44 protein-coding genes, 4 tRNA genes and 1 riboswitch (1 of these 49 running past the window's edge) are annotated in these 57,671 nt (G+C 44.4%); of the genes, 40 read left to right on the top strand and 8 right to left on the bottom strand.

The features are described from left to right. Window positions 1-142: 142 nt before the first annotated feature. The gene (locus tag DFP76_RS16510) at window positions 143-529 is read left to right on the top strand and encodes a cupin domain-containing protein (RefSeq protein ID WP_113875672.1); all 387 of its coding nucleotides are present in this window, start codon (window positions 143-145) and stop codon (window positions 527-529) included. A 130-nt stretch (window positions 530-659) separates the two neighbouring features. Next, window positions 660-1,067, top strand: a complete 408-nt coding sequence (locus DFP76_RS16515; RefSeq protein WP_013795840.1) for a GFA family protein — start codon at window positions 660-662, stop codon at window positions 1,065-1,067. Window positions 1,068-1,836: 769 nt separating this feature from the next. Here DFP76_RS16515 and DFP76_RS16520 read toward each other — a convergent pair. Continuing rightward, entirely contained in the window at window positions 1,837-2,871 is a 1,035-nt protein-coding gene (locus tag DFP76_RS16520; protein ID WP_013795841.1) for an aromatic ring-hydroxylating oxygenase subunit alpha, read from the bottom strand. A gap of 119 nt (window positions 2,872-2,990) precedes the next feature. Between DFP76_RS16520 and DFP76_RS16525 the strand changes: the two genes are divergently transcribed. From DFP76_RS16525 to DFP76_RS16545, 4 genes are all read left to right on the top strand, one after another. Further along, window positions 2,991-3,938 carry an AraC family transcriptional regulator gene (locus DFP76_RS16525; protein WP_013795842.1) on the top strand — a complete coding sequence of 316 codons (948 nt, stop codon included), beginning with the start codon at window positions 2,991-2,993 and terminating at the stop codon, window positions 3,936-3,938. Window positions 3,939-5,472: 1,534 nt separating this feature from the next. Then, a complete protein-coding gene (locus DFP76_RS16535) occupies window positions 5,473-6,009 on the top strand; it encodes a hypothetical protein (protein WP_113875674.1) in 537 nt (178 codons plus the stop codon). Window positions 6,010-6,153: 144 nt separating this feature from the next. After that, complete coding sequence (locus DFP76_RS16540; protein ID WP_113875675.1) at window positions 6,154-6,327, top strand: DUF2496 domain-containing protein; 174 nt, start codon at window positions 6,154-6,156, stop codon at window positions 6,325-6,327. Window positions 6,328-6,339: 12 nt separating this feature from the next. Next, entirely contained in the window at window positions 6,340-6,696 is a 357-nt protein-coding gene (locus DFP76_RS16545; RefSeq protein WP_113875676.1) for a DUF1304 domain-containing protein, read from the top strand. Between the two features lie 48 nt (window positions 6,697-6,744). On the opposite strand, the gene DFP76_RS16550 is transcribed toward DFP76_RS16545, so the two are convergent. Next, on the bottom strand, window positions 6,745-7,236 hold the full coding sequence (locus DFP76_RS16550; protein ID WP_113875677.1) for a 6,7-dimethyl-8-ribityllumazine synthase: 492 nt from the start codon (window positions 7,234-7,236) through the stop codon (window positions 6,745-6,747). Window positions 7,237-7,357: 121 nt separating this feature from the next. Further along, window positions 7,358-7,503, bottom strand: a riboswitch (FMN riboswitch). 236 nt (window positions 7,504-7,739) lie between these two features. Between DFP76_RS16550 and DFP76_RS16555 the strand changes: the two genes are divergently transcribed. The 9 genes from DFP76_RS16555 to DFP76_RS16595 all read left to right on the top strand — a co-directional run bounded on the left by DFP76_RS16555 (window position 7,740) and on the right by DFP76_RS16595 (window position 19,106). Then, complete coding sequence (locus tag DFP76_RS16555) at window positions 7,740-8,105, top strand: MliC family protein (protein ID WP_113875678.1); 366 nt, start codon at window positions 7,740-7,742, stop codon at window positions 8,103-8,105. Between the two features lie 124 nt (window positions 8,106-8,229). Then, window positions 8,230-9,006 (top strand): precorrin-3B C(17)-methyltransferase, encoded by a 777-nt coding sequence (cobJ, locus tag DFP76_RS16560; protein WP_113875679.1) that lies wholly within the window; start codon window positions 8,230-8,232, stop codon window positions 9,004-9,006. A 14-nt stretch (window positions 9,007-9,020) separates the two neighbouring features. Continuing rightward, window positions 9,021-9,812 (top strand): precorrin-4 C(11)-methyltransferase, encoded by a 792-nt coding sequence (cobM, locus tag DFP76_RS16565; RefSeq protein WP_113875680.1) that lies wholly within the window; start codon window positions 9,021-9,023, stop codon window positions 9,810-9,812. Then, window positions 9,803-10,882 carry a cobalamin biosynthesis protein CobW gene (gene cobW / locus DFP76_RS16570; protein WP_113875681.1) on the top strand — a complete coding sequence of 360 codons (1,080 nt, stop codon included), beginning with the start codon at window positions 9,803-9,805 and terminating at the stop codon, window positions 10,880-10,882. The genes cobM and cobW overlap by 10 nt, the downstream gene beginning before the upstream one ends. A 16-nt stretch (window positions 10,883-10,898) precedes the next feature. Then, a complete protein-coding gene (gene cobN, locus DFP76_RS16575) occupies window positions 10,899-14,732 on the top strand; it encodes a cobaltochelatase subunit CobN (RefSeq protein WP_113875682.1) in 3,834 nt (1,277 codons plus the stop codon). Window positions 14,733-14,783: 51 nt separating this feature from the next. After that, the gene (locus DFP76_RS16580; RefSeq protein WP_113875683.1) at window positions 14,784-15,974 is read left to right on the top strand and encodes a sirohydrochlorin chelatase; all 1,191 of its coding nucleotides are present in this window, start codon (window positions 14,784-14,786) and stop codon (window positions 15,972-15,974) included. 260 nt (window positions 15,975-16,234) lie between these two features. Continuing rightward, window positions 16,235-18,157, top strand: coding sequence for an EAL domain-containing protein (locus DFP76_RS16585; RefSeq protein ID WP_245931962.1), 1,923 nt, complete (start codon window positions 16,235-16,237; stop codon window positions 18,155-18,157). Window positions 18,158-18,185: 28 nt separating this feature from the next. After that, the gene (locus DFP76_RS16590) at window positions 18,186-18,653 is read left to right on the top strand and encodes an OsmC family protein (RefSeq protein WP_113875685.1); all 468 of its coding nucleotides are present in this window, start codon (window positions 18,186-18,188) and stop codon (window positions 18,651-18,653) included. Between the two features lie 21 nt (window positions 18,654-18,674). Then, a complete protein-coding gene (locus DFP76_RS16595; protein ID WP_113875686.1) occupies window positions 18,675-19,106 on the top strand; it encodes an acyl-CoA thioesterase in 432 nt (143 codons plus the stop codon). A gap of 60 nt (window positions 19,107-19,166) precedes the next feature. On the opposite strand, the gene DFP76_RS16600 is transcribed toward DFP76_RS16595, so the two are convergent. Both DFP76_RS16600 and DFP76_RS16605 read right to left on the bottom strand, forming a co-directional pair. Then, window positions 19,167-19,251: transfer RNA gene (locus DFP76_RS16600), tRNA-Leu, on the bottom strand. 65 nt (window positions 19,252-19,316) lie between these two features. After that, the gene (locus DFP76_RS16605) at window positions 19,317-20,543 is read right to left on the bottom strand and encodes an EAL and HDOD domain-containing protein (RefSeq protein ID WP_113875687.1); all 1,227 of its coding nucleotides are present in this window, start codon (window positions 20,541-20,543) and stop codon (window positions 19,317-19,319) included. 151 nt (window positions 20,544-20,694) lie between these two features. Here DFP76_RS16605 and DFP76_RS16610 point away from each other — a divergent pair. From DFP76_RS16610 to DFP76_RS16645, 8 genes are all read left to right on the top strand, one after another. Beyond that, window positions 20,695-20,770: transfer RNA gene (locus DFP76_RS16610), tRNA-Ala, on the top strand. A gap of 68 nt (window positions 20,771-20,838) precedes the next feature. After that, a tRNA-Ala gene (locus DFP76_RS16615) sits at window positions 20,839-20,914 on the top strand. Between the two features lie 98 nt (window positions 20,915-21,012). Further along, on the top strand, window positions 21,013-24,366 hold the full coding sequence (gene recC, locus DFP76_RS16620) for an exodeoxyribonuclease V subunit gamma (protein WP_113875688.1): 3,354 nt from the start codon (window positions 21,013-21,015) through the stop codon (window positions 24,364-24,366). Beyond that, window positions 24,363-28,055, top strand: coding sequence for an exodeoxyribonuclease V subunit beta (recB, locus tag DFP76_RS16625; RefSeq protein WP_113875689.1), 3,693 nt, complete (start codon window positions 24,363-24,365; stop codon window positions 28,053-28,055). Before recC ends, recB begins: the two co-directional genes overlap by 4 nt. After that, entirely contained in the window at window positions 28,042-29,952 is a 1,911-nt protein-coding gene (gene recD / locus DFP76_RS16630) for an exodeoxyribonuclease V subunit alpha (protein WP_113875690.1), read from the top strand. Before recB ends, recD begins: the two co-directional genes overlap by 14 nt. 175 nt (window positions 29,953-30,127) lie before the next feature. After that, window positions 30,128-31,135, top strand: coding sequence for a tryptophan--tRNA ligase (locus tag DFP76_RS16635; RefSeq protein ID WP_113875691.1), 1,008 nt, complete (start codon window positions 30,128-30,130; stop codon window positions 31,133-31,135). Between the two features lie 13 nt (window positions 31,136-31,148). Next, window positions 31,149-32,009 (top strand): Tim44 domain-containing protein, encoded by an 861-nt coding sequence (locus DFP76_RS16640; protein ID WP_113875692.1) that lies wholly within the window; start codon window positions 31,149-31,151, stop codon window positions 32,007-32,009. Between the two features lie 103 nt (window positions 32,010-32,112). Then, entirely contained in the window at window positions 32,113-32,622 is a 510-nt protein-coding gene (locus DFP76_RS16645) for a chemotaxis protein CheW (protein ID WP_245931961.1), read from the top strand. 83 nt (window positions 32,623-32,705) lie between these two features. Here DFP76_RS16645 and DFP76_RS16650 read toward each other — a convergent pair whose 3' ends face one another. After that, window positions 32,706-34,004 (bottom strand): inosine/guanosine kinase, encoded by a 1,299-nt coding sequence (locus DFP76_RS16650; protein ID WP_113875693.1) that lies wholly within the window; start codon window positions 34,002-34,004, stop codon window positions 32,706-32,708. A gap of 90 nt (window positions 34,005-34,094) precedes the next feature. Here DFP76_RS16650 and DFP76_RS16655 point away from each other — a divergent pair, with 90 nt between their 5' ends. Continuing rightward, window positions 34,095-34,865: a HesA/MoeB/ThiF family protein gene (locus tag DFP76_RS16655; protein ID WP_113875694.1), complete on the top strand. Its 771-nt coding sequence runs from the start codon at window positions 34,095-34,097 to the stop codon at window positions 34,863-34,865. Window positions 34,866-34,991: 126 nt separating this feature from the next. Then, on the top strand, window positions 34,992-35,945 hold the full coding sequence (trxB, locus tag DFP76_RS16660) for a thioredoxin-disulfide reductase (protein ID WP_113875695.1): 954 nt from the start codon (window positions 34,992-34,994) through the stop codon (window positions 35,943-35,945). 169 nt (window positions 35,946-36,114) lie between these two features. Here the strand turns inward: trxB and ppa are convergent, their stop codons facing one another. Next, window positions 36,115-36,645, bottom strand: a complete 531-nt coding sequence (gene ppa, locus DFP76_RS16665) for an inorganic diphosphatase (RefSeq protein WP_113875696.1) — start codon at window positions 36,643-36,645, stop codon at window positions 36,115-36,117. Between the two features lie 212 nt (window positions 36,646-36,857). Between ppa and ihfB the strand changes: the two genes are divergently transcribed. The 5 genes from ihfB (at window position 36,858) to DFP76_RS16690 (ending at window position 39,966) form a co-directional block, all read left to right on the top strand. Further along, on the top strand, window positions 36,858-37,166 hold the full coding sequence (gene ihfB, locus DFP76_RS16670; RefSeq protein ID WP_013797052.1) for an integration host factor subunit beta: 309 nt from the start codon (window positions 36,858-36,860) through the stop codon (window positions 37,164-37,166). 74 nt (window positions 37,167-37,240) lie between these two features. Next, window positions 37,241-37,564 carry a LapA family protein gene (locus DFP76_RS16675; RefSeq protein ID WP_113875697.1) on the top strand — a complete coding sequence of 108 codons (324 nt, stop codon included), beginning with the start codon at window positions 37,241-37,243 and terminating at the stop codon, window positions 37,562-37,564. Between the two features lie 5 nt (window positions 37,565-37,569). Then, on the top strand, window positions 37,570-38,748 hold the full coding sequence (lapB, locus tag DFP76_RS16680) for a lipopolysaccharide assembly protein LapB (protein ID WP_113875698.1): 1,179 nt from the start codon (window positions 37,570-37,572) through the stop codon (window positions 38,746-38,748). Between the two features lie 77 nt (window positions 38,749-38,825). Further along, window positions 38,826-39,527 carry an orotidine-5'-phosphate decarboxylase gene (gene pyrF / locus DFP76_RS16685; protein ID WP_113875699.1) on the top strand — a complete coding sequence of 234 codons (702 nt, stop codon included), beginning with the start codon at window positions 38,826-38,828 and terminating at the stop codon, window positions 39,525-39,527. A gap of 130 nt (window positions 39,528-39,657) precedes the next feature. Continuing rightward, window positions 39,658-39,966: a ComEA family DNA-binding protein gene (locus DFP76_RS16690; RefSeq protein ID WP_113875700.1), complete on the top strand. Its 309-nt coding sequence runs from the start codon at window positions 39,658-39,660 to the stop codon at window positions 39,964-39,966. Between the two features lie 23 nt (window positions 39,967-39,989). On the opposite strand, the gene DFP76_RS16695 is transcribed toward DFP76_RS16690, so the two are convergent. Together DFP76_RS16695 and DFP76_RS16700 are read right to left on the bottom strand one after the other, a co-directional pair. Next, complete coding sequence (locus tag DFP76_RS16695) at window positions 39,990-41,726, bottom strand: SulP family inorganic anion transporter (RefSeq protein ID WP_113875701.1); 1,737 nt, start codon at window positions 41,724-41,726, stop codon at window positions 39,990-39,992. Between the two features lie 8 nt (window positions 41,727-41,734). After that, window positions 41,735-42,616, bottom strand: coding sequence for an MBL fold metallo-hydrolase (locus DFP76_RS16700; RefSeq protein ID WP_113875702.1), 882 nt, complete (start codon window positions 42,614-42,616; stop codon window positions 41,735-41,737). 203 nt (window positions 42,617-42,819) lie between these two features. On the opposite strand from DFP76_RS16700, the gene uvrB reads away from it, so the two are divergent. The 10 genes from uvrB to DFP76_RS16750 all read left to right on the top strand — a co-directional run. Then, window positions 42,820-44,844 carry an excinuclease ABC subunit UvrB gene (gene uvrB / locus DFP76_RS16705; protein WP_147084235.1) on the top strand — a complete coding sequence of 675 codons (2,025 nt, stop codon included), beginning with the start codon at window positions 42,820-42,822 and terminating at the stop codon, window positions 44,842-44,844. A gap of 28 nt (window positions 44,845-44,872) precedes the next feature. Then, the gene (locus tag DFP76_RS16710) at window positions 44,873-45,061 is read left to right on the top strand and encodes a hypothetical protein (protein WP_013797044.1); all 189 of its coding nucleotides are present in this window, start codon (window positions 44,873-44,875) and stop codon (window positions 45,059-45,061) included. 83 nt (window positions 45,062-45,144) lie between these two features. Beyond that, window positions 45,145-45,221, top strand: a tRNA-Val gene (locus DFP76_RS16715). A 206-nt stretch (window positions 45,222-45,427) separates the two neighbouring features. Next, window positions 45,428-46,912, top strand: coding sequence for a sigma-54 interaction domain-containing protein (locus DFP76_RS16720; RefSeq protein WP_113875703.1), 1,485 nt, complete (start codon window positions 45,428-45,430; stop codon window positions 46,910-46,912). 58 nt (window positions 46,913-46,970) lie between these two features. Further along, a complete protein-coding gene (locus DFP76_RS16725; protein WP_113875713.1) occupies window positions 46,971-50,339 on the top strand; it encodes a type I restriction endonuclease subunit R in 3,369 nt (1,122 codons plus the stop codon). A gap of 75 nt (window positions 50,340-50,414) precedes the next feature. Beyond that, complete coding sequence (locus tag DFP76_RS16730; RefSeq protein WP_113875704.1) at window positions 50,415-52,007, top strand: type I restriction-modification system subunit M; 1,593 nt, start codon at window positions 50,415-50,417, stop codon at window positions 52,005-52,007. Further along, complete coding sequence (locus tag DFP76_RS16735) at window positions 52,004-53,209, top strand: restriction endonuclease subunit S (protein ID WP_113875705.1); 1,206 nt, start codon at window positions 52,004-52,006, stop codon at window positions 53,207-53,209. The genes DFP76_RS16730 and DFP76_RS16735 overlap by 4 nt, the downstream gene beginning before the upstream one ends. Window positions 53,210-53,468: 259 nt before the next feature. Next, window positions 53,469-53,939, top strand: coding sequence for a hypothetical protein (locus tag DFP76_RS16740; protein WP_113875706.1), 471 nt, complete (start codon window positions 53,469-53,471; stop codon window positions 53,937-53,939). A gap of 19 nt (window positions 53,940-53,958) precedes the next feature. Further along, window positions 53,959-57,204, top strand: coding sequence for an STY4851/ECs_5259 family protein (locus DFP76_RS16745; protein WP_113875707.1), 3,246 nt, complete (start codon window positions 53,959-53,961; stop codon window positions 57,202-57,204). A 3-nt stretch (window positions 57,205-57,207) separates the two neighbouring features. Then, a protein-coding gene (locus DFP76_RS16750) for a DEAD/DEAH box helicase (protein WP_113875708.1) crosses the window boundary here: on the top strand, window positions 57,208-57,671 show its 5' end (the start). Its footprint extends 5,830 nt past the window's final position; the window shows 464 of its 6,294 coding nt (coding positions 1-464); the start codon lies at window positions 57,208-57,210; its stop codon lies beyond the right edge, outside the window.

The following is a 57,671-nucleotide window of genomic DNA, read 5'->3' on the forward strand; positions in this document are numbered from 1 at the left end:
TTAATATCTCGTAAAAAATCCGAATAGATGGCTGCAAAACTACTCTTGTTAAAGCTTGATTTTGCTTGCAAAAATCGGAGTGTCCATAGATGTTAGCAGTACAAATCAAATATTAAGTTTTAACTCGCATTTAAGGATGAAAATGAAAACAACTACTCTCCCTGAAAAGGCAGATAAAAAATCACCAGCAGGTGCTGATGTTCGTTTTATTATGGATGGAACAACTGGTGGCATGATCCATAGTACGGTTCCGCCTTATCAAGTAAATAAGCCTGTTGTCCATGCAACAGTCAGTGAGTTTTGGTACGTTTTGGAAGGGCATGGTGAAATCTGGAGAGATAATGGTTCAGAAAGCAATGTAAGCACTCTTGTTCCAGGTACTTCAATAGATATTCCTCAAGGTACATCATTTCAATATCGCAACGTATCAGGCGATGATTTAAAATTTATATGTATTACTATGCCACCATGGCCAAGTGACTCAGAAGCTACTTACATAAAATGTGGGAAATGGGAACCAACGGTTTAGTGGTGACGTACTGCTAACAAGTCGTTTAAAAGGACAAAAAAACAGTTGGCTTTTTGCTCCTTCCTCGCTAATTTTAGCCAACAATTTTTTGCCTCTTAACGAGGCGTTATGTGTCTACAAGGAGTCAACAATGGTTATTAATTTAAAGGAAGTTGACGGAGTAAAAATACAATTAAAACACAAGGCTACTTGCCATTGTGGTGCAGTTGAAATTGAACTCGAATTACCCGAAGGGTTAGTTGACGTGCGTCGCTGTGATTGCTCTATGTGTCGCAGACGAGGCGCAATAGCTGCTTCTGTGCCGTTGTCTGGTATCAACATTGTCAAAGGTTCCGAGGTACTAAAGCTCTATCAATTTAATACCAAAACTGCAAAGCACTATTTTTGTAGTCAGTGCGGTATTTATACCCATCATCAACGCAGGTCAAACCCAACTCAATATGGGTTTAATGTTGCTTGTCTTGAAGGTATAAATCCTCTAAAAATACAAGGTATCCCAACTTATGACGGTGTCAACCATCCTGCAGACCGTGGGTAATGCACATAACGAAACTAAGGAACTAAAGGAGAACTAAAGGGGTCAAAGCCTTTTATCCGATAGCTAGGCATTTGTTATCGTGATACGTTAATTCTTTACATCAATTTCAAGGAGGAAATGATGCCAAGATGTCATAACTCAGGAAACAGAGAGATCGTGTTTTTAAAGCCGCACTTTTTGTTTGAGGCGCTTGGAAGGAGCAAAGAAGAAAGGTCTTCTGCTTATCTGAAGTTATTTTAAGGGCATATAGAGACTCAAGATATGAATTTAATTCGTGAGGCTTAGTAGATTTATTCGTACCTTCCTTAGGTAATGATTTCTTTAAAGAACAAATAGAAAAACAACTGCAGCGCAAAGTTGGGATGCCTAGAAGAGGGCGACCAAATAAAAAAGGGCTTTGACCCTGAGGGATCCTTAAGGGTTTTGCAGCATTTAAGTTGTGTCATAATGTTTTAATCGATCAGGCCAAAGAGACGATAAGGATGACAGAAGACCACTTACCGGCAGAACGTTGGAAACAACGCATACAAAACTACAAAAAAGCACTATGACAGCTGCAAGCCGATACCCTCTCTCACCTTCAGCACGAGCTAGATGACCTAAACAGCCCCTAGTTGATCGACTTAGTCGATGAAAGCAGCATCACCAGCCCAACCTTAATCAAACATATTCAAGACATGAGCGTGATGATTTACCAAGCTTAATAAAGAGGCTGAGTTTACTCCCTTAAAACTCAGCCTCTTTAAAGCAGAACAAGCAAGCTCATGCTTTAGGCACTTGTTTCGGCTTGAATCAATTCCTGTAATTTTCGTCTCGCACGCATACCGGCCACATCACCGGGAAGGTACACAGGTTTTAGTGCGATTAAATCCGTCTCTGGCATGCGTTCATGACAGGCTTCGACCATAGGTTCATCCTCAAACTCAAACGCGTTATTGATTTGAATGCGTATACCTTCGTTTAAACCGGCATCGTCAAGTTTTTTGTTGCGGGCAACCGCGTAGAAGTAATGCGAGGTATGCTCGTTTTCTGGGGTAATTAAATGAATCCCAGGAAAACAGGCGCCGTCTTCAATGGTGCCATTTTCTGCTGAAAAGCCAGTATCCAAATACAGCACACTAGGGGGCTGCCAGCACATATGAGCACGCAGAGTACCAATCGCGGGAGCTTCGTCCCAAAGTAGCGAAAATAATGGCGAAACCGGGCAATTGTAATTCCAGTGCATAGACCACACGGTATTGCCTTCTACTTCTACTTTACGCTCCTCTTTAAAGCCTGCTGGTGGCTCTTCATCCGAGGAAAGAAAAGAATGTAAGTAGGGAACATGACTAAGATCGAGCAAGTTATCTGCCACTAATTCGTAGTGGCATTTTACATTGAGGTAACCGTGTACCGATGTCCAACCTTCGCGCTTATCGCACTCACCAATATCGATGATACTGGCAGGGTCTGCTTGGCTTGCTTCCCCCATCCAAATCCATATAACACCTTGTGCTTCAATGACAGGGTAATATTTAACACTACACCCCTTCGGGATAGCGCCGTTACCATGAGGGTTATACGTACCATTTCCTTTAGCATCGAATACCAGACCATGATACCCGCAGGCAATATTATTGCCTTGTACTTTCCCTTTGCTTAGGGGGGCAAACCGATGAGGACACCGATCTTCTAAAGCGATTGCTGTGCCATCTTCACCGCGATAGATCACAACAGGTTCATTAAGTAATGTAATAGCTAATGGTTTATCCAGTAAATCCTGGCTCCAACCAGCGCAATACCACGTATTTCGAAGAAATTTCATGGCCTTATCCTTCTTATTTTTATTGGAAGTACAGAATAGGAGATATAAATTGGACAATATACACAAGATAATCCATATTATCGGTCATATAATCCAAAGATAAACTTGCAGACTTCATTATGGACTTACTGAGTGACGTACTTTTATCGCTGAAATTACGTTCTACTATTATCTCAAACTGGCAGTTGAGTGAACCTTGGGGTTTTGAAACCAAGTCATTCCCTGCCGGGTATTGCTTTAATATTGTGGCAGGAGAGCTTTGGTTTTCTGCGCCTGACAGTGAGCCGGAATTATTGCTAGCCGGCGACTCCGTTCTGGTTCCCATCGGAGGAGAGTTCAATTTCTACTCGTCTGATAATGCACAGATAGCGCCATTACGAGCCCTATGGAAGGGAGACAACTTTGCTGGTTTTGATCACTACCTGCCGAGTGAATTGCATCAGATCAATTGGGGCGGCGGCGGAGCAAAGACAACACTACTCTCCTTTGCCTTTGAATTTCAACCTAATGTGCAACTCGACCTATTAAAAGCATTACCAAGCGCGATCATTCTACGACAATACCAAGGTACAGAGTTTCCCTCCTTTCAATCTGCCATTGCTTTTCTCAGTCAGGATGCCAGTAATAAGCAACCGGGTTTTGTGGCCATTGCAGCTCAATTAGTAGAATTGATTATCATCGGCCAACTTCGCTCTTATATCTTGTCAGAAACAAAGCACCCCAAAGGTTGGCTGCCAGGTTTATTGGATAAAAAAGTTGGTAAAGCTCTAGCCGCCATTCATCGTCACCCGGAAAAACATTGGAGCGTCACTCGCCTCGCAATTCATGCGGGAATGTCTCGATCCAGTTTTGCACAACGCTTCCAACAATTAGTTGGCGTTGGCCCCATCACCTATTTAAGCCACTGGCGTATACAGTTGGCAGCGGAACTCCTGCAAACGACAAAACACTCGATAAGCGACATTACAGAAATGGTAGGTTGGACCTCTGACCGAAGTTTCAGGCGTCTTTTTAATCAAAGAATGGGCAAATCACCACTGGCATTTCGGCGGGATGTAAAACAATAAGTTTTCATAGTAGTTTCCATTCAAACACCTTGTATTCATATTTTTAATTCAGGCAAAGCGGAGCGAGTCTTTGTTCCCTCCCCCTGCTAAAGGGGAGGCTGGGAGGGGGTTAGCTCTTGCTTGTCTTTTTCCCCGTTTTTTCCCCGTCTTTTTCGCGGACTTGGCAAGCACTTCACTTTCGGCACGAGCAGCGGCGATGCGTTGAAGCAGTTGGTCAACGAGTTCGTCTCCCTAATCTAAAAGAACTAAAGGGCTCAAAGCCCTTTTATCCGATACCCAAGTATTTGTTATCGAGATATGTTAATTCTTTACATCAATTTCAAATAAGAAAGGGCTCTGATCCCTTTCTTTTTCTTCTCTTTTCTTCTTGCCCGAATTATTTTCGGGCCCCTTTCAATTGCTTTGGTTGGGGAGCATTTTTCCGCCCTGCTAGGCGGGTAACTTTTGCCAAACGATGCAAAACTCTCTGTTTCAAGGAATGCAAAAAATCGCTTGAGTCCTTTCGCGAAATCCATTACTACATTAAAAAGTGCGTCGAGAATTGTCTCAAGAAGCTCATTATCTCTTTTTACGTTTAAAAGCGGTTTGTGGGAATAACGAAGTTGGTCTGATAAACGCAGTGTAATCAGACACGGGTTTGGTGTCTAAGTTTTACAAAACGGTATTTTGAAATACAACTTTTATTGTAAGTTGAAGTTGTATTTTTGTGTTTGTAGTAAAGCTAAGTGATTAAGGTTATTCGCCAAATTGGTTATGAGAGGGGGTGATGAGCTGGAAGCGCATTAATGTCAAAAAATGGACTGGAAGACATCACACACTCTTTGTGGATAATTGTTAACAATCTGTATAAATATACAGTTTTTTTTGCTTTCAAATTTCTGGCACGGTTTGTTTAAAAAACATTCACATTTTTGCGCGTTTGTACTGGTAGAAAAATATAAAGCCTTTTGGTATCAATGGATAAGAATATCCTCAGCAGAAATAACAGGCCGTGGAAAAATGAAATAACGCGCACGCTCGTTTTTCCAGTTTTGGTTTTTGTGAATATGTTTATAAAAGCATTACTTTTCAGCTATTTATAAAGATATTGGCGAAATTTTGGAATTGTCTAAACGCGCATGCGCATTATCAAAATGTTGTTTGCGAATAGAATGCGTGGTTACTTGATACAAGGGTAGTACATATAAGATATTTTATGTATATCCATCCAGTATATTGAGAAGGATTTTTAGAGTGAAAGAGTATTGGAAATATGATTGACAGCCTTTTACTCTTTTAACCTTAAAATGAAGTGCTTGCTGATGAACAACGAAGTGGGTTGTTACAACAGACAAGCACTTCATTTTAAGGCAATGCATGAGCAATCATAGCTTTCTTTCTTTTTCCACGCTTTCTCTTGTTAATTCCTCGGTGACGGGATGACATCTGAATATATTCAGATGCTTTTTTTCCTCGTCATCAAACAACAATTCGCCGAAAGCGACCGCTAAAAAGCAGCGGCGCTTTGGCTTGACGTTAAGTGGCAAAGGATGCTATGAGTAAAGATCGCTATTATTACGATAGAATTACTATGGCTCTTGATGATCTCTTGCAGTGCAAGCGATATTGCGAGGCGATGTTAAAACTTCCATTAGGAAAATCGTTTTCCGAAGAAAGAACAATTTATGAATCACTTTATGTGGCCTTTATTGTCTCCTATGGTCGAGTTTTTACTACATCAAACCCCATAGCTAAAGAATTCAAAGAACCGGTTAGTCATGAGTTTGGCAACTTCAGGTCAAGTATGCTTAAGACTCAGGTGGATAACCTCCGGAAATTCCATGAGCGAATAATTGATAAGAGGAATACAGCTGTAGCTCACTCAGATGGCAACTCCAGAAACTACCAACATTATGGTGACACAGCTTTACCTACAGGTCGTAATCCGTATTTTCCGTATAAGCATGAAGAAGTCGAAATGGCGCTATTGTTGGTTAACAACCTGATCAGCCTAGTCGGTGAAGAGCAATCAAAAGTCGGGGGGCGTGAATTTAGCAAGCCGTTATTTGGCGAGAGCGGCGATGCCACTTAACAAACGGCTCAATCCGACCTCAACTGCGTTGCTCGTTTTGTGCTTTAACGCTACGCTATCACAAAACAATCAACTCCGTTCCGACGGTTTGGCCGAGCGCTACCATACCCCCTAATTACCATAAGCTTTATAAAGGATAACAAGATGAGCTTAGAGAGAGCACCGAACCATGTTAAGTTGGCGGTGGATTTAATTGAATTATTAGAAACCAATGCAATTGCGCCTGATGTGGCTGTTGAGGCATTACGCTTGGTATTGAAAGATTTTGAGAATAAGTTGGATATTGCTGAACAAATCAGTGATAGCGAATCCCAATAGTAAGGAGGGGAGATGGCTGTTGTAGCAATGATTCTAGTGGCGGCGGTTGCGCTGTTGCATTTCTACATTCTGTATTTGGAAATGTTTTGTTGGACGACCCCTAAGGGACGTAAAGCGTTTGGTTTGACCGAAGAGTTTGCTGCTTCTACTAAGGTTTTGGCTGCAAACCAAGGTTTGTATAACGGTTTTCTTGGTGCCGGTTTATTGTGGGGGCTATGGTTAGGTCAGAATGGTCAGTCGGTGGTGGTTTTCTTTTTGCTTTGTGTTTTGGTTGCCGGCATTTATGGCGGCATCAGTTCAAGTAAGAAAATTCTTTATATTCAAGCGTTACCAAGTGCTATTACACTCTTGTCTATTTTGGCTTTGTAATGAGATATTCCGCTCTAAATTATATAGAGCGGAATACTAGTCACTCGATTAGGCCAGCTGTTTAGCTGCCTCGGTTAAGCGAACGGCTTGGTCGCAAGCATTGGCGAGTTCCGTTCCTTTTTTAACAAAATGGCGACTAAAGTAGTTTTTGTGCTCATCATGTTCATGGAAGTTATGTGGTGTCAGTACGGCAGTCAAAACAGGTATTTCTGTCTCTAACTGAACTTGCATTAGCGCACTACAAACTGTTTGAGCAACAAAGTCATGGCGATAAATGCCACCGTCGACGACAAGTGCTGTACCTGCAATAGCGGCATATTGACCACTTTTTGCAAGAAGTTTCGCCTGTAGTGGAATTTCATAAGCACCTGGCACTGGGATAAGATCGATTAAATCTTTTGAGTAACCACGCGCACTTAGCTCTTCAGTAAAAGCATTGACACAGTTCATTACGATGTCTTCATGCCATGCAGCATGTAAGATCGCAATACGTTTGTTAGCTGGATTGAAATCATGTTGATTCGTTGAGCTCTGATTCATTTTTGTATCCTATAAAAGCGAAATGTGAATCAGGGCGAACGGGCAGGCAAACACACCGTAATAATACGGCATACCATAATGTGACATTGCCAAGAGGCAATACCAGTAGAGGTCTTGTCTGACGCGCTCTCTATCATCCGGACTATAACCGTCGGCTCTGGAGTCACACCAGATCTGCTGACCCTAATAAAAAAATTAGGCGCTCGCGGGCTTAGAAATGAATTCTTTACCGCCGGTGGGGAATTTCACCCCGCCCCGAGAACGAAATCGGAATCTCTCCCGATGCATGAAATATACTTGCTCAAATCGAGTTTTGTCAAAGCTTTAATAGGGCTAGATAGCGGTTTTCTACTTTGCTGCCTTTGTTTTTCACGTAATGACACATTTCTCACGGTTTGGTAACAAAAAATAACCATTTGAGAGAGGTGGTTTGCTTCATTTTGATGCCCTTTTCTTTATATTAACGCTTTTACAGCTGGCTTAATAAGAAGGGAGTCTTAGTTATGTTTTGTAGCAAATTTACCTTATCAAATGGTGCTATCTTTGGTGTCGCGATCCTTTTAAGCGCTTGTTCTTCTCAACCGTCTGGTGAATCTGATCAAGCTGCTCAGTCTAACTTAGAAGAGGTTGAGCAAACCAATATAGTCTCTTATCGCTGTGAGAAACAAAATCTACAGGCTTATTTTCATGGTAATCGAGCTGAGATTGTATGGCAGGGCAGAAGCCATTATTTGACTCATGCCGTGAGTGCTTCAGGTGCCAGCTATTTAGGTGAATCCCTTACATTCTGGGCTCACCAGAATGAGGCTGAACTGGAGTTAGAAGACGGCACTCATATGTCTTGTCAGTTATTAAAAGTAGAATCGTAAAATTCTTATTGCCTGAGAATACTTCATTTTAAATCCCGCTGTTTTCATCCCTCCTTTTTGGTATTAAGTGTACAATACCTGCTATTCATGCCTATTCGGCAAAACTGTGATTTGTAGAGTAAAAATGAGCAAACTTTTTGTGATGGGAATGGGCCCAGGAGACTTGGGCCTAGTGACGCCGAATGCGACGCGAGCACTCGCGGCATGCAGTGATTGGGTGGGCTATGGTTATTACCTCAATTTATTAGGTGATTTAAGTGAAGGTAAGCAGTTTCATGACTTACCTTTAGGTGAAGAAATTGGTCGTGCTCGGTTGGCTTTATCATTAGCCGCTGAAGGCAAGACGACTGCTTTAATTTCTAGTGGTGACATTGGCATCTATGCCATGGCGACTTTAGTATTTGAATTACTTGATCTGCAGCTACAAGGGAAAGAGTCTCACCCTGAGTGGCTGGATGTGGATATTGAAGTGATTCCAGGTATTTCAGCCATGCAGGCTGGAGCCAGTCGTGTTGGTGCCATGTTAGGACATGACTTTTGTACCATTTCCCTTTCTGATTTATTAACCCCTTGGGAAACCATTGATAAACGACTGCATGCCTGTGGTGCTGGGGATTTTGTTGTTTCGTTTTATAATCCGGTATCGAAAAAACGTGATTGGCAGTTGAATCATGCTCGCGATGTTCTGTTGCAATATCGACCGGCAACGACGCCGGTCATGATTGGTCGTCAGTTAACCCGCCCAGAAGAAATGATTCGATTTATCACTCTGGGCGAATTAGATGCTAAAGATGTGGATATGTTTACCATGGTGAGCGTTGGAAATTCTGACAGCAAGCACATTGTTAATGGCCAAAAAGAGTGGATTTATACTCCTCGTGGCTACTCTAAGAAATTGTAATTAAGAGACTCAATATGACGGTGTATTTTATTGGTGCTGGCCCCGGTGATCCAGACCTGATGACGGTGAAAGCGGTGAATACCATTGCGGCTTGCCAAGTGATTCTATACGCAGGCTCTTTGATCCCAACTCAGGTCATTGACAGTGTCCGAGGATCAGCGGATGCGATTTATGATACGGCGGAAATGAATCTCGATGAAACGACAGCGGTAATAGAGCAAGCAGCCAGAGAAGGTAAAGATGTGGCTCGTTTGCAGTCTGGTGACCCAGCTTTATACGGTGCAATTGGAGAGCAAATTCGGCGTTTGGAAACCCTTGATATTGATTATGAAGTGATACCAGGTGTCAGTGCCGTCGCAGCATCTGCTGCTTTATTAAAGAAAGAGTTAACCTTGTCTGGTGTATCGCAAACCGTCATTATGACTCGCTATGAAGGCAAGACCCCGTTTCCTGAAAGAGAGCGTCTTCCGGCTTTGGCTCAAAGTGGTGCGACTTTGGCCATTCATCTCGGTATTACTCGTATTCATAAAATTGTCGAAGAGCTTATTCCCTATTATGGCGAAGACTGTCCTGTGGCGGTGTGCTATCGCACCAGTTGGCCTGATCAGGATTATGTGGTTGGCACTCTGGCGGATATCGTCGCTAAAGTTCGAGAGAAAAAGTTTACTCGCACCAGTTTGATTTTGGTTGGTAAGGTTCTCGATACAGAGGAATTTGCTGATTCGTATTTATATGACAAGGGTCAGGCGCATATTTTTCGCAAAATACACCGACCTAAGAATAAAAAGGATGGCACATGCAATTAAATAAAATCCCCACAACGATTGTCACGGGCTTTCTGGGAAGTGGTAAAACCACATTATTGTCGAATGTTTTAAAACAAGCTGCTGGCAAACGCATTGCGGTTATTGTGAATGAATTTGGTGAACTGGACATTGACTCAGATTTACTACGGTCTTGCCCTTTGGATTGTGATGATGAGCAGAGCGACAGCCAGCGTAGTGAAGAGGGTTTCTATGAGCTAGCGAATGGCTGTATCTGTTGTACAGTGGAAGAAGAGTTTCTTCCCGTGATGGAGCAATTGGTTGCGCGTCGTGATGACATTGATCATATCCTGATTGAAACCAGTGGTTTGGCTTTGCCTAAGCCTTTGGTGCAGGCATTTAATTGGCCAGGCATTAAAGAGCATTGCACAGTAGATGCGGTTATTACCGTTGTAGACGGTCCTGCGGTAGCAGCAGGACGATTTGCTCACAACGAGGAGCAAGTACAAGCACAGCGTCTGGCGGATGAAAGCCTAGATCATGACCCTAGTTTACAAGAGCTATTAGACGATCAGTTGAGTGCTGCGGACTTAGTTGTGGTCAGCAAGAACGATTTATTGGATGAGATTGAGCGGGCTAAAGTCCAAGCTGTGATTGCCAATGAAGTGCCAAGTACTGTGAAGACAGTTTACATTGAGCATGGTGAAGCAGAATTAGACAAATTGCTTGGCATTGATGCAGCGAGTGAATCTCGTATCGATGATGTACATAATCATCATGATCATCACCATGCGCACGGTGAGCACCATGAACATGCTCACGACCACTTTGATTCTTTTGTGGTGAAATTGGGGGAAGTATCCTCTGATTTGCTGCAAGAAGCACTAGAGCAGTTGATAGAAGAGCATAATATATTTCGCGTGAAAGGCTTTGCGGCAGTGCATGGTAAGCCAATGCGCCAAGTTTTTCAGGCCGTAGGTCGACGTTTGGATCGTTACTTTGACCGTTTGTGGCAAGCGGAAGAAATTCGTCAGACACAATTGGTCTTTATCGGTAAAGGCATCGACAAAGAAACCATTGAAGGCGCGTTGAATGACGCGTTAAGCGCATAGTTGAAGGTTTGCTTCCTTGCATTTATTAGCGGCTAAACCTGGTGGGTTTGTTGACGACGAAGGCATTGTCGACCTAGGGCAGAGTCCGGCAGAGTTAGTAATCCTAGCGGCTGCAGACTCTGTGTTAGGCGCGCTCGGCGCAGCATTGGACCATCTAGGAGATCAATCTGGTCTGCCAAGTGTGCGTTTGGCGAATTGGATGCAATTGGTGAAACCCGCTGCCTATGATTTGTATGAGCATAAGGTACTCGAAAACGCCAAAGTTGTTGTGGTCTCTCTATTAGGTGGTGAGCATTATTGGCCTTATGGCTTTCAGCAATTGCAGGTTTGGCGTCAAGCCAAACCGGGTCGAGTATTGATTATGGTGCCCGGCGATGATGCAGAAGATCCAGCGTTAAGCCAAGCTTCCAATGTTGAGTATGAAGACAATCATCGTATCTGGCGTTATTTAAGAGAGAGTGGGTTGAACAACTCTCTGTCTTGTTTGCGTTTCATTAGTGCACGTTTTTTCGATAAAAAAATCCACTGGGCTGAGCCTAGCGCCTTGCCAAATGCGGTGATTTACCATCAAGGAAATGTTGCCAGTTATGTAGAGTGGCAAGCGGATTGTCAAAGGGAAGCAGCAAGTCGTCCCGTAGTCTTGTTGGTTTTCTACCGCTCGTTATTGCAAAGCGGCAATACGCAAGTTTTTGATGACTTAATCGATGTACTCAAAGCGCAAGGTTTGCAACCTTTAACCTTAGCGGTTAACTCCCTAAAAGACGATGTTGCTATTCAGCTGATAGACACCCTAATTGAGAAAAGCCAAGCTAAGGTCATTTTGAATACCACAGGGTTTGCGGCGAATCGAGCGGCCAGTCCTGATTTATCGTCTAATCCAAGTGATTTCCAATCTCCTTTTAATGCGGATATTCCGGTCTTACAGCTGATTTTGTCAGCCAGTACGGAAGAGGATTGGCAAGCTCAAACACAAGGCTTACGCAGCCGCGATGTGGCGATGCAAATTGTTTTACCTGAAATGGATGGTCGAGTAATTACGCGAGCCATCAGTTTTAAGGCCTTGAGTCATTATCATCAAGCCGCTCAAATTGACTTAGTGCGTTATCAATTGCACACCGAAAGGGCTAAGTTTGTTGCTCAGTTAGCGCATCGCTATGTCATGCTATCTACCAAGGTGAATGCTGATAAACGTATTGCGTTTGTGTTGGCAAACTACCCCACCAAAGATGGTCGAATTGGTAATGGTGTGGGATTAGACACACCGGCTTCAACCGTTAATTTATTGCATGCTTTGAAAGATCAAGGCTATCCGATTGACGATGTTCCTGACAATGGTAATGCCTTAATCGAAGCTTTATTAGGCGCAGTAACCAATAACCCCAATACCTTGCATGAAAGAGGTTGCTGGCAGAGTTTAGCGCTAGAAGACTATTTAGAGCACTTTTATCAGTTGCCATTGGCTTGCCAACAAGCGGTCTGGGATCGTTGGGGGCCACCGGAAAACGACCACAAGTGTCGTCTTCAAAATGGTCAGTATCGCCTTATGTTGGCGGGCATTCGTTTAGGCGATACGTTTGTGGGTATTCAACCTGCGCGTGGCTTTAATTTAGATTTAGCGGCAAATTACCATGACCCTGATTTGATTCCACCTCACAGTTATCTGGCGTTCTATTTTTGGCTACGACATGTTTATCAAGTGGATGCCTTTGTGCATGTTGGTAAACATGGCAACTTGGAATGGCTACCAGGGAAAGGGACGGCACTGTCTGAGCAATGTTGGCCTGATATTGCCCTTGGTGCGATGCCACATTTTTACCCTTTTATTGTCAATGACCCTGGGGAAGGGGCGCAAGCCAAGCGTCGTACGCAAGCGGTGATTATCGATCATTTGATGCCGCCGATGACACGAGCCGAAACCTATGGCGAGATGGCCGAATTGGAAAATTTGGTGGACGAATATTACCAAGCCATGGGCATGGACATTCGTCGTGAAACTTGGCTGCGCGAGAAAATACTTGAGAAGGTCACACAAACACATTTATTGGAAGAGTTAACCAGCATTGATGCAGAGGATGAGGAGTCTGTTTTAGAGGGCTTGGATGCGTATTTGTGTGAAATCAAAGAAGCGCAAATACGGCATGGTTTGCATCGTCTTGGTGAGTTGCCGGAGCACTCTAAACTTGCAGACACCCTAGTAGCTTTATTGCGTTTGCCTAGAGGAAACCAAGATGACAGTCGCGGTTTGCTGCACGCTTTGGTGGCAGATCTGGTATTGACGGTGGACGATTTTGACCCTATGCAGGCGACTCGCTCGATCTGGATGGGGGAAAAACCACAGCAACTACAAGCCATTAGTTCGAGTGATTGGCGAACGTATGCTGATACAAAAGAAAGGCTTGAGTTGTTGGCGGTGGATCTAGTGAAGCAATATTTACTCGGGCCAGAGAATGTCGAGGCGTTAATGTCGTCTTTGCCGCTCACCGCGAAGCTTTTGAAGCACGCTAAGCAGCAGCTATTAAAGGCGCTTCATGAAAGTGCTAAACAAGAGATTCATGCCTTGTTAACTGGGTTATCTGGTGGCTTTATTGCGCCAGGGCCAAGTGGTGCACCTACTCGCGGTCGATTGGATACCTTGCCAACTGGACGTAACTTTTTCTCGGTAGATAATCGTTCGATTCCATCGCCTGCGGCATGGGCGATTGGTCAAAAGTCGGCAGAGGCTCTCATTCAACGGCATTTACAAGAGCATGGTGATTACCCTAGTGAATTGGGCTTGTCGGTATGGGGAACGGCGACCATGCGTACCGGAGGTGACGACATTGCACAAGCGTTTGCTTTGATGGGCGTTCGTCCAATTTGGGCACCCGGTTCGAATCGAGTGATGGATTTCGAAGTCTTATCCTGTATGCAATTGGGTCGACCTCGAGTGGATGTAACGCTTCGAGTCTCGGGCTTTTTTCGTGATGCATTTGCCAATGTCATGCGTTTGTATGATGCGGCTGTGCAGGTTATTGCGAACTTCGAAGAACCAGGTACAGGGAACGTTATCCGTCGTCATATTGCCGAACGAGAGGCAGCCTTATTGGCCGATGGTATGGATCCAGAAAGTGCTAAACGACAAGCATCTTATCGAGTATTCGGTAGTAAACCAGGTGCATATGGTGCAGGACTTCAAGGTTTAATTGATGAGCGTTGCTGGGATGAGCGCAGTGATCTTGCTGAAGCTTATGTGAACTGGGGCGGCTATGCTTATGATGGTGATAAACACGACGGAGTAGAAGCTAAAGGGGCGTTTATCGAGCGTTTATCGAGACTTGAGGCCGTGGTTCAGAACCAAGATAATCGGGAGCACGATATTTTAGACTCGGATGATTATTACCAGTTTCAAGGTGGTATGACCAATGCGGTGACCCAGTTTCGAGGTCAAGCGCCGAGTGTTTATCATAATGATCATTCTAATCCCAGTTCTCCTAAAATCCGTACGTTAAAAGAAGAGCTCAATCGGGTTGTACGTTCGCGAGTGTTGAATCCAAAATGGATTCAAGCAATGCAAGAGCACGGTTACAAAGGGGCATTCGAGATGACGGCGACCGTGGATTATTTGTTTGCTTATGATGCGACTACGGATTTGGTTGCGGATTATCAGTATGAACAAGTGACTCAGCAGCTATTATTAGACCCAGACAATCAAGCCTTTATGCGTGATAATAACCCTCATGCTTTAGAAGAAATGGCAGAGCGTTTATTAGAGGCCATTCAACGAGGCATGTGGCAAGACGACAATGGCTGTGAAGCCGAGATTCAATCTTTGCTGCTTGATTTAGATCAGCAGCAAGAGCAAAAAAGATAGTAGTCTTGGGCAGAAGATTACTTATCCAAATTGATTATTAAGAGAGACGTAATGAGCAATACAACACTCCCGAAGAAACAAGGCATTATGATCTGTGGTCATGGCAGTCGTGACAAAGATGCCGAGCGTGAATTTGGTTTGGTCGCCAAAGGTTTAAAAAACCGTTATCCAGACATGCCTGTGGAGTATGGTTTTTTAGAGTTTTCGGCTCCTAACATTCATATGGGGCTAGATAGCCTTATTCAGCAGGGTGTGGAAGAGATTTATGCTGTACCAGGAATGTTGTTTGCAGCCACTCATGCGAAAAACGATATCCCCTCTGTGTTGACGACTTATGAAGAAAAGCATCCAGGTCTGAAGATAACCTATGGTCGTGAATTGGGCTTACAGGACGATATGATCGAAGCCTTTCAAGCCCGTATTTATGAGTCTTTAGGGTTGGATCCAGAACAACCACCAGAAAATCTATACGATACTATGTTAGTCGTTGTCGGACGAGGTACTTCAGATACATCGGCTAATGCCGAGGCGGCAAAATTAACTCGTATCGTAAATGAAAATATGGGCTTTGGCTGGGCTGACACTGTGTATTCTGGTGTGACATACCCTTCTGTTGGTGTGGGTTTAGAAAAACTTCTGAAATTGGGCTTTAAGCGTATTGTTGTCGCGCCTTATTTCTTATTTACTGGCCGCTTGATTAAGCGAATCCAAGGATATGTTGATAAAGTCGCGAGTGAAAACCCAGGGACTGAGTTCATTCAGACACCTTATCTGAATGATCATCCAAGGGTGATTGATGCGTTTGTGAATCGTGTCGAGGAGATACGACAAGATGACTTGGCAACGGGCCAAGAAACCTTGATGAGTTCGTTTAAGCGTCGTCTTGCTGCTGGGGAAGTCGAAGTTCATCACCACCATGCGGAGTTCGTGGACCCTCAGGATGATACACAAGGCTTGTCAGAGTCTGATCGCCATCATCACCATTCTGATCACAGCCATGAGCATTCACACCAGCACTCGCATGGGCATTCTCACCATAGCCATGGACATTCTCATGGACACTCGCATCATGGTCATTCACACGGTGTTTATAAGCACATTGGGCACCCGATGGGGCCGCGAACCATGATAGGGGAAGGTGTGTGTTGTTGCTTTATGGGGCAGTTTACAGCGGACATTTTAGCAGAAGAAAAAGACCGCATTGAAGGGGATTGTACGCAGACAGCGTTGGCTCATAAATAAGCCTTTAAACGGTGTTTGTTGATGCTAAGCTTAATGATTAAAAAGCCAATGGAAACATTGGCTTTTTTCTATATCAATCAGATATAGTAATAAATCTTGCTTTAATTCATTAACTTATCGATGGTAAAAAAATGGATCAAACTAAAAAATTCTTCTCTCTAAGAAGGGTTTTTAGCTTTACGTTTTTGTTTATCGTAGTGTTAAGTCTTGTTTTTTTAATCTTTGTTAATTCGGATTGGAATATAAAACAAATACACTTGATGACCTCAAGCAGCAAAGCTTTTGAACGTATTTTGCCTGCTGGGCAAAATTCTTCTCTCCGGTCGATTGAAGAAGACAATGCGCTTGGCTATCAAGTCACATGTCAGCCTGTAAACCAGCCAGAAAATAACTTGTGTGGTTTGGTGTTGGTCCTGCCAAAAGTCGAGGGTAAAGGATTTCCCTTAGACTCCTATGAGTCCATTTCTTTTAAGCTTCATGCTGAATCAACCGCGGAAGATTTTGATGGTCTTGTGCGAATCTTTGTGAAAAGTTACCTTGATGAAAGTAAAGAATCACCTGACTTTGTTAAAGATTATAAATTTCATGCAGTTCGTGTCGATCGTAAAGGGTTTAATGAAGTGCCACTGTCACGCTTTAAAGTGGAAACCTGGTGGGAAGACATGCATAACATTCCGTTTGATCTTTCTTATGTGGATTTGAGTACGGTGCACAGTGTTGAGTTTTTTGTGCATAACTTACCTCTACAAGATCAACGTACCTATCAACTTACGGTTTCGGACTTAAAAATATTAGGCGTGTATCTTGAGAAGCATACGCTTTACATGATTTTGTTTTACAGCTGGCTTGTTGTTGGTTTATGTTTTTACTTTATCTTTCGATATCGTGAAGCCAAAAGAATTAAAAATCAGGCCTATCATGATCACAATACCTCTCTTTTAAATCTCAATGGCTTCAAGCATAAATATCAAAAACTCGTAGGGTATCAGGCGATTTTTTATCGCGTGAAGATCATAAATTGGAACAGCTTAGTGCGCAATTTTGGTCTCTCTATGTCAAATACCTTACTCCAGGAAATTGTTCAAAATCATTCGGTATTCTTCCGCAGTTATTTTTATATTAGTGCTCGACTGAGTCATGACGATTTGGTCTTCGTTAGAAGGCGCAAAGCTTTGTCTGCTGAGGATGAAGAAAAACTGATTCGTTCGTTGTTGTTGCCTATTAACGTGGTGGGGTTAGGAGAGCTTCGTTTGGACATCAAAATTGGTGCCTCAATTGAGAAGTCTGTTCCAGTTAACAGTCAACTGGTGCTAGATAGGGCGGAGATTGCCAGTCAAGCGATTCTAAATAAAGACGAAAGAATTCAATTGTTTAGTAATGAGATAAGCCAGCTTGCTGAACAAAAAAGTGCGATTGAACAACAAATCATTCAAGCCATTGAAGCAAAAGCTTTTTATCTTTTGTATATGCCAATTTTCAGCGCGTCTCGGCATAAGATTGTTGGGGTTGAGGCTTTATTAAGGAGTAATTTTGGCGACTTAAAAAACATGTCGCCAGAGGTCTATATTTCCGTCGCGGAAGAGCGAGGTTTAGTGCGAGAGATTGATGCGATGGTCATTAATATGGCTCTGAATGAGGTGGCGGCCTCTGGTTTGGGAGACGATTTTATTCTGTCCATAAACGTGTCTTCGCAAGAGCTAATGGATACTTCGTTTGTGGATCGATTCAGTGCGTTAGTCGAGCGTAGCGGGGTTCGCTTTGATCGTCTGTGTATTGAAATTACAGAAACCTTTTTAATTGATGTTGATGCCGTTTGTGTGAACACGATTAAGAATCTGCGGGCACTTGGCTGCCGATTATCGTTAGATGATTTTGGAACTGGTTACACCTCGTTCCAGCAACTGATTAATTTCCCTGTCGATGAAATAAAAATAGACAGAAGTTTTATTACGGATTTGGGAGATGAACAAGGTCACGATGTGATTGTCGATTCGCTGGTTTCGATAGCGAGTAATTATGATTATCATGTGGTAGCGGAAGGTGTGGAAAATAAGCTGTTGTATGATCGTTTGGTTGCCAAAGGTTGTGACTTAATGCAGGGGTACTATATTTCCAAACCTATTAGTCTAGCGGAGTTAGCCATTCTAAATCAGCAGATTGTTAATGCAGAGATCACTTTATAGGTCGCAGCTTATCTATAACGGAGGCCATATGGCGAAGTATACGGCACTGGTCGTTTGGACAAGACAAAAGGATGAACACTTTACAGACAACCGATACAGTCGTGGTCATCATTGGCAATTTGACGGTGGTATAAGCGTTCCCGCGTCTTCATCATCGCATATTGTGCCTAACTATTCTGTGGATGAAAACGTTGATCCAGAAGAAGCGTTTGTGGCGTCTTTGTCCAGTTGTCATATGTTGTTCTTTCTCTCGATTGCGGCCCAAAAAGGCTTTGTTATTGATGAATATCGAGACGACGCTGTCGGTGTTTTAGCAAAAAATGATGATGGGAAAATGGCGATGACAGAGGTGATATTACGACCTAAAGTAAGCTTTTCTGGAAATCATAAACCTGATTTGCCAATGCTTGAGCATTTACACCATCTCTCTCATGAGCAATGCTTTATTGCGAATTCTGTCCATACTAAGGTGATGACTGAGATACAGATGTCATAAGTCACATTGAAAGGAAACCATATGTCGAATTCTGAAGTGAAAGCCAAAGGGCGTTTAACCACTCGTACTGTGGCTATGCCTGCAGATACCAACCCTGCTGGTGATATTTTTGGCGGCTGGGTCGTTTCTCAAATGGACATCGCTGCGGGAATCTGTGCGGGTCAAAGGGCCCAGTCGCGGGTGGTCACTGTCGCTCTAGATGGCATGAGCTTTATTCGTCCTGTGAAAGTGGGGGATATTTTGGGGGTTTATACACGAGTAGAATCGGTTGGGCGCACCTCCATGAACATCATGGTCGAGGCATGGGTGCGAAGAGGGCGTATTGGACACAGAGAAAAAGTCACGGAAGGCCTGTTTAAATTTGTGGCCATTGATGAATCTGGCCACTCCACGCCGATTCCTAACGAAGAAGATTTACCCGATTACGTGACGCATGGTTTTGAAGAGTTTTAGTAATTGACTCAGCCTAAAACAAAAAAAGCGCTTATGTCATACATAAGCGCTTTTTAATGTTGGTACCAGTAGGCGGACTCGAACCGCCACGCCTTTCGGCAACGGATTTTGAATCCGTCGTGTCTACCAATTCCACCACACTGGCCTTGAAAAAGGTGAGACGTATTCTATGGTTTTTTCTTTGGCTGTCAATTGTTTAACGAAAAATAATTAACAAATTGACTGCATGACCTCTTCAGACCACAACATGGCATCAATAAACGCTCGATTTAACTCAGAGAGTTGTGCTTTGTTGAGCGTTTCGATGTTTTGCCATTGCTGATCTTCGCAGCTTAAAGTCAGTATCAAATAGTGCCCCAACTTGCCAGATTGATGAAGAATGGCTTCGAGCACGCCGTTTTCCAAAGCAGTTTGCTCAAGTATCACTTGCTTCTCAACATTAAACACAGCATCAATGCCAGACATAAGACCGACCATAAAAGCGGATTCCGATAATGACCCATGGTCCTTTTCCGCGAGCAGTTGGCAGCATCTGGCGCGGGTTAACAATACTTTTAGTAGCGCGTTAGGCTGTGATGTGGAGGAAGTTAAAGTAATTAATAACGCCCATCGTTTTAGTTTAACCAAACCTAAAAAGATAACAGCCTCTTTGATTGAGATAACTTTTTTCGCAATCCCGCAAACAGGGCTGTTAAGAATTCTGAGTAATTGATAAGACAGCTTAGGGTTCTTTGCAACCAATTGAGAAATGTCATCAATACTAATGTCTTTATTTTGCAGAGCATTGACGAGTTCAATGGCACCATGGGTTGCCGAATCAATTTTTTTGCCTTTGATGAGCTCAGGGCGCTGTAAGAAATACCCTTGGAAGAGGTCAAAACCGAGTTTTTTACAAAGCTCAAACATGGCTTCGTTTTCCACTTTTTCTGCCAGTAATACCATCCCACGACGTTTTAACGCAGCAATCTCTGCCATGTATTTTTCAGGTGGGGTTGAAAGGACATCAATTTTGACAATGGAAACCCAAGGTAATAAAGCCTCATAGTCTGCTTCAAATTGGTAATCATCCAAAGCAAAGCGATAGCCTGCTGATCGCCACTTTTCGACCGCTTGATAAAACTCGGGAGTGAGTCGCTGACTTTCTAAAATTTCAATGTAAACCGTGTCATGGTCGATTGGAAAAAAGGCATCCGATAGCATGAGCTCAGTGGTCATGTTGACGAAAAATGGCTTTCTCAGTTGTGATTCTATCTTTGTAATACCAATACAGAGGTTAACAAGAACTTGGCTAGTTGCTAATTCACCATCTGAAAATTGCGCTTTTTGGGCATCCATTCCACGGAATAACAGTTCATAACCAAAAATCTCTTTGTTGCGTTTGAGAATAGGTTGCTGAGCCATCATTAAGTCATCTAACACCGTGGGAAAGTTGATCATATACTGCTCTAGGGTTACTTCTTAAGATTTATCTAATGATACCAACTTTTGATGTGGTGCTCTAAGTTTTTAATTTTAGAATCGTATCAAATATTCGCTATAAAGCATTGACAGGAAACATTCGCCCCCATAAAATTCTGCGCTGTTTTATGGGGCTATAGCTCAGCTGGGAGAGCGCTTGCATGGCATGCAAGAGGTCAGCGGTTCGATCCCGCTTAGCTCCACCATAAAACACTTCCCTTAAGGTTTCTGATTGTTCGAAGGAAACTGTCTGCAAAGCGCAATCGCGTGATGTGGGGCTATAGCTCAGCTGGGAGAGCGCTTGCATGGCATGCAAGAGGTCAGCGGTTCGATCCCGCTTAGCTCCACCAAACTATCTTTGTCCGGCTTAATTCTTATTGTTTTGTTGTGGTATTCTTACCTCTTTATGACTTTGCATTGTGGCGATAAATGTCGTTAAGGATTCGGAATGTTTCGGCTATATACAGGTAATCGGTTAGAGGATCTGGCCGTCTTGCTGGCAAAAATCCTCGCGGTGTCGCCGCCAGATAACCCATTTGATGATGAACACATTCTGGTGCAGAACCCAGGCATGGCCCAGTGGTTAAAAATGCGCTTGGCGGAATCACATTCCATTTCGGCTGGGTTAACCTTTCCTCTGCCATCAACTTTTGTTTGGCACACCTTTAAGCAAGCCTTGTCTGATATCCCTTCACAGAGTGAGTTTAATAAGCCGTTTTTAGTTTGGCGATTAATGCGCATTTTAGACGCGAGGTTAGCTGAACCAGAATTTGCGGCGTTAGCCTGGTATCTCAGCGAGGATGACAGTCAGGTTCGACGTTTTCAACTGTGCAGTAGCATTGCGGATATTTACGATCAATACCTAGTATATCGACCCGATTGGATTGCCGCCTGGGAAGCCAGTCATGTTGATGATCCATTTTTACAGCAGCATTTTTCAGAACAGCCTTGGCAAGCCATTCTATGGCGCGATCTTGTCTCGGACATCAGCCAACAAGGTGCCTCACTTTATCATCGCGGTAACTTAATCGAAGCCCTAACGGAAGCCTGTGCATCTGGTTCACGACCCAGTGGCGTGCCGGAGCGAATCTTTATTTTTGGTGTGTCGTCCTTGCCGCCCAATACCCTAGAGTCCCTTCGAGTGTTGGCGGATTCTGGTTGGATTGAGGTGCATTTATTTCTCCAGACCCCGTGTCGTTTTTACTGGGGTGATGTGGTGGATAAGCATTATCTTGGCCGTGAAATAAAGCGTCAGAATGTAAAGCCAGGTTTGCGGTTAGATGCATTACACCTTGATGCTAACCCTTTGCTCGCCAGTTGGGGGCGCTTAGGACGAGATTACATAGGTCAGTTACAAGACATTGCCAACGATGAACTAGACGTCTTTGAAGACTATCAAACCGCCGATCGTTCGGGACTTTTGCAGTGGGTTCAGCAGGATGTTTTAACGCTTGAAAACCATGGCGCGCAACAAGAAACCGATATCCATCTAAGTAACAGTCGCTATCGGCATCCAATCGGAGCTGATGATCAGAGCATTCGCGTGCATGTGTGTCACAGTCCACTACGCGAAGTGGAAGTCTTGCACGATCAGTTGCTTGATATGTTTGAGCGTGACCCACAGCTGACGCCAAAAGACATCATTGTCATGCTGCCGGATGTGAATACCTACAGCCCGTTTGTTCGTGCCGTGTTTGGTCAAGCGGAAGGTCGCAAACACATTCCATTTGCGCTGATTGATCAATCTGGTGGTATGGAAAATCCCATTGTCGAAGCGTATTTGTATCTGTTGGGATTGGGTGAAAGCCGTTTTACCTTGTCGGAATTGATCAGTGTTTTAGAAGTGCCAGCGGTGATGGCTCGCTTTGACCTTTCTGCTCATGAGCTGGATCGAATCCGTCAATGGTCTGTGGAAGTAGGCATTCGTTGGGGATTGGATGAACACACAGCGCAACAACATAACCTGCCTAAACAAGCTTCCCATACCTGGCTAAACGGTGTTCGCCGTATGTTGCTGGGCTATGCCATGGGCCACGATCATATTTGGCAAGAAACTCTGAGTTATGGCGATGTTGAAGGTTTAGAAGCCGCGGTCGCTGGTAAGCTTGCTGAATTTTTGGCGTTGATACATCAAGCACAAGAGAGCTTACAACAAGCACTGCAACCGAGTGGTTGGGTGCAAACCTTATATGCCTTGGCGGACGATTTTTTCTTACTGGAAGAGCAGGATACATTCAGAGAGTTATTGTCGAATCAGCTCGATGCGTTAATGTCAGAGTGGCAGCATGCCCAATTTGATGACGTCTTAGATCAGTTGGTGATCAGGCAATTGCTCGCGCCAAGGCTACAAGAGTCACAAGGCAGTCAGCGATTTTTAGCCGGTCGAGTCAACTTCTGCACCTTGATGCCAATGCGTTCAGTGCCGTTTAAAGTGATTTGTGTTTTGGGGTTAAACGAGGGCGATTATCCTCGGAGTGTGGCACCGATGGGCTTTGATTTAATGGTTGGCCATTATCGCAGTGGTGACCGTAGTCGTCGTGAAGACGACAAATATCTTTTCCTAGAAGCCTTAATGTCTGCTCGAGAAGTATTTTACTTGAGTTATGTTGGCCGCAGTATTCAGGACAACAGTGAGAAAAATCCATCTATCTTGTTGAGCGAATTGCTGGAGTACTTAGGTCAGAGTTGTGTCTTCGATGAGGATCAAGACCTTGTACCTGATAAGGCGCAACAGGCTTTCTTACAGAAAGTGGTGACAGAACACCCATTACAGCCTTTCAACCGATTGTATTATCAAGCGAACAAGAGTCCGTCTGCTTTTTACAGTTTTAATCAGCATTGGCTGCCTGCCTTGATGACGAAGAAACAAGAGGTTGAGCGAGATGTTTCTCCTTTAGCCATGTTTGAGCAAGGTAACGCCACATTAGCATTAGATGAAATAGTGCGCTTTATGAGTCATCCGACGCGTTATTTTACTCAGCGTCGACTGAAAGCTTACCTGTCCTTAAAAGAAGAGCAGGAGCTGGAAGACGAACCCTTTGCTCTTGATGGTTTAACGGGTTATCAGTTAAAAGATGCCTTATTGCAAGCCATGTTGAATGGTGAAGAACAGACGTTTTTACAGCGTTTAGTATTGACCGGCGTGATGCCGTACGGTGCGTTTGGCCGCTTATCTTTAGCGCAAAGTCAGCAGCAATGTCGTCAGCTCTATCAAGTTCTGCAAGGATATGATTTGGCTCAGTTACCGCCCTTAGAAGTGAATTTGCCTTTGGGCGCTTTGACCTTGCAAACTTGGTTAGACATGCCTACGGCCACCACGCGTTTGTCCTATCGTATGGGGGACGTGTCTGCCAATCAAAAAATGCGTTTTTGGATTGAGCATTTGGCCTTGTGTGCACAAGGTACCGCCAAGCAACATCATCTGATTAATCTGTTGAAAACGGGTAAGCTGCTTGAACATGAGTTTGTCATATTGCCACCCAACGAGGCTCAAGCGCATCTGCTTGAGCTGACGACTTTATTGCAATCTGGTTTGTCGCAGCCTTTGCCCCTTCCCGCAAAAAGTGCCGATGCTTGGTGTAAAAGCTATTGTGCCAGTAAAACCGCCGAAGACCATGATGCGGCGTGGGAGCAGGCTTTAAAAACCTATCAAGAAAGCAGTAGCGCATTTACTTCAAGCGAAGTGGAAGATGCTTATTGGCAACGTTATTTTCCAGATTTAACCGCTCACAAAGCTCATTTTGTGAGCCTTTGTGAGCAGGTTTGGTTGCCCATGCATCGACATTTGGAGCAAGCAGAATGACCGATATTGATCATCTACAAAACCGACCCGAAACGCTTGATGCCATGTCGTTTCCTTTGTTCGGCAAACGTCTTATTGAAGCCAGTGCAGGGACAGGGAAAACCTATACCATTGCCAACTTGTATTTGCGTTTATTGGTGCCAACGGGTCAGCTAGGGGATTTAGAGCGGCCATTAACGGTCGATCAAATTCTGGTGGTGACCTTTACCGAAGCGGCCACGGCGGAATTAAAAGCGCGAATTCGAGCTCGTATTCGGGGCGCCCGAAAAGCCTTAATGTTGCAGCAGAGTGACGATGTTTTTCTGTCCCAGTGGCTCAATGTGATGACGGCAGAACAGCAAGCGGATGCCATAGAAAAACTGCTTTATGCTGAGAAGCAAATGGATGAAGCAGCGGTGTTTACCATTCATGGATTTTGTCAGCGCATGCTCAGTCAAAATGCCTTTGAAAGTCGCATGTTGTTTCAGCAAACCATTGAAACGGACGAGCAGGCTCCGCTTGCGATGGCGGTGAAGGATGTTTGGCGGCGTGTGTTTTATCCGATGAGTGACAGTAAAGCGGCATTGGTAAAGCCCATTTGGGCAACACCAGACGCTTTGCTGCGTGATTTATACCTGTTGAATAATCAGCCCGACGCTAAGGTGTCGGCGCCAGATTATGATTGGGAAGCGGCTTTACAAAGGGCTCAGCAGCAAATACAAATCGTTCGTGAAACTTGGCTGGAACAGTCACAAGATATCATTGATGCATTAGAAAACAGTGGCATTAAACGTAATTTCTGGCGCAAGGACCCTGCGAAAGATATATCGGCGATGCAGCAGTGGGCGACATCTGGGCATTTTGAATTGGATAAATGCTTGGAAAAGTTTGATGCTGATGAACACGCAACGCGCATCAGCAAAGGCGGGGAGGCACCGCAGCATTCTTTCTTTGGGCTGGTGGCCGAATTGCGACAAGTTTTTCCCGAAGCCGGTAAGCTCAAAGCGGTACTCTTAGTGTCCTTGTGGCAACAGGTGAAAGAGCGCATGACTGAGTGGAAACGCGCCACTCAATCTCTGACTTTTACGGACTTGCTAACCTCCTTGGATCAGGCATTGACGCAAGACGATAGCGGCAAGTTAGCACAGCGGATTCGTCAGCTTTATCCTATCGCGCTTATTGATGAGTTTCAGGATACGGATGCGGTGCAATATCGTATTTTTTCTGAGGTTTACCAGCCAGCCAGCACCGAACAAACTAGTCTTGGTTTGATTATGATTGGTGACCCTAAGCAAGCCATTTATGCCTTTCGCGGGGCCGATATTTATACCTATCTAGCGGCCAAAAAACAGGTCGATGCTGTTTATTCGCTGGCCACTAATTACCGTTCATCTGCCGCCATGATTCAGTCCGTCAATGGGTTGTTTAGCACGCAAGACTCTCCGTTTCGTGTGTCTGGCATTCCTTTTGTGGCGGTACAAGATCGTGGTGTGGCTGGGCAATTTCAGCGCCACGAAGAAACACAAGCGGCCTTGCAATTTTTGTATCAAGCGTCAGACGAGCCAGTAACACCAAAAGACTATCGTGAGCAGATGGCCGACGCTTGTGCCGCCCACTTGCATGAGTTGTTATTAGCTGGGCAGCAGCAACAAGCGACAGTGTCGGGTCAAGGCATGCGGCCTCAGGACGTGGCTTTACTGGTGACGAATTTCAGCCAAGCCAATGCGTTAAAAGACGCCCTTCGTCAACGTGGCATTGCCAGCGTGTATTTGAGTGACAAAGGCTCGGTATTTGAAACGGTTGAGGCCAGAGAATTGTTAATCGTCTTAACGGCGATTCTGTCTAATGGGCAAGAAGGCAAGTTGCGTTCGGCGTTGGCGACCAGTTTGGTGGATTGGTCTTTGTTGGAACTAGACACTTTAAATCATGACGATGTGGTGTACGAAAAGTGGGTGCAGGCTTTCCAAGGGTATTTAACCTTGTGGGAGCAGCAAGGTTTATTGCCCATGCTGCGTGTTTTTATGCAGGACGTGAACCTAGCTCCCAACATGCTGCGACATGTAGACGGCGAAAGACGACTCACAGACTTTTTGCATCTTACTGAAAAGCTTCAAGAAAAGTCCTTGGAATTGGATTCGAAAGAAGGTGTTTTGCGCTATCTTCGTTTGTCTATCCAGTCGCCAAATGGCAACAGTGATGAGCAAAAAATTCGTTTGGAAACAGACGCCGAATTGGTGCGCATTGTGACCATTCACAAGAGTAAAGGCTTGGAATACCCCATAGTGTATTTGCCCTTTGCTTTGACGCCTTATCAGGATAGGGAAAAGTCAGCCCTTTATCATGATGCGCAGCAGCAATTATGGATTGCGATCGACCCTGATGAAACTCAGACCGAGCAACACAAAGAAGAATTGTATGCTGCGGAAATTCGCTTGGCCTATGTGGCATTAACTCGCTCTAAAGAAGCTTGTTTTATTGGTTGTATGGACGTTGGTAAAAAAGCGACTAAGAGTCGAGACGCGTCTTTAGATGTGCATTTAAGCGGTGTCGGTGCACTATTGTCAGAAGGTGAAGCCTTCGCCGCTGGGGATTTATACCCAAGTCTGATGCGATTGTGTGAGACACATTCTCCGGAACAAATGAAACTTGTGGATTTACCCGCAGAGCCTTTGGACTTACCTCGATTCGAAATGCAGCAAGCCACATTAGAATCTGCAAACGCACGTGAGTTTACGGGCAGAGTAGAAAGAGACTGGTGGATTGGCAGTTATTCGTCATTGGTGGTGGAAGACAAAGAGATTCGTGATGAAAGCTTACCCGGTTTAGATGAGTTGGTGACGGTCGAGCCAATAGACGCCATGTCAGCATCATTGCCAGAGCAAATTGTCGAGCCAACAGCAGAACCACAAGCGAACCGTTTTACCTTTCCAAGAGGTGCAGCGCCAGGAACCTTTTTGCATGATCTGCTAGAAGGAAAAGCTCTGCTTGAGGCGATTGAAAACCCTAGTTTTGCGGATCTGATCAAAACGAATCAGCAGGCTAATATGGCGGCTTATTACCAACGTACTGGCTTTCAAGAATGGCAGACGGTGTTAACCGAGTGGTTGCCAGACATCATACAAACAGAATTAGTGGCAGGAGCAACCTTGGCCACATTGCCTGTGTCGGCTTGCCGCAAAGAGATGGAGTTTTTCTTGCCTGTTAGCCATCTGAATGCATTGCAATTGGATGCGCTTGCCAGAACCCATGACCCTTTATCCAAGCAAGCACCAAGGATTCAAGATCGTCCCCTAAAAGGCATGTTGAAAGGTTTTATTGATCTATTGTTTGAATGGCAAGGTCGGTATTACGTGCTGGATTATAAGTCCAATTATTTGGGAGACGATGTTACAGACTACGGCGAAGAGGCATTAAAGCACGCGATGCTGGATCATCGTTATGATTTGCAATATCAACTCTACACCTTGGCGTTGCACCGGTTGCTACGACAACGTTTGCCTAACTATGATTATGAACAGCATATTGGCGGCGTGGTTTATGGTTTTTTACGCGGTATGTCACCACAAACAGAGACGGGCGTGTTCCGTACGCGTTTGACTCAGGCACACGTCAACGCCATGGATGACTTGTTCCAAGGCAAACCGACGGGTGAGAGTGACGACGGCGGTCAATCGACTTCTCAAGAGGCAATACAATATGGACTCTTCTAAGCAATTAGATTGGTTAAATGCTGATGCGGATCTTCTCGCTGAAGAGGTGCACTTCTTAACGGATTGGCGTAACCGAGGTGTATTAAAAGCCATTGACGTGCAGTGGATTGAGCAATTGGCGAGTCATGCCGGCGAATCTCATGCGGCCGTCTTAATGGCTGGGGCATTATCCAGTGCGGCACTGGGAGCTGGGCATATTTGTTTGGATTTGGCTGATGTCTGGTCACAGCCACCCGAAGGCATTCGTGCTAATGAGTTGCAGCAAGTCCTGATGACGTCAGGTGTGCATTCTGTTGAACAATGGTGTCAGCAGTTATGGCAATCAGACCTTGTTAGTCAGGCTCAAGCCATAACAGAAAAGCCGATGGTATTAGCGGGAACGCGCTTGTACCTTTATCGTTACTTTCAATATGAACAGTCGGTATTAGGTTATATAAACCGTCAAATTTCTGCGCCCACTTTGTCCTTCGACCATGCTTTGATTAGCACCTTGTTTCCTGCTGATAGTAACGAACTTGATTGGCAGAAAGTGGCGGTCGCCAATGCGGCAAGCTTGCCTTTCTCGGTGATTAGCGGTGGCCCAGGAACCGGCAAAACCACCACAGTGACCAAATTATTAGCCCTGCTGGTGGCGGAGTCTCAGCGTCAAGGTCAGAGACTGCGCATTGAACTGGCGGCTCCTACAGGGAAAGCGGCAGCTCGCTTGACCGAATCGATCGCCGGAGCCAAGGCATCTTTGCCGCTCAGTGACGACATTAAACATGCCATTCCAGAGCAGGCGAGTACGTTACATCGCTTGTTAGGGAGTGATTTTGGTCGCAGCCGCTTTAAGCATCATCATGATAATCCATTGCATCTGGATGTGTTGTTGGTTGACGAAGTGTCTATGGTCGATTTGCCGATGATGGCCAAGCTGATTGATGCTTTACCCAGTCATGCTCGTTTGATTTTGTTGGGTGATAAAGACCAGTTAGCCTCAGTTGAAGCAGGCAGTGTGCTGGGGGACTTGTCTTTTGGCATTGAGCAGGCCTATTTTCAACCGAATTGGGCGGACCATTTGTATGCTTGTACGGGAGAAGAGGTGACGCATTTTGCCAATGCGATGGCGCCACCGATCAGTCGAGTATTAACTTTATTACGTAAAAGTTATCGTTTTGATGCCAACAGTGGCATTGGTCATCTAGCGAAAGCCATGAACGCGGGGGATGCGAATCAAGTCATGGTATGTCTTGATCAAGATTATCAAGACGTGCAATGGCATGAACCGGATGATCATCAAACCAAGCCTGACATAGGGCGTTTAGCAAAAGGCTATGACGAGTATTGGCGAGCGGTTCGTGAAGGCGGTGACGTAAAAACGGTTTATCAGGCATTTTCTCAATACCAAATTCTGACCGCAGTACGACAAGGCGAGTTTGGGGTTGAGCATTTAAATGCGCATTTGGAGCAACATTTTTATCAACGCGGTTTGCTGCGTGATCCTCACCTTTGGTATCCGGGGAAAGCCATTATTCTGACTCGTAATGATGCAGCACTTGGGTTGTTTAATGGTGATATAGGCATTTGCTTAGCCGATGCAGAACAGCGGCTCAGGGTTTGGTTTATGCAACCAGATGGCGAGTTTGTTGGCTTGTTGCCTAGTCGATTAAATGAGTATGAAGTGGTGTTTGCCATGACGGTTCATAAATCTCAAGGCTCTGAATTCGCCGAGGTTGCCTTGGTATTGCCCATGACGCCATCGCCTGTTTTGACAAAAGAGCTGGTTTATACCGGCATTACGAGAGCGAAGCGACGGTTTACCTTGTGGGGCAGTCGTTCGTTAATTCGCTTGGCGGCGGAATCTCGTATTAAACGTCATTCGGGATTGCTTGAAGCGCTATGGGGGAACGGTCCGTAACGAAAGAAGTCGATGACTTGATTTTACGGCTTTTGACGCCATCAATAAGTAAAGCAAAAAAGTGTATGAAAACATTGAATTAAATATTCTATTGCAGGCAGTGCTAAAGCCGGGTTTTGTGATAAGGTAAGCGCACATTTTGACACTTTGTAAAGTAGGAAAAGAGTAAACAATAATGGCAAAAGAAATTGTTTTAACCGGTGTAACGACCACAGGCACGCCTCATCTAGGTAACTATGTGGGCGCGATTCGTCCAGCGATCGAAGCAAGCCGTCAAGAAAATACGGAATCTTATTTCTTTCTTGCGGACTACCATGCTTTGATCAAATGCCAAGATCCAGAGCGTGTGAAGCAGTCTCGTTTGGAAATTGCAGCGACTTGGCTGGCTTGTGGATTGGACACGGATAAAGCAACTTTCTATCGTCAGTCCGATATTCCTGAAATTACGGAATTGAATTGGTTACTGACTTGTGTGACAGCGAAAGGGTTGATGAACCGCGCACACGCTTACAAAGGGGCTGTAGACGAAAACCTAGCCAATGAACAGGATCCAGATTTTGGCATCACCATGGGACTGTTTTGTTACCCTGTGTTGATGGCGGCAGATATTCTTGCCTTTAATGCGCATAAAGTGCCGGTTGGACGCGATCAAATTCAACATATTGAGATGGCTCGTGATATTGCTGGTCGCTTTAACCATCTATTTGGTGAGCATTTTGTGTTACCAGAAGCGGTGGTTGGCGAAGAAGGATCGATCCTAAAAGGTCTTGACGGTCGTAAGATGAGTAAGAGTTACAACAACACGATTCCGTTGTTTGAAACTGAGAAAAAACTGCAAAAAGGTATTAATAAGATTAAAACCAATTTGTTGGAACCGGGTGAAGCGAAAGATCCAAATGATTCAACAGTATTTGATATTTACCAAGCGTTTGCGACGCCAGAACAAACGGCTGAGATGCGTCAAAAGTTTGCAGATGGTATTGCTTGGGGAGAAGCCAAGAAGGAACTATTTGCACTGGTGAATGGTCAATTAGGTGAGGCTCGTGAAAAATATCACGAATTAATGGCCAATCCTGCGTTTGTTGAAGAAGTATTACAGGCTGGGGCGGAGAAAGCTCGTACCCGCGCAAGAGAAAGTATTGTTAAATTGCGCAACGCAGTCGGTCTAGTGAATTTTAATTAAGCGGAGAGTAACATTGAAAACAACTGCATTTGCCATGTTTATGGCGTTTATTTTAGCAATCGGCGCTGGCGGTTACAGTGCTGAAGTGCAGGCTAAAAAATTTGGTGGTGGTAAAAGCTTTGGTAAAAGCTTTTCTATTTCTAAGCAAAAAAGTGCGACTAACTCGACTTCTAAAGCAACAAACAGCACCAATAGTTCGACTAAGAGTAAAGGTCTTTTAGGCGGTCTAGGTGGTGGTCTGTTAGGTGGTCTATTGGCGGGTGGTTTGTTTGCTGCCTTGCTAGGCAGTGGCGCTTTCGATGGAATTTCATTTGGCGATATCTTGTTATTTGCCTTGATTGGGTTCTTGATTTACAAGTTCTTCATCGCGCCAAAACGTCAAGCTGCGCAAGCACAGGCGCAAGCTGGTGGCATGTACCGTGATATGTCTGGTGCGTCTCAACCAACGCAACCAAGTGCTATGCCAGGGTTGTCCGGTTTTGGTGGCATGCCAGAAATGCAGTTGCCACCTGGTTTTGATGAGCAAGCGTTTGTAGCGGAAGCAAAGAACCATTATGTGTTGCTCCAAAAAGCTTGGGATGACAATAATTTTGATACCATCTTGGATTATGTCAGTCCTGAAATGTACAACATGTTGGTGACTGAGCGCGCGAAATATGGTGATAATAAACCAGCGACAGAAGTGGTTTCTTTGATGGTCGAGTTAGTACGCGGTGAAATCTCTGGCGCCACTGCATCGATTTCGTTGCAATTCTCAGGATGGATTAAAGAGGGTAACGAAACCTCTGAAACAAATGAAATTTGGCATTTAGAGAAAAATCTGTCTTCTGCAAGCGGTAACTGGGTTATCGTTGGTATACAACAAGACAACTAATTGTTACTTAAATTAGCTCGAAGACTCATCATAACTTGGCTATGCTAAGGCCTATGATGAGTTAAAGAGTATTTCTTTATTAAATTGAATATGGATATGAGCCATGTCGGAATTAGCACCTATTAACGAAACGGGTAAAGGTTTATCTGAAAGCAAGAAAGGTGAATTGCTTCAGTACCTTACTTTTAAACTGATTGACGAAACATACGGCATTAACGTCATGCAGATTAAGGAAGTTTTGCGTTACAGCGAAATTGCTCCTGTTCCGGGTGCGCCTTCTTATGTGCTTGGTATCGTTAACTTGCGTGGTAACGTCGTCACAGTCGTGGACACACGTGTTCGCTTCAGTCTGCCAGAATGTACTATTACTGATGATACTCGTATCATTATTGTCGAGCATGATGGTGAGCAGATTGGTCTGCTGGTTGATGCCGTGCAAGAAGTCTTCTATCTGTATCAAGGTGAGATTGAACAGAGTCCTAGCGTTGGTAATGATGAAGCCTTGATGTTTATTCAAGGGGTTTACCAAAAAGAGGAAGAGCTGGTTATCTTGCTGGAATTGGATCGCATGTTTGAGCGTAATGATGCGCTTGGCATTGAAGCAATGAGTTAATCGCGAAAGCGGGTTAACGAAAAAAGCCATGCAGATGAGAGTCTGCATGGCTTTTTTGCGTTTAGAGTGACTGAACTTTACCGTTATCTTTCCCAGTAGGCTTCTTCTAAGCTGTCTTCACGCTCAGGCAAACCACGAGATAGGCGTGGTGCATTTTGCACCAAAATTTCATAACTCACTCGGTTCGAATATTTACAAATCTGAGCGAACGATGAATAGGCCAGAAAAGGTGCCGCGTGTTTACTGGAGTTCGGTAAGCTGTCTTTATGAAAGTGATTGGCTGAGATATCGTGCAGTAAAGCCGATAACGCGCCGTCACCTGCGCCGTTGGTATTGCGGATTTTTTCAGGCCCACCCATGTAAGGGTCGATATGAGAAAAGACCTTGATTGGGTTTTGGCACGCCGAACGTAACATGGGACGGCTGAATTCCCAGCGATTGAAATCCGCAAGGCGACCAGACTTAATTGGGTTTGTGGTTTCGCGTTTTACCGTATCGTCCGTGTGACCGCATAGATACATGCCATCAGGGCCTGCTGTTAATAACACAATATCAACGTATTCGAGAATTTGATCGGCCGCTTGTAGGGGATCAGATAAGCCAGTTAGCGCCTCGGCTTCGAGCTCATTCATGGCGAGGACATTGACATGACGTTTGATCAGGTCCAGTAATTCGTCCTTATTTTCTTCCACAAGATGCTTGGTTCCAAGGGTGAGCACCGTCGGCACTTGATGTCGATGCGCATGCTCTAACGCGGTCAGCATGGCTTGTTTAATGGGTTTTCCTTGGTGACGTAAAGGATAAGCGCAAGTAACCAGTGCAGCACTACCTGCAATGATGTGCTCAGGAATGTGTTCTGCATTGAGCTCATCCATGTCGCCAGGAGCAATAGCAAAGGTACGTTCCCCATCTGGCGTGATTAAGGTGATGCCTCGACCTATGTCGCCAGACACGCCTTGTAAATGGTTCATGTCCACCTTACTGCTGGTATGACAAATATAGTGATAAGCAGGAGAGCCTAGGGTTATATTGGCTGACATCACGCCGAGCAACACAGACTTATCATCGGCAAGGACAGAGTAATTATGAATGGTATTGCCGATGGTGCCGCCAGCAAAGTGGTCCGAAATACAGCCTTGAGCAGCCAGTTCACGATAGATGGCTGATGCCGTATCAGTATCTACTAGGTTGGATAACCCTTTGTGGATGCTAAACTGCGATAGAAATTCATCGGATACATTGGCCACAACATCAACAATGGTTTCGTCCAACCCAACAATGTAGGTATCTTTATCCGGTTGCACATCAATGGATGGTAAGATGGGCTTAGGTTGAGATACGGGAAAGTAGTGCTTGAGTTTACGTCTGCCGGGGAATTTCATGCTGTTTGCTCATCGAATGGGTTAATAAAGAGATTTTAGCAAAAAATTGACCACTCGGGCAGAATCAATCATAAGAAAAGTAAGGTGAACATGAACGAAATTGAGTTAGACCGTTATAGTCGTCAACTATTGCTTGCGGACTTTGATGTAGAAGGTCAGCTTAGATTAAAGCAGGCAAAAGTGCTGATTGTCGGCTTGGGGGGATTAGGAAACATCGCAGCGACTTATTTGGCAACATCCGGTGTGGGTCATTTGTTGTTGGCGGATGATGATCGTATTGAAAACAGCAATCTGCCGCGCCAAGTCTTATATGAAGAAAGCCAGATTGGGCGAACAAAGGTCGAGGCGGCGGTGAGTCAGTTACGAGCCAAAAATGCCAGCACAGAATTTGACATGATTGAACAAAGATTGTCGGACGAAAACCTGCAAAAAGTGATTGCAGACGTGGATGCGGTACTTGATTGCACTGATAATTTCACCACGCGACAAGCTATTAACAGAGCGTGTTGGCAGTTGAAAACCCCCTTAATTAGTGCGGCTGCGATTCGTTGGGAGGGGCAATTAGTCAGCTTCTTGTATGATCAGCAAGATTCACCTTGTTATGAATGCTTATACCCCGCGTTATCTGACCAAGCATTAAGTTGTAATGAAAGTGGTATATTGTCGCCAGTTGTTGGCTTGCTTGGGGTTTATCAAGCTTTAGAAGCCATTAAAGTGGTGAGTCAGTGCGGCATCGTCAAACACGGTTCATTGAAGTTGTTTGATGGTTTTCAAGCAAGCTGGCGAGAGATGCAATTAACGCAAGATCCAGCGTGCAATGTTTGTTCAGAAAAGACGAGTATGGTGGTTGAAAAGTCATAGATAAGCCCTATTTCAGTAATTAATATTTTTCGTTAAGTATTTTGTGTATTTTTCGGTAGAATTCACCACAACATTTCGCTGATAGATCTGTCTATCGAGCAAACATTTAATTACAGGAGCAACAACATGAGCGATGTGAAACACGCTAAATTAATGATTTTAGGTTCAGGACCTGCTGGTTATACGGCCGCTGTATACGCTGCTCGTGCGAACCTGAATCCTGTAATGATCACCGGTATGCAAATGGGTGGTCAGCTGACCACAACAACAGAAGTGGATAACTGGCCGGGTGATGATCAAGGCGTGCAAGGTCCAGAGTTAATGGAGCGCATGCGTAAGCACGCAGAGCGTTTTGAAACGGAAATTATTTTTGATCATGTGAACAAAGTTGATTTGCAAAACCGTCCATTCCGTTTGGAAGGTGACAGTGGTGTATACACTTGTGACGCGCTTATCATTTCCACTGGCGCTAGTGCTCAATACCTAGGTCTTGAAAGCGAAAGCAAATTCATGGGACAAGGTGTATCAGCTTGCGCAACTTGTGATGGCTTCTTTTACCGTAATCAAGATGTTGCGGTGATTGGTGGTGGTAATACAGCCGTTGAAGAAGCGTTATACCTAGCCAATATTGCAAAGTCTGTGACTGTCATTCACCGTCGTGACAAATTCCGTTCAGAAAAAATTCTGGCCGATAAACTGTTGGAAAAAGCAGCGAATGGCAATGTGAAAATTGAATGGCATTCGGAACTAGATGAAGTATTAGGTGATGGCACTGGGGTTACTGGTGTACGTATTAAGAATAACCAAACAGGTGAGATGAAAGATCTTGCTGTAGCTGGTTTGTTTGTGGCGATTGGTCACAAGCCAAATACCGATATTTTCCAAGGCCAATTGGACATGAAAGACGGCTATTTGAAAGTTCAGTCTGGTACACAAGGTAATGCGACACAAACTAGTGTTGAAGGTGTGTTTGCTGCCGGTGATGTCAGCGATCATATCTACCGTCAAGCCATTACCTCTGCTGGAACGGGCTGTATGGCGGCATTGGATGCTGAACGTTACTTAGATTCACAAGAGTAAGCGATTGTATGCCTATCAGGTGATTATGTCTGGTGGGCTTTTCAGTTTAATCAACTGTGCTGTTTCATAGGCAATAAAAAAACCGATCGTAAAAAGATCGGTTTTTTTTCGTCCGTTATTGCTGAAACGCTTGTTGAAGATAAACAAGCGGCCAGCGAAAAACATCGTATTACTGTGCGTTGTAAGCTTCTACGCCTTCAACAATGGCTTTGCGAGCTTCTTCTGCGCTTGCCCAACCTTCCACTTTTACCCACTTACCTTCTTCCAGTTTTTTGTAGTTCTCGAAGAAGTGTTCGATTTGGTCACGAAGTAATTGTGGGATGTCGTTCACATCTTGAATGTGACCGTATTCTTTGCTTAGTTTTTCGTGTGGTACAGCAACCAGTTTTGCATCCATACCGGCTTCGTCAGACATGTTCAATACACCCACTGGACGGCAACGAATAACAGAACCTGGTACAACTGGGTAAGGTGTGATCACCAATACGTCAACTGGGTCACCATCGTCTGCTAATGTGTGGTTAACATAGCCATAGTTGGCAGGGTAGAACATAGGTGCAGTCATAAAACGGTCTACGATAAGCGCATCCATGTCTTTGTCGACTTCGTATTTAACTGGATTTGCTTGCGCTGGAATTTCGATAATGACATTGATGTCGTTTGGTGCGTCTTTACCCGCTGGAATATTGCTGTAGCTCATTATTTTTCTTCCGATCTGGTTGAATATGGGCGCTATTATAAAAGCTAGCTTGTTCAGATGCTAGTTGTAGAGCCAAGTGAAAAACTATTATTCGTCTTAAGGATTGAATAAAATGGGTAAAAATTGGCGTAATAAGCTATAACTTATTGCTTTCTTTCCAGATTTAGCTAGTCTTACATAATACTGGTCAAATATTAGACGCGAGGACGGTAATGACAAAATCTGAGCTGATAGAACTGCTTATCGATCAGCAATCTCATTTGCCTGTTAAAGAGGTTGAACAAGCCATTAAAGCAATGTTGGAGCATATGTCCGACTCTTTAGCGAATGGTGAGCGTATTGAGATTCGTGGTTTCGGTAGTTTTTCATTGCATTATCGAGCACCAAGAATCGGTCGTAACCCTAAAACAGGTGAATCGGTTGAATTAAGCGCCAAGTATGTCCCTCATTTTAAGCCTGGCAAGGAATTACGTGAGTTAGTTAATGAATCGTCAGAGTCAACGGCGAACGAACTCAACTAATTTACATCTAATACCTCGAAATTTTTCAGCTATCACGGCATAATATCGCCATTCTATTCTCGATAGGTTGTTTTATGCTTAAATGGCTGAAAAGAGTTATCTATACGGTTCTTGTGCTGTTCTTCCTTGCGGTGGGGATATTTTTCGCTATCCGTAATCCACAACTTATCCATCTTGATTTGGTCTTCTGGCAAGGCCCAGAGCTGAGTGTTGCACTCTACATCATCTTGGCGTTTACCGTCGGAGCTTGTATTGCCTTGTTGGTTAGTTCCGTTGCTTACCTGCGCAGCGAACGCCAAATTCGAGTGTTAAGCCGAAAATATGAAAAGGCGCGTGATGAAGTTGATGCCCTTAGAAAAGCGTCCATTACTAAAGAGTTGTCGGTAGGGAAGGAGTAACGGCGTTGACCGAAGTCGGCTTGTTCCTAGTATTGTTTGTCGCACTCTTTGTCGGTTGGACAATGGGGCGTAAAACGCCGACTAAAAAAAACAGCCCTCTTAAAAAATCCATTCCTAACGATTACTTTCGTGGTTTAAATCATTTACTAAATGATCAGCACAGCGAAGCCATTGACGCTTTTGTTGACTCTTTGGAAGTTAATTCAGAAACCTTTGATATTCACTTAACCCTTGGCAACTTATTTCGTAAGAAAGGTGAGATTCAAAAAGCCATTAACATTCACCAGAATCTATTAGCCCGTCCTGAAATCTCTCAACGAGAAATGCGCATGGTGCAACTTGAGCTTGCCAGTGACTTTATGTCGGCGGGTTTATTGGACCGAGCTGGACGTTTGCTGCTGAATATGGCTTCAACCGCCAGAAAAAGTGAGTTTCAACCGAAGATTCTTACCTTGTTAGTGGATTTGTATGAGTTTGAACAAAGCTGGGACAAAGCCATTCAAATTGGCTCAGAGTTGGTCAAAGAGACGGCCAGCAAAAAAGAGATAAAACGGTTAGGGCATTTTCATTGTGAAATGGCGCAAGAGCTGCAAAAGAAAGAGCAATGGAAGCCAGCCTACCAAGAATACAAACAGGCCTTAGAGGTGGATCCTAGTTGCGTTCGCGCCAGTATTGGTGCCGCGGATGTATTGAAAAAACAAAACCGCTATCGAGATGCCATTAAAGAGCTTAAGCATGCTGCAGAACAGGACAGTGATTTTGTGTCTGTGATTATTCCGCAACTAAAAGAATGCTATCAGAGAATCTGGGGTAGCGGCGGATACATCAAATTTTTACAAGAACAGAATGAGAAGAAACCTTCCACCACCTTGATCATGGCGTTGGTCGAACATTATATGGAAAATGACCGTGAATACGCGGAGATGTTTCTCGTCGAACAGTTAAGAAAACACCCTACGATTAAAGGCTTTAAAGAGCTGATCAACATACAGATAGCCGACTCTCAAGGTTATAACCAGCAGCATTTATCGGTTCTGTATGAGTTGATTGATCAGTTGGTTCAGGCCAAACATAAGTATCAATGTCGCCAGTGTGGTTTTTCAGGCCATCAACTGCATTGGCAATGCCCGAGCTGTAAAACCTGGGGTGTTGTGAAACCCATTCATGGTTTAGAAGGCGAATAAAGTCGCTTTTGAAGCCACTAAGTTACTAGAAAGATACGACAAGTACCTTTGCTTGTCACAGCATAAGAGGACACTAAATGAGCTGCCAATCCCCAATCGTAGTTGCCCTAGATTTTCCAACCATGGCGCAATCTATCGAGATGGCAAAGCGACTTGATCCGAACCAATGTCGAGTTAAAGTCGGTAAAGAATTATTCACCACGTCTGGCCCAGCCATTTTAGAGGAATTGCATAAATTAAATTTTGAGATTTTTCTCGATTTAAAATTTCACGACATTCCAAATACCGTTGCCAATGCTGTCAGTGTGGCTGCCAAATCGGGAGTGTGGATGGTGAATGTACACGCGTCTGGTGGCCGTCGAATGATGGAAGCCTCCGCGAATGCGTTACAGCAGTTGCCAGATCAAAACACCTTATTGATTGCTGTGACCGTATTAACCAGCATGGATCAGTCTGATTTAAGCGAAATCGGTATTGATTTGACGCCAGAACAGCATGTGAAACGTTTGGCGGCATTAGCAAAATCCTCTGGAATGGATGGTGTTGTTTGCTCGGCGCAAGAGTCACAGATGCTATCCTCCGAATTGGGTAAAGACTTTGTGTTGGTCACCCCTGGTATTCGTCCAGCTGGCTCTGATCAAGGTGATCAGAAACGTATTATGACGCCAGCCGAAGCTATGGTAGCTGGCAGTCATTATCTTGTTGTTGGGCGTCCAATCACGCAAGCAGCGGATCCAATGGCGGTGTTAACAGAAGTGAATCAGAGCTTAGGGCTTTAAACGACTGTTCAACACATCTTGAAGTTCGATAAAAAAGCTTTTACTCTAAAACCGCTCACTGATTAAAATCTAATCAGTGAGCGGTTTTTTATTGGCATGATGCCAGTGTTAACTTGAAAAGGATCTTTATATGAAAACCCTACTAAAAAAGCTCGGTTCGAGTATTGCTTATTGTGTTGTCACCCTTTCTTTGTGTTTTTCGACATTGCTCATGGCGGCTTCGCCTTTGGATATTAATATTGGTACCGCGGATCAGTTTGCGGCAATTATGTCGGGAGTCGGTCAGAAAAAAGCGGAAGCCATAGTGGCTTACCGTGAAGCCAATGGGCCCTTTACGTCTGTTGATCAATTGGTTGAAGTAAAAGGCATTGGTCATGCCTTATTGCAGCGTAATAGGGCGCTTATCCAAGTGTCTGAAGTGACAGAAGAGGCGCAGTAGCGTGTCTTTCAGGGTGAGTGCCTTTACTCACCCTGATGTTGTGCTTCGATAGGATGGCTTAATGCTTGTATGGCCTGATGTTGAGTTAAAAATATCTGTCCTGTTAAGTTTGTTATTAAGGTTGACTGGCGAAGTTTGTCCATCACAGGCCCTTTTATTTCCGAGAAATGCAGTGTTACTCCAGCTGAGTTAAGGCGATCAGAAATGGTTTCTAAACTGTCTAGCGCACTGGCATCAATCATGTTTACCGCACTGCACATCAGCACAATGTGTTTCACATCTTTTTGTTGGGCAATGAGGCTCAACACATAATCTTCTAATACTCTCGCATTGGCAAAGAAAAGGTTTTCATCGATTCGGATGGTGACAATGTTAGGAGTCGTTTCAACTTGATAGCGTTGAACATTACGAAAATGCTCAGTGCCTGGGACACGGCCGACCACGGCGATATGAGGATGGCTGGTGTGCCACAGGAAAAACAATAAGGACAGGCTAATGCCGACGATGATGCCAGTTTCCATACCAACAAATAACACCACGAAAAAGGTCGCCGCTAAAGCTAAGGCTTCTTGTTTGGAAAAGTGATAAATGCGAATGAAATCTTTTACATCGACCAACTGTAAAATCGCCACAATAATACTGGCAGCCAGAACCGCATTGGGTAGGTAATAAAAAAGTGGCGTTAAAAAGAACAACACAAGCAGCATGAATAAAGCGGTTAGAATTCCGGCCATCGGCGTTTTGGCGCCAGCACTGGTGTTGACCACGGTACGAGAAAAGCCTCCCGTTACAGGAAAAGCCCCGCTTAAGGCGGAAGCGATGTTAGCGGCGCCTAAGCCAAATAATTCTTGGTTAGGTTGAATGTCTTCTTTACGTTTGGCGGCAAAGGATTGTGCGACTGACACCGAACCGACAAATCCCACCACACTGATTAAAAATGCCCCGGGCAGTAAAGCCCATAAGGTGTCTGTTTCTAGGCTGGTGAAGTCAATAGAAGGCAAGGCTAGATGAATCTGACCAACGATTTTAACGCCTTGTTGATCCAGTGACAGCAAGGCCACACACACAGTGGTAAGTACCACTACCAAAACTGGACCGGCTTTGCTCAGTAAGTTGGCGGTTTCAGACGATAGTCCCAGCGTTTTTAAGATTTTACTTAGGTATTTTTTAAAAAAGACTAATAAACCAACCACCAAGCTACTGATGATGAATGTTGGCAAATTAATCTCATCGGCGTGACGCAGCATGTCTTGGGTGAGTTCAATCAGGTTATTGCCATGCGCCTGAATACCCAGCAGATGTTTGAGCTGGCCAACCGCAATCAAGATGGCTGAGGCACTGATAAAACCAGAGATAACAGGGTGACTTAATAAATTGGTCAAAAAGCCCATTTTTAATAGGCTCATTAATACTAGAAAGACCCCTGATACAAACGCCAATAGAATGGCCAAGCTAACGTAAGCATCGCTGCCGGGCATGGCCAAAGGCAAAATAACAGAGGCTGTCACCATTGATGTAATGGCGACAGGGCCTACTGCTAAACTACGGCTGGTGCCCAGTAAGGAATAGACAATGGATGGCAATATACTGGCATATAAGCCCAAATAAGCGGGAAGTCCGGCCAGTATGGCATAGCCCATACTTTGTGGTATCAGCAAAATAGTCGCAATAAAACTGGCCATGCCGTCTGTGGCAAGGTCCTTACGAGAATACTGTCTTAACCATGCCATGGCAGGTAAGCCGCGACCCAATATTTTCATCCTAGTCCTTATTTGAGGTTGATAGGGGTTTTAATATAGCGCACACCATTTTCTTCTTCTGGTGGCAAATGCCCCGCGCGCATATTCACCTGTACACTTGGCCAGATCAGCTTTGGCATGCTGAGTGTGGCATCTTTGGTGTTACGCATTTCACAAAATGCATCTTCAGAAATGCCAGTATGAATGTGTTGATTATGGTTTTTTTGTTCGCCTACTGTGGTTTCCCACGCATATACGTCTCGGTTTGGTGCTTTATAGTCGTGACACATGAAAAGGCGTGTCTCGTCAGGTAGAGCAAAGATTTTTTGGATAGAACGGTACAAGGTATTGGCATTCCCTCCCGGAAAATCACAGCGCGCTGTTCCAAAGTCTGGCATAAACAAGGTATCACCAACAAATGCTGCGTCTGCAATCAGATAAGTCAAACAGGCAGGGGTGTGTCCAGGAGTATGTAGAATGCGAATGTTGTTCTCTCCAAGAGGCAAACTGTCTTGCTCATTTACTAATAAATCGAATTGCGAACCGTCACGACGAAACTCGGCTTCGACATTTAGGATTTTTGAGAAGGTGGCTTGCACTTGAGTAATTTGATCGCCAATGACAATTTTGCCTCCCAAGGTTTTTTGCAGGTAGGGCGCGGCAGAAAGGTGGTCGGCATGAACGTGGGTTTCTAGCAACCAATCGAGTTGAAGCTGGTGTTGTTTTATATAGTCAATGATGGCATCGGCAGATTGAGTGTCTGTGGTGCCGGCTGCATGATCATAGTCCAATACGGAGTCAATAATGACGCATCGCTTAGTGGCTAAGTCCGTGACTACATAAGAGACTGTGAAGGTTGCTTCATCAAAGAAAGCTTCTATTTGAATGTCGGATTGTGTTTTCGTATTCATCGTCATAAACCTCTCTGGGTTATAAGTATATTTCATTATGTTATATATGACCATTAAATTAGTAAAGTCTAATGTAGTGTTGATTTGTGGAAACATCGTGGACTTTGATCTTAATCAATCAAAGTCGGTTAGAGGAAACACCAGACGAGCGAGGGAATTTTTGCTAATCTATCGAATTGATTTTTAAGCTTAGGAACAAAGTCGTGTCGCAAGAGTTTCAAGTTGTCTCATCTTATTCGCCGGCTGGCGATCAGCCAAAAGCCATTGAAAAATTGGTGCAAGGGGTTGAAGCTGGCTTGGCTCACCAGACCTTATTAGGGGTCACCGGTTCCGGTAAAACTTATACCGTGGCGAACGTTATTTCTCAGGTGAAACGTCCGACCATTATCATGGCGCACAACAAAACTTTAGCAGCGCAATTGTACGGAGAGTTTAAAGAATTTTTTCCTCACAACGCCGTCGAGTATTTTGTTTCTTATTATGATTACTATCAGCCAGAAGCGTACGTGGCGGCGTCGGATACCTTTATCGAGAAAGATGCCTCAGTCAACGAACACATAGAACAAATGCGTCTTTCTGCCACCAAGGCGTTATTGGAACGGGAAGACGTTATCATCGTTGCGACCGTGTCGGCGATTTACGGTTTGGGGGATCCTCAATCCTATTTAAAAATGATGTTGCATCTGGATCGTGGTGATCGAATTGATCAGCGTGCGGTACTGCGTCGTTTGGCAGAGCTGCAATACAGTCGTAATGATCTAGTGTTGGAACGTGGCAACTTTCGTGTACGTGGGGATGTTATTGAAGTTTTTCCAGCGGATTCCGAGGACACGGCCATTCGCATTGAATTGTTTGATGACGAAGTCGAGAACTTGTCTTTTATTGATCCTTTGACCAATAAAACTTTGCGCAAAGTACCACGGGTGACGATTTACCCTAAAACTCACTATGTGACGCCGAGAGAAACCATTGAAGGCGCAATCGATCGAATTAAGGTAGAACTGGATCAGCGTCTTGAACAGCTTAAATCTCTGAACAAGTTGGTTGAATTACAACGCCTAGAACAGCGCACGCGTTACGATTTGGAAATGATGCAAGAGCTAGGTTACTGTTCAGGTATCGAAAACTATTCGCGTTATTTGTCTGGCCGAGAAGAAGGCGCGCCACCACCGACCTTGTTTGATTATCTGCCCGCCAATGCCTTGTTGGTTGTGGATGAATCCCACGTCACTGTGTCGCAAATTGGCGCTATGTACAAAGGTGACCGATCTCGTAAAGAAAACTTAGTGGAATACGGCTTCCGTTTGCCATCGGCGTTAGACAACCGACCGATGCGCTTTGAAGAATGGGAGCAGATCAAGCCGCAAACCATCTTTGTGTCCGCGACACCAGGCAAGTACGAAGAAGAACATCAGGATTGGGTAGTCGAGCAAATTGTGCGTCCGACAGGCTTGATTGATCCAGAGTTGGAAGTTCGGCCTGTGTCCACGCAAGTGGATGACTTGTTGTCGGAAATCAACAAACGCACTGTTATTGGCGAGCGAGTGTTGGTCACAACGTTAACCAAACGCATGGCGGAAGATTTAACCGACTACCTAAATGATCACGGGGTTCGTGTCCGTTATTTGCACTCTGATATCGACACCGTAGAGCGGGTTGAGATCATTCGAGATTTACGTCTGGGTGAGTTTGATGTGCTGGTGGGAATCAACTTGCTACGAGAAGGTCTGGATATTCCAGAAGTAAGTCTGGTGGCTATTTTAGATGCGGATAAAGAAGGTTTCTTACGTTCCGAACGTTCTTTGATTCAGACCATTGGTCGAGCGGCGCGTAATGTAAACGGTAAAGCCATTTTATACGCAGATAGAATCACAGGATCTATGGAACGTGCCATCAGTGAGACCGAACGTCGTCGAGAGAAGCAACAGGCTCACAATGCTAAGCACGGTATTACACCGACAGGGATTAATAAATCGGTGGAAGACATCTTAGAAGGCGCGTACAACCCAGGGGCTGGGAAGCGTGGTAATAAGACCAAGAAAGTCGCAGAAACCGCGAAAGAGTACCAAGTGGAAAGCATGGATGACGTGGCACAAGTGCGTAAAGCTATGATCCAGCTGCAAAAAGAAATGATACAAGCATCAGAAGAGCTGAAGTTTGAATTGGCCGCAGGCTATCGTGACCAGATTCGTGTCTTACAGAAAAAACTGAAAGACGTCGGCGAATAGTAACGCATTTACGATCAGAGGTGAGTTGATGGCGATTACCTTGAGAAATTACAACATAGTTCGAGTGATTGATAATGGTGTGATCGTCAACTGCACCGTCATTGAAATGTGTTACGATTTTGCCTTGGTGAAATTTCGGGACAAGAAATACAAGGTGCCGTATCACCTGATTGATGAAGTCATTGGTCACGAATTGCTGGTTCCCCTCGAGGCCTAAAAGCAATTCACGAAAAGACTAAAAAAGTGCACAAGAAAGCTTGTCAAACGTAAAGTGCTGCGTATAATAGCCAACACTTTTTTAGGACTATAGCTCAGTTGGTTAGAGCGCTACCTTGACATGGTAGAGGTCAGCAGTTCGAATCTGCTTAGTCCTACCAGAATTTATGCTTACTCCTCAGTAAGTTACGAAAGCCGAACCCAGTGTTCGGCTTTTTTGTATCTAATTTTGGCCCATTTGTGTCCCAAGTTACTTAAAATTGGTGAAAATGGTGACCTTTACCCTGTTTTTCTGGTGATATACCTAGTAAAAAAACTGTAGTAGTCTTTACTATCATTAGACTGTTGTTTTATAAGGGATGTATTTGTGGCTGAAAAAGTACTTTTTTCATGGATTGGTGAAACAGACTTAAGGGCTGCTTCCTCTGATACGCCATTAGATGCTCCTATATCATCTACGCTATCCAAATGTTCTTTTGATCGCGTTATTCTTCTTTGCTCATATCCTAAAGCCAGAAGCATCCCATACATCGAGTGGCTGAAGCGCAAAACATCTGATGTAATAGAGAGTTATCAAGAAACATTAGTCTCTCCTGTTGATTTTGAGGCTATATTCCATGTTACAGATAAGCATCTAAGCGCTTTTAAAACTATAAACGCTGATATCTCTATTCTATTGAGTCCTGGCACGCCTGCCATGCAAGCTATTTGGATTTTGTTAGGGAAAACGAAGTATTCTGCTCGTTTTTATCAATCCAGCAAAGAACAAGGCGTACAAGAGGTAAAAATACCTTTTGACATTTCTGCTGAATACACACCGCTAGCCACCAAGCTAACCAACACACAACTCACAGAGCTTAGCAATGATGGTGTGAGTTCCAGTGCAGCGTTTGAAAATATTATTACCCAAAACCCAGTAATGCAGCGTTTAAAGCATCAAGCAGAAATTCTTGCTAAGCGTGAAGTACCTGTCTTGATTCAAGGCGAAACAGGGACGGGGAAAGAGTTGTTCGCAAGAGCCATTCACAATGCCAGTGCACGTGCAGACAAGCCGTTTGTGTCCGTGAACTGTGGTGCGTTTCCTACTGAGCTGGTTGATTCCATGCTCTTTGGTCATAAAAGAGGTGCGTTCACAGGAGCAAACAGCGACCACCAAGGCTTTTTCCAACAAGCGAATGGCGGCACCTTATTTTTAGACGAATTTGGTGAGCTAGAGCCTTTTGTTCAAGTTCGATTACTTAGAGCGTTGCAAGAAGGGGAGGTCACTCCAGTTGGCGCAATGAAAAGCCAACACGTTGATGTGCGAGTGATCTGCGCAACTCATAAAGATCTGATGCAAGCAATAAGCGAAGGCACATTTCGAGAAGACTTGTTTTATCGAATCGCCATTGGCGTGCTATCACTGCCTCCTTTGCGAGAGCGGCAGGGTGATATGCTACTGCTTATCGAACAAATGTTAGACGCTCTTATACTGCAAGATTCCTTACTAAAAGGTAAGAAATTTTCCGTAATTGCGAAGAGTGCTTTGCTTAACCACACCTGGCCGGGCAATATTCGAGAGCTAAAATCCACCATATTAAGAGCATCGCTATGGGGTAGTGGTGACATCATCACGGCAGAAGACATACAACAAGCCTTCTTCAAATACCCAGATAAAAACACCAACTTGTTAGAAAAGGACGTCTCTCAAGGTATTGATATTCAAAATATTATTTCGGAAGTGGTCGGTGATTACATACCTAAGGCCCTGCAAGTGGCGCAGGGCAAAAAGGCGAAAGCAGCGGAGCTACTTGGTTTAAATAATCACCAAACACTCGATAACTGGATTAAAAAGCACAACGTAAAATTGTGATGTAACTAAAACTTGGCACATTGCTCGCAATAGCGTTGTTATGGAAAAAATATTATTTATGAAATCACAAAACTTTGAGTTTTTACGCGCTAACAACGAAACCTTAGCGAATCTTGGAGGCTTGGCTGAAGCCGTATTGCATATAGATCCGGGCAGTGCGCTGACTCGCCTACGAGGTTTTGGTGAAGAGTTAACAAAAGCGATTTATCGAGAAGAGCGCCTACCAAGGCTACCAGAATCAACCTTTAATGATCTGGTACGAGATCACACCTTTAAACGTTGCGTGAATGCCTCTTTGGTGTATCAACTTAATCACTTGAGAAGGCAAGGCAATGAAACGGCGCATGGCGGTCAAGGTAACCTCCGCGATGCCAGCATTGCTTTAGGCATTGCTCATGAACTTGCGTCTTATCTTGCGATACGATATTACGACACGAGAAAGCCTGATATTCCTGTGTTCGTCGAGATAAAAAACAACTCAGATGAAGTGGTGAAATTATCTGGTTCGTTGACCAAATACCAAGAAGAGCTGAAAAAGCAGCAATTATTACTGAACGAAGCCATTACAGAGTTAGAAAAAGAACGGACGAAAAACCTCCAATACCTTGATGCGCCGTCTAAGCCAGACCAAGACAAGCGTAAGCAGGCCAGTGATGCCGTTGCAGACACTCTGCAATGGGACGAAGCCAAAACACGCCAATTACTTATTGATACCATGCTGGAACAAGCAGGCTGGCAGGTAAAGAGCCCTGAAAGTGTAGGCATTGAAGTGGAGTTGGCGTTTCCAAATAACCCATCTGGTAAAGGCTATGCCGACTATGTGCTATGGGGAGACAATGGTAAGCCATTGGCGGTAGTCGAAGCCAAGCGCGCGAGTGCGTCAGACCAAGCAGGCCGTGAACAGGCTCGTCTTTACGCTGATGCCCTTGAAAAGCAATACCAACAACGCCCTGTTATCTTTTACACCAACGGCTTTGAAACTTACATTTGGGACGATGCACATTACAATACACCACGTGTTGTATATGGCTTTTACAGCAAAGACAGTCTCGAATATGTGATGTTCCAGCGCCAATATCGCGTTGCCACGTTAGAACAACATAACCCTAACTTAGCGATTGCGGATCGTCTTTACCAAATAGATGCGATTAAATCCGTTGCCAAAACCTTTCAGGAGCAACGAAGAAAGGCACTCATTATTCAAGCCACAGGTACAGGCAAAACCCGTGTTGCTATTGCTCTGGCGGAGTTGTTGCTCACAACAGGCTGGGCGAAGCGTGTTTTGTTTTTATGTGACCGAAAAGAGCTTCGAACCCAAGCGAGCGATGCATTTAAAGTAAACCTACCCAGTGAGCCGCGTTGCGAAATCGGCGAGACCAACAAAATTGATGAAAACGCACGTATTTATGTGTCTACCTACCCGGGGATGATGAACCGTTTTGCTCAGCTTGATGTAGGGTTCTTTGATCTTATTATTGCTGACGAAAGTCACCGTAGTATCTACAACCGTTACCGCGATGTTTTCGACTACTTCGATACCTTGCAAGTGGGTTTAACGGCAACGCCTGTAAAATTCATCAGCCGTAATACATTCGATATGTTCGGTTGTGAAACCACTGACCCAACTTTCGAGTTTGACCTTAAAAAAGCCATTGAACATGAGCCGCCTTACTTAGTGGACTTTAAAGTGCTCGATGCGACGACAGAGTTTTTGCGTGAAGGTATTCACTACAACGACTTGTCAGAAGAACAAAAACGTCAACTAGAAGACGACTTAGGCGTAGACGAGGCCAAAAACGCCACATATGAAGGCAAGGACATTGGTCGTAAAATTTTCAGTGAAAAAACAGACACGGAAATTTTAAAAGGCTTAATGGAAAACGGCATCAAAGACGAAACTCAGTCTTTAGTCGGTAAAACCATTGTCTTTGCGCAGAGCCAAAAACACGCTGATCACTTAGAAAAGCTTTTCTGCAAACTCTACCCTCAATATGGCAATAAAGTATGTAAAGTCATCCACAACAAAGTGCCGCATGTTGAAAGCGTGATTAAAGAGTTCAAAAAAGCCGACAGTGAATTTCGTATCGCCATCTCGGTCGATATGATGGACACAGGCATAGATGTGCCAGAGGTCGTCAACTTGGTGTTCGCGAAAAGCGTGAAATCTTGGGTGAAATTCTGGCAAATGATAGGTCGAGGAACGCGTTTATGCCCCAACTTGTTTGGGCAAGGCCAAGATAAAAAGGAATTCTTGATCTTCGATCATTTCGGTAACTTCGACTTCTTTGAACAAGAGTACAAAGAACCAAATGACTTAGGCAGTAAGTCATTGCTGCAAACCACGTTTGAAAGCCGCGTGGCTCTTGCTGTACAAGCACAAAAATACAACCAAGTTGCAGCCTATGACTTAGCGGTAGACTTGATTAAAGCAGACCTTGCCGACTTGCCAGACAAAAGCATCGCGGTTCGCAAAGAGCTAAGAGCGGTGCTAGAACTGATAGAAACTGACCAACTCAAACAGCTAGATGGCTCGACGCAACATCTACTAGAAAGTAGAATAGCGCCGCTTATGTCGGCAAGGCCTTTAAAAGACAAACATGCGAGCCAATTTGATCGACTTATTGCCACCCTACAATCGAGCATCGTTGAGCAAAGCAGCAGTCTTGAAGATCGCAAGGCGACATTGCTAGAACAAGTCAGCGACCTCGCTGGGACAATACAAGCGGTACGCCAGAAACAGAAGGACATAGATGAGCTGCTAAGCGCGGATTTCTGGCAAGCGCTGAGTGTCGAAAAACTCGATGCATCGCGCAAAAAACTTCGTGGCATTATGAAGTATCGCCGCTCTAAATCCACTGGCACCTTAGATATCGCATTAACGCGTACTCAAGATAGCGCCATGACATATCAAGTACGTGAAGTAGCGCTTTTTGAAAAAGACGAGCTGAGTTTGTACCGTCGAAAAGCCAAAGAAGTGCTTGAGAAAATGGTCGCTATCAACCCGATTTTGCAAAAAATCAAACAACAGCAGCCCGTCGCCGAAAGCGAGCTCAAAAACCTAACCTCAACCATACTCACCGCACACCCAACCGTGAATATGACAGTGTTAAACGAGTTTTACGGTCGCACGGCGGATCAATTACATATTACTTTGCAGGAGCTTATTGGCTTAGACCCTGAAAAAGTCAGCCAGCATTTTGAAGGCTTTGTTCATCGTCACCCGAACTTAACCTCTAAACAAGTACGCTTTATGGACATGCTTAAAGGCTACCTTGCAAATTACGGTTTTATTGAAGTAGAAAAACTGTACGATGAGCCCTTTACCAACGTCGATCACGCAGGGCCAGATGGCGTATTTAAAGAAAGCGACGTAGACGACCTAATTCAAGTACTTAAGCCCTTTATTAGGACGCCGCCTAGCGCATAAAGCGAGCGAACTAAAAAAGGCTAACAAACATAACCACTTCAAAAGTATGCGTTTGAAGACAACAAGAGAGACAAAATGCTAACCGGACCAATCCGCAACGATATTGATAAACTTTGGGAAAAATTCTGGACAGGCGGTATCACCAACCCGTTAACCGTGATCGAACAAATCAGTTATTTGATGTTTGCCCGCATGCTCGATATGCAAGAAGAAGCCGCTGAGCGCAAAGCCAGCCGCACGGGTAAAGCGTTTGATCGACTCTTTCCAGACACCAAAGAAGGCCAATTATTGCGCTGGAAAAACTTCAAAAACCTAGATGGAAAGACGCTACACAAGCATTTAAAAAATGAGGTGTACCCGCACTTTGCACAACTAGGGCAGACTCAGGATGGCGAAGAATCCACCACCACTAAACAAGCATTCGGTAACATTGCCGAATACATGGAAGATGCCGACTTAGAAATTAAAAACGAATCCGTGCTGGTGGCTGCGGTTGAAATGGTCGAAAACCTTCCCCTCACGCAAAGCGATGTAAAAGGGGACATATACGAATACCTGCTTAGCAAACTCACCACCGCAGGCATTAATGGGCAATTCCGTACCCCGCGCCATATCATCGACGCTATGATCGACATAATCGACCCGCAACCGTTTGATACTATATGCGACCCTTCATGCGGTACAGCGGGGTTCTTAGCGCGTTCTATGGAATATCTAAACCGCAAACACTCCAGTCCAGAAGGCACATGGCAAGACGAAGAGGGCAACACCCATTATTCGGGAGACTTACTCGAACCTTACCGCGAACACATCAGCGACGACATGTTCTGGGGCTTTGATTTCGACACCACCATGCTGCGTGTTTCCAGCATGAACATGATGTTGCACGGGGTAAACGGCTCTAATATTCTGTACCAAGATAGCCTAAACAAATCCATTCGTGAGAACTACCCAAAGCAGGAAGAAGATTTCTTTGATGTGATTCTCGCCAACCCGCCTTTTAAAGGCAGCCTAGACGAAACCAACACCAACCCAGAACTGCTAAGCATGGTCAAAACCAAAAAGACCGAGCTGCTTTTTGTGGCGCATATTCTACGAGCACTCAAACTCGGCGGCCGTGCGGCGGTGATTGTACCGGATGGCGTATTGTTTGGCTCCTCCAAAGCCCACCAACAACTGCGTAAAGAGTTAATCGAAAACAACCAACTGGAAGGTATCATCAGTCTACCCAGCGGCGTATTCAAACCCTACGCCGGTGTCAGCACCGCCATCCTATTGTTCACCAAAGGCGGCACGACAGAGCGGGTTTGGTTCTACGACTTACAAGCGGACGGTTACTCCTTAGACGACAAACGCACACCACTAAAAGGCGACAACAGCAACGACCTGCCCGATGCCATTGCCAAATGGAAAGCTTACCGTCAGCTGGTGCTAGACAACGCCATGGCAGAACAGGTCAACGAGCAGTTTGGAGACAAAACCCAAAAAGCCTTTGTCGTCGACGCTGCCGACATCGCCAGTAACAAATACGACCTGTCTATCAACCGCTACAAAGAAGTGGTGTACGAAGAAGAAGTCTACGAAGACCCGAAAGTCATCCTTGGCAAACTCATGGCACTGGAAAACGAGATTATGGCAGACCTGAAAGAACTTGAGGGGATGCTGTGATTAAACTTGGTTGTAATGATAGTTTGCCTAGTGGGTGGGTGTGGGCGAAAGCAAATGATGTAATGGACGTTCGTGATGGGACACACGATTCCCCCAAGGCTCTAGCTACCGGTATTCCACTTGTCACATCAAAAAATTTAGTGAATGGAGAAATTGATTACTCTACTTGTACGTACATCAGTGAAGAGGATCACGAGAGTATTTCTAAACGATCTGCCGTAGATGATGGTGATATTTTATATGCAATGATTGGAACGATTGGAAACCCAGTGATTGTAAGGAAAGACTTCGACTTTTCAATTAAAAATGTTGCGCTGTTTAAGTTTGCGAATTCAGATTTATGTAATAGATACATTTACCATTACTTAAATTGTGGTTTAGCTAAGCAGCAGTTTCAAAGCAACTCTCGTGGCGGTACGCAGAAGTTCGTTTCATTAGGAAATATAAGGGAGCTGATGATCCCCCTCCCACCCTTAGAAGAACAAAAACGCATTGCCGCCATCCTTGATAAAGCCGACGCCATACGCCGCAAACGCCAACAAGCCATCGACCTCGCCGATGAATTCCTCCGCTCAGTATTCTTAGACATGTTTGGTGATCCCGTGACGAATCCTAAGGGGTGGGAGGTTAAGAGTGTAGAAGAGGTGTCACTTAAAGTAACGGACGGAGTTCATGCTAAACCAAACTATGCTGATTCAGGAATTCCTTTTATCTCGGTTAAGAATATTATTGGTGGGCGTATTAGCTTTGACGATACAAAATTTATTTCACTCGAAGATCACATTAAATATTCAAAAAGATGTAATGTAGAAAAAAGAGATATTGTTTATACGAAAGTGGGAGCGACTTATGGTCGAGCTGCACTTGTAGAGACTGATACAGAATTTAGTTTATACGTTAGTGTTGCGCTTATTAAACCTAACCACAATTTAATTGATGCTAGATTCTTAACTGAAGTAATGAATTCATCCTCTGTTAAGCGACAGGCTGATCGCTCTATAAAAGGTGCAGGAGTGCCGGATTTACACCTAGTTGAAATTAAAAGCTTTTTGATTCCAGTGCCTGATCTAAATACTCAGCGGGGCTTCGTGTCAAAAGTTAATGGCATATATAAAAAGGTTGAAAGATATAAAAAAACTCTGTTTAAGCTTGATGAGCTTTTCAATTCGTTAAGCCAAAAAGCTTTTTCAGGCCAGTTATAGGAATAAAGCAATGGATTGGCAGCGAGACTTTCACTGGACGAATTAGCAATATTGAAACCGTCAAGGTGCTGGCTGCCTCGGCGGTTTTTGTTTTTTGGAAGGTAAGAGCGGCTAGGGAAATAAAGGTAAATAAACTTACTAGAAAGTAGTTTTTATTACGGTTTGAATTTTTGGTTTTATTTTAAGTTATTGAAAAATATATAAAAATAAAGTTGGCATAGCTTTCGCTATCTCTCTTGAAACAGTAAAGGAGAGATAGATGAAAAAGATGTGTTCAATAGTCATGGTGTTTGCCGCAATGATTCCGTTTTTAGGCTTTGGTGTGTTGAGTTATTACCCAAGCCTTGAAGAAGCCTCGTACTTTTCTACCACCTTTGGTATTGGTGCGAGTTTGTTTTCGGGTGCGGCATTGGGCTTGGCAATTTATTCGTTTGTGCTGCAACAGAAGCAAAACGACCAGTTTGAACACGCCACACTCAAAGCAATGGCTGGGCAAATGGAGGCGTTGGAGCTGCTAAAAAGCGCCATCGACGAGCAAGCCTCCACCGCCAAAGTGACGGCACTGAATACCTTGATCGCGATGGACGAACGCCGCCTAAAAGACCTAAAAGAATGGGGTAGAAACCTCGGCGACGAAAACCGCTATGCTGGTGGCATCCGCAAAGCACAGAATCGAATAAATGAACACAGAGCAAAAATCGAAACCATCAGTGATTCGATAGAAGGTTAAGGAAGAAAGGACAAGACCTATGATACTACGCCAAAGTGCGATTAATGATTGGCTCCAAACGTTATTGCGTAAACGCAATGTTGATGCGCCAACAGGTAACCCGTTATATTCCTATCAATTAAATGAAACAGAGTTTTTTACCTTAAATAGCTTGTTAAAGCAGTCGTCTTACTCTCTTCAACATTCTAAAGATACGGGGTGGTGCGCTGCCTTTTGTTTGTATGGTGCAGAATGGTATCGCCGACAGTATATTTCTGGCTGGAGCTGGTTGGAAATCTTCGCTGGTTTGGGATATGAGATAGACCCAAATAAACGTCCAGATGTGGTGGAAAAAGGTTTAGCGTTTTGGAAACGAAGCGTGAGCCAATACGAGAATGGCCAAAAAAGCTACTTGGGTACCGTATTCAGTGAGGGTGGTGTGCCGTTTGCCTTATTGGCCAGCGAAGGCAGTCGGTTTCAACAAATGTTTAAGCGCCTATTGATAGACTATGACCATGCCAAGGCACTTGGGGTATCAACTATTCCCTATATTCAACAACAATTAAAAAACATGGCCAATGCATTCCAGCAAGAAACAACGGTGTCTTTGTTGGATCGAATGGTCTCTGAGCTGTATAAGGTGATTGATGGTTTTTCGCTAGAAACGCAGGATCACCCCGTTGCTTATCTGGATAGAGAATACCCAAATTGGCGCTTGAATTTCCCAATACCTTTAGACAACACGACGGGCGAGGAGCTTTTATCTGGCCTTTTGAAGTCGGCGGCGAGCCACCGAAAAGCAACCAAAGAACAAGGTAAGCGAATCCAAGTGATGCAGTGGTTAGCAAATACTGACGCTCTGCAACTTTCCACTCGTATCGAGCTCGCTAAAACCTTTAGTATCGAATACGGGAGGGGGCATTTTAGTAGCCCTATGGTTGAGGTGCTTATTTGTGAAGGCAAACAGCCCGTTGTTCGCTTAGGTTTGGTTCGAGTCGAGCTGAATGAAAAAGCGTCGAAGGTACATTTAACAAGAACACGTGCGGAGTTCTCTAGAGGACAATTAGAAGCCCCTCTTAGTATTGTACTTATGCAAGGTGGTAACGAGTGTTATCGTGAGGTATTGCCAAACACTGCACTAATGTTGTCAGAGATGCCTTTGGTGTTCGAAAAACGTGAGGATAGACATGTTTTTGTTGGACAGGGAAGTGTGAGCAAAAAGGCACCTTCTTTGTGGGTTTTAATGTCAAACGCCTTTCAGGTTTTACCATCAGAGGAAATGGCTGAGATCCGTGAAAGAGCTAATAAAGACGATTATTGTTTTTTAGAGTTCGTTGGCGAGCTGGCGGTTCACCAGCAAGCAGAGGAAGACAGCGATGAATTTGTCGTATCGACAAAAGCAGACCAATTTTCAAAGGAGTTGTTGGAAATAAAAGGGGAGGAGTTCGAGATTGAGTCAAACTTGGGATACCCAGTTTATAAGGGATTTCCATGGGTTTCGTGTCTCTATCCTGAGTCTAAAATTTATATTGGTAACCAGAAAATAGAGCAGTTACAGCATCTTTCGGGCTTTTTTGGCCGTCAAGTGCTTAAAGTGAAAGCCGCGGGTAAAACTCTGTATCGTAAAAAAATTGCGATTCTACCCAAGAGTTTTTCTCTTCAGATCAGAGCAGGTAAGACGGCCAATCAAGGTTTTGTTCATGTGTCGTGTGAGCAGCGTATTACTTCTGCGATTCAATCTGATGTGAGCGTTAAGTCGCACAAAACAGACAATGGCAAGGTATTCGAACTGGTTTGTGACGGCACGTCTCCTTCTAACGTTGACGTTGAGGTACGTGCCAATTTATTAGCAGAACCGATTGTGTTTCGAGTGCCGTTTCCAGCGAAAGGGGCGCTACTGTTTGATGCACATAACAAAGTATTGCCGAGAAAGTTGGTCATTGATCAGTTGTTAGGCGCTCGCGCCATGTTATTTGCTGAGCCTGATTCAAACAATACGTGCTATAACATTGAGTTGAATGCGCTGTCATCATCTCGCCACTCTGTTCAGGAAAACTATTCTTACCGCGTTAGCGATGCTTACCAAGAAGTGAGCTTGTATGAGTTTCGCCATAAGATAAAAGCGCTTTTGGCAGCTTCTGATGCGCTAGACGCTGTGGTTCGTATGGTGGTGAGTAGCCCTAGTTGCGACTCCAAACAGTATGAAATTGGGCGCTATTCAGTCTCACCTCAGAAAGAAGGGCAATTGCTGGCGTTTAATGAACGTGATGTGAAAGATTTCGCTGATTTGAAGGTTGAGTTGATCAATTTGTCTGATCCAAATGAAAAGCCTCGCCCTGTTTTGCAGCGCTCATCTGGCGGTGCGCCAATTGGTAAATTTGAGTTGCCAAGTCATCTGGATTCTCCCTATCTTGCTGTGCCGTCTGAAGATTCGACGATCTCTTTTCGGGCTATATTTATCCCAGCTACTCATTCTGTGTTGAATACCAATCAAGCTAAGTCTTTAAGTAAAGCGGTGGCGGAGTTTCATCCCAAAGCTAACCCAAGAGCCTTTGATTTTGTGTTGAATGACATGGCGCGGGATTTAACTCATTCGAGTTGGTCTTATCTCGATGCCTTGTTTGGTCAATTTACTCACCTTCCTATGGTGACGTTCGAAGTTTGGAAAGCGCTAGCTAAGCATCCTTCTTGCCTAGCTGCTTATGTGTTTGCAACGAAGCATGATGTACAAGAGGTAATGCAGTCGATGCAGATTGAGCTGAACGTGTTGTGGGAGCTATTGCCAGCTTCTGCATGGCAAAGAGCGGAAGGTTGTTATCGGGAGTATTTGACGGTTAAGGGGTGTCCTGAGGAGTTCTTGGGCAAACGGGTGAGTAACAAGAAAAACAGCATTGCTCGTTTTCTTGGCCTTTCTGATTTATTTGATGTCTCTGCTAAAAAAGGGCCGATGTACTTTACCTTGATTGAAATGTGGCGTGCTGATCTGCTTCGCCATAAAAGTGACGATGGGGTTGTGTGGCCCGAGCACTATGCCATGGCGCTAGAGCAGTGGATTAGCCACAGAGAACCTAATCTCTTGTGTTTTGATATTCCTAGTCGGTTTCAGGTAGCGGTGGTGCTGTTTCCTATTGTGGCCGCTGCGATAGTGGCGGGTCGAACCACATGGAAAGACGTACTAGGTACCGTAGAGTTAGATAATGTTTTAGTTCGGCAGTTAATGGATTTTGATCGTGCATGGTTTGAATCGGTTTTCCAGTGCTGTCTATGTGTGTATTCAGAGGAATAAGCAATGAAAAGGTATTTTTCAACCTTAAAACAACAAGCCAACACCCGTGCAAAAGAAGCAACGTTAGGCGTACTAGGTATTAACAATACACACTTGCGAGCACACCTAAATGAGTTAATAGAGGGAAGTGAGCCCTTTGTTACTGGTCCCGTCTTTGAGCAAATGTTTGGCTGGGAAACCCATCCGAGAAAAATGTCGGATATGCCGATGTTATCTACAGCCGTGATTGACGCGCTGGATCACGAAAAAAATGGTCGCTATGAGTTTAAAAAGCATTGGCAGCCTTTTAAGCATCAGTATCAAGCTTGGTCGGACTTGTTAGACTCTCAACCGAAATCAAGAATCATAACCAGTGGTACCGGGTCGGGTAAAACGGAATGTTTTATGGTACCTGTACTTGAAGACCTTTACCGCGAAACAAGCAAAACAGATGACCATTTAACTGGTGTTCGTGCGATCTTTTTATA

The organism is Marinomonas aquiplantarum (assembly GCF_003314975.1).
In the GTDB taxonomy this organism is placed as follows: Bacteria; Pseudomonadota; Gammaproteobacteria; order Pseudomonadales; family Marinomonadaceae; genus Marinomonas; species Marinomonas aquiplantarum.

Bases quoted from the DNA above. Each gene is read 5' to 3' on its own strand.
- DFP76_RS16745 (WP_113875707.1), top strand. From the start codon at position 53,959: ATGATACTACGCCAAAGTGCGATTAATGATTGGCTCCAAACGTTATTG.
- DFP76_RS16515 (WP_013795840.1), top strand. From the start codon at position 660: ATGGTTATTAATTTAAAGGAAGTTGACGGAGTAAAAATACAATTAAAA.
- DFP76_RS16605 (WP_113875687.1), bottom strand. From the start codon at position 20,543: ATGATCAACTTTCCCACGGTGTTAGATGACTTAATGATGGCTCAGCAA.
- ihfB (WP_013797052.1), top strand. From the start codon at position 36,858: ATGACAAAATCTGAGCTGATAGAACTGCTTATCGATCAGCAATCTCAT.
- DFP76_RS16635 (WP_113875691.1), top strand. From the start codon at position 30,128: ATGGCAAAAGAAATTGTTTTAACCGGTGTAACGACCACAGGCACGCCT.
- DFP76_RS16730 (WP_113875704.1), top strand. From the start codon at position 50,415: ATGCTAACCGGACCAATCCGCAACGATATTGATAAACTTTGGGAAAAA.
- cobJ (WP_113875679.1), top strand. From the start codon at position 8,230: ATGAGCAAACTTTTTGTGATGGGAATGGGCCCAGGAGACTTGGGCCTA.
- DFP76_RS16590 (WP_113875685.1), top strand. From the start codon at position 18,186: ATGGCGAAGTATACGGCACTGGTCGTTTGGACAAGACAAAAGGATGAA.
- DFP76_RS16550 (WP_113875677.1), bottom strand. From the start codon at position 7,236: ATGAATCAGAGCTCAACGAATCAACATGATTTCAATCCAGCTAACAAA.
- DFP76_RS16725 (WP_113875713.1), top strand. From the start codon at position 46,971: ATGAAATCACAAAACTTTGAGTTTTTACGCGCTAACAACGAAACCTTA.
- DFP76_RS16695 (WP_113875701.1), bottom strand. From the start codon at position 41,726: ATGAAAATATTGGGTCGCGGCTTACCTGCCATGGCATGGTTAAGACAG.
- ppa (WP_113875696.1), bottom strand. From the start codon at position 36,645: ATGAGCTACAGCAATATTCCAGCGGGTAAAGACGCACCAAACGACATC.
- DFP76_RS16525 (WP_013795842.1), top strand. From the start codon at position 2,991: ATGGACTTACTGAGTGACGTACTTTTATCGCTGAAATTACGTTCTACT.
- DFP76_RS16580 (WP_113875683.1), top strand. From the start codon at position 14,784: ATGAGCAATACAACACTCCCGAAGAAACAAGGCATTATGATCTGTGGT.
- DFP76_RS16655 (WP_113875694.1), top strand. From the start codon at position 34,095: ATGAACGAAATTGAGTTAGACCGTTATAGTCGTCAACTATTGCTTGCG.
- DFP76_RS16645 (WP_245931961.1), top strand. From the start codon at position 32,113: ATGTCGGAATTAGCACCTATTAACGAAACGGGTAAAGGTTTATCTGAA.
- DFP76_RS16740 (WP_113875706.1), top strand. From the start codon at position 53,469: ATGAAAAAGATGTGTTCAATAGTCATGGTGTTTGCCGCAATGATTCCG.
- DFP76_RS16520 (WP_013795841.1), bottom strand. From the start codon at position 2,871: ATGAAATTTCTTCGAAATACGTGGTATTGCGCTGGTTGGAGCCAGGAT.
- cobM (WP_113875680.1), top strand. From the start codon at position 9,021: ATGACGGTGTATTTTATTGGTGCTGGCCCCGGTGATCCAGACCTGATG.
- DFP76_RS16650 (WP_113875693.1), bottom strand. From the start codon at position 34,004: ATGAAATTCCCCGGCAGACGTAAACTCAAGCACTACTTTCCCGTATCT.
- DFP76_RS16595 (WP_113875686.1), top strand. From the start codon at position 18,675: ATGTCGAATTCTGAAGTGAAAGCCAAAGGGCGTTTAACCACTCGTACT.
- DFP76_RS16540 (WP_113875675.1), top strand. From the start codon at position 6,154: ATGAGCTTAGAGAGAGCACCGAACCATGTTAAGTTGGCGGTGGATTTA.
- DFP76_RS16545 (WP_113875676.1), top strand. From the start codon at position 6,340: ATGGCTGTTGTAGCAATGATTCTAGTGGCGGCGGTTGCGCTGTTGCAT.
- DFP76_RS16585 (WP_245931962.1), top strand. From the start codon at position 16,235: ATGACCTCAAGCAGCAAAGCTTTTGAACGTATTTTGCCTGCTGGGCAA.
- trxB (WP_113875695.1), top strand. From the start codon at position 34,992: ATGAGCGATGTGAAACACGCTAAATTAATGATTTTAGGTTCAGGACCT.
- DFP76_RS16555 (WP_113875678.1), top strand. From the start codon at position 7,740: ATGTTTTGTAGCAAATTTACCTTATCAAATGGTGCTATCTTTGGTGTC.
- recC (WP_113875688.1), top strand. From the start codon at position 21,013: ATGTTTCGGCTATATACAGGTAATCGGTTAGAGGATCTGGCCGTCTTG.
- pyrF (WP_113875699.1), top strand. From the start codon at position 38,826: ATGAGCTGCCAATCCCCAATCGTAGTTGCCCTAGATTTTCCAACCATG.
- DFP76_RS16690 (WP_113875700.1), top strand. From the start codon at position 39,658: ATGAAAACCCTACTAAAAAAGCTCGGTTCGAGTATTGCTTATTGTGTT.
- DFP76_RS16675 (WP_113875697.1), top strand. From the start codon at position 37,241: ATGCTTAAATGGCTGAAAAGAGTTATCTATACGGTTCTTGTGCTGTTC.
- cobW (WP_113875681.1), top strand. From the start codon at position 9,803: ATGCAATTAAATAAAATCCCCACAACGATTGTCACGGGCTTTCTGGGA.
- recD (WP_113875690.1), top strand. From the start codon at position 28,042: ATGGACTCTTCTAAGCAATTAGATTGGTTAAATGCTGATGCGGATCTT.
- DFP76_RS16510 (WP_113875672.1), top strand. From the start codon at position 143: ATGAAAACAACTACTCTCCCTGAAAAGGCAGATAAAAAATCACCAGCA.
- recB (WP_113875689.1), top strand. From the start codon at position 24,363: ATGACCGATATTGATCATCTACAAAACCGACCCGAAACGCTTGATGCC.
- DFP76_RS16700 (WP_113875702.1), bottom strand. From the start codon at position 42,616: ATGAATACGAAAACACAATCCGACATTCAAATAGAAGCTTTCTTTGAT.
- DFP76_RS16710 (WP_013797044.1), top strand. From the start codon at position 44,873: ATGGCGATTACCTTGAGAAATTACAACATAGTTCGAGTGATTGATAAT.
- DFP76_RS16535 (WP_113875674.1), top strand. From the start codon at position 5,473: ATGAGTAAAGATCGCTATTATTACGATAGAATTACTATGGCTCTTGAT.